Here is a 57,671-nt window from a genome sequence, read left to right as displayed (position 1 = left end):
ATAAGACGCAGGCGGGGCTACTCTTGAGAGAAGCAACTATCCAACTCTACGACCACCCGTCCACTGACCCAATCTTCTGGCTAGCTCAGACCGGCGGTGACGTGAGTCCTCAGCACCGACGGTTTGCTCGGAGTAAGTTTTACAAGCTAGTTCTCGATAGTCCCTAGAATGCAGAGCGAAGAATGGGAAGTACGACCACTAGCGCTGCGCCTTCAATTGCTCCCGGACGAATTTTTGATCTGGAAAGGATAGTTCAGATAGGCCAACTCTGATAATCTGTAGATCCGCTTTCTGAAGTTCGACTACACCATGTTTATAACCCTTGAACGCTGCTTCAGTAGTATGCTTCAAAGACTTGTCGTGCCATGTTCTAAGCTTCAAGGATGCGATTTGGCTGGCACGTTCACGGGCCGCCTGTTCTTTCTCTTGTTGGATCTGTTCTTTTTCCCTGTTTTTTGCCGCCAGTTCTAGACGCGATTCAAACTCAGCCGTGTCTTTGTTTTCAAGGTAATATGCAAGGAAATCGCTAAATGATTCCAGTTGTTTAAATCTCTCGATGTCCCGCTTCCTCAATTCTCCGCCGCTACCAATTGTTCGAAGCGATTCGAAAACCGTCATGTTATCATTGACACTCTCCAGGTAGAAGCAAACGATCATTGTCGGTCTCACCTCACATCCCGTTTGCCTCGGAAATTCGTTGTAGAATTTGCGTGCCCAAAGCCATTTTGGTTGCACCTTGGGCTCATTCTTTTCAGCTTTAACCATCGCCTTATAGACTTGAGCAATGAGGTATCCCTTGATTTCGTCCGGGAAGGTCGAAATCTCAACAACGGTTTCGTAGGACAAATTCAACGGGAAACCAATTTCACGGATCAGCTCCTCAGCCCTCTCTTTGTCGTCGGCGAATTTAAGTCGAGAGATGCTTTCTCTCGCCTCCTTCCGGCTTGAATCAACAAGTTCGCGAGCAATTAATGCACGTTTCTCAGTGGAGATTGCGGCGATCCAGTCGACCGCCATCAACTCGGTTGCCGAAAAAGAAATGATCAGGAGAACGATAATAGCGACTAGCGAGGAGTTTTTCATCGTAAGAACTCGGATAACCGTTTGGAGAAAAAAGTTGACGGATAAATAAACGCTAAGTGGAAATTCACATTCAGGCAGTTCTTGTCTAAAACAGCCTCAATGATTCCGTAGGCTTCGTTGACACAATTGTGTTTATCGTCGGCTAGTGCAGTACGAATGGCGTCCTTAATTGATTTATCGCCAATATCGCGATTTCGAAATCCTGCCATTGGATACTGCAAGGGGATAGGATAGGCGGAGCGTTTACCTTTACCCGAAGGACCGGAGATATTCCGTTGCAGCGACTTGTTCTGACCGGCTCGATCTTAGGAATGAGTGGCCAAGCAGTCTCTTCTCACGGAATCGGATGGGAGTTCTCTCCGACGCTCCGGATTGTTGCATTTTCGGAGTTGCGAGTGCCCATGTCAATTTTTTTTGTAGACGATCGAGGCTAATTCTTTGCGGCGAAATGACGCACCGGCATTGCTCTCGTCATGCCGGTTTAGAACTGCGACCTCGTCGTTAGCTGGCGCCACGAACCGTCAAGCAGCGTGAACGGACATCATCGCACATCATGCTCTCGTCTACGACGTTGAGTAAAACACGATGTTCTCGGCGTTAAGGCGACTCGCATCCGGTCTGTGAGCAATCGTCCAACTCGACCATGATAGCAGCGTGATCCGATAGACATTGGTCCTCGGCATCGCGGCCCCATCGGTACTCGATGGACGTCACTCGTTGATTCATCTTTTGCGTCACAAAAGCCTGATCGAGCCGGAACCCACTGCCAGTATGCGTGTGCCACGTATACTCACGTTTTTCAGGATTTCGGTGCCTCCAAGCATCAATCCAGCCAGTTTCACTGATGCGGTCAAACCAACGTGCTTCGTGTTTGTTGAAGAATTTTGCCGACTCATCGAGATCCGGTTGACCAGTGTTCGTGTCGCCCATCGCGATCGTCGCATTATCCCCCTCCGACTTCATCATCTCGATCACTTCGTCGTGTATTTGATACTTCAGATGACTTGGTTTACCCCGGTTTGGAACGTACATCGCAGCCAATCGAAATGGGATTTCACAATCGACTTCCACATGTAGCCAGGAGCCTATTTCTTGCAGCTTCCCGTGGCACTCCAATCGCGTGATCGGATATTCGGATGCGACCAAAAGACGATTATCAACAGGGCGAGATTTGACGACCGTGGTCATTTGAAATCCAAGCCCGTGTTCGGAAAGTCGTGTTGCGATTTCCTGACTTGGCTTGGTGCCCCGGAATTCCGAGAGGCAAACGATGCTGGGCTCCCACCGAGCAAGTTGGTCCGAAATGCTGTCAGACTGTTTTCCACCACCGTGCCGAATGTTCCAGGATACGATTTTCATGTCACGTACTACTTTTTGGGCGAACGAATGCAATTCGTTATTTTGGATCAGAAACAGTCGACGTGCAGCTAATGCCTCACCATTTGTTCCCTGCGACTGGCCAAGGAGGTTGTCCACGAGACATAAACTTGCCAGGAAACATCTAGGGTTTTATTTGCGGGCAACGTCATGGAAAACACCCCTCACCATTTTGGCCAAAACAGCGATCACTTGTTGGCATGGCAGTACAGCTAATTGCTCTTACAAGCCATGCTCTTTTTCTAAAGCACTCAAATCACATGCTTCCCAAAATCCTGTAACGTGTCAGCGTTCGCAATCAGAATACCACGTTGTCATGCTTCGATGCCGATGCGACTATTTGTTGCAGTGACGTGTCGTCAAGCTGGGCAATCGTCCGGAAGATGTCGGGATGCTCGCAGATTCGTCTTCTAATGGCCTCGGGGACTTTGTTGGCTAAGAGCAGTAATTCGTCTTCGTCGGCACCCAGGGCGTCTGCAAGACGGTGTATCAGAGCTTCTGAAGGGTAATGGCCTGTGTCGAGACGTTCGTTTTCCACTTTGCTCAAGTACGTGAAGCCGACGCCAACTTCGGGTGCAAGCTGCCGAAGCGTCCAGCCCTTTGCTTGTCGTAATTTGCGGATTCGTTCGCCGAAAGTTGTCATGTGACCCTGCCGTCTGCTTGTTGGGTGTTTTTCACAGTCCTACACTGGTTGCTGTATTAAGGCAACAAGTGTGCCGCAAATCAAGCCTGCGGGTGCGTGACAGAAGGAATCTGGCAAGACAACATGGCTAACAATCATTCCGATACCGAACGACGACTTTGGGAAGCCGCAGATGAATTTCGGGCGAACTCGGACCTCAAGTCATCCGAATACGCGGTCCCCGTCCTCGGGCTGATCTTCCTGCGATACGCCGACCACAAGTTCACGATCGCTGAGAAAGAACTCAAGGGCAAAGGCTCCGGGCGTCGCAAGATTGGCAAAGAGGACTATCAAGCCAAGGGCGTGATGTACGTGCCGCCGGAGGCTCGGTTCTCGCACCTGCTGTCGTTGCCTGAGGGCGAAAACATCGGCAAGGCGATCAACGAGGCGATGAAGGCGGTCGAGGCGGAGAACATCGACCTGAAGGGCGTCCTGCCGCGAACCTACACCAAGATCGACAACGCCATTCTGGTCTCGTTGCTGAAGAACTTCTCGCAGATCGCGATGGATGCCGAAGGGGACACGTTCGGCAAGATTTACGAATACTTCCTCGGCAACTTCGCCCGTGCCGAAGGACAACGGGGCGGTGAGTTCTTCACGCCGACCTCGCTGGTCAAGCTGATCGTCGAGATCATCGAGCCGTACCACGGACGCATCTACGACCCGGCGTGTGGATCGGGCGGTATGTTTGCGCAGAGTGCCGAGTTCATCAAAGCCCACCAGAATAATCCCTCGGTGGAAATCTCCTGCTACGGTCAGGAGCGAGTCGGGGAGACGCGGCAACTGTGCATGATGAACCTCGCCGTGCATTCGCTGTCCGGCGACATTCGCTTGGGGAACAGCTACTACGAAGACCCCCACGACAGTCTCGGCAAATTCGACTTCGTGATGGCCAATCCCCCGTTCAACGTGGACAAGGTGGATAAGGAGAAGATCAAAGACGATCCCCGCTACCCGTTCGGGATGCCACGGGCCGACAACGCCAACTACCTCTGGATACAACGGTTTTACAGCAGCCTCAGCGACACGGGCCGAGCCGGTTTTGTCATGGCGAACTCTGCCGCCGACGCTCGCCAGTCGGAGATGGAGATTCGCAAGCAACTGCTCCAGTCGCACGCCGTCGATGTGATGGTCGCCATCGGTCCAAACTTCTTCTACACGGTGACGCTCCCTTGCACGCTCTGGTTCTTGGACAAAGGCAAGGCGAAGACCAAGCGAAAGGACCAAGTCCTGTTCATCGACGCCCGGCACACGTTCCGGCAGGTGGACCGGGCACATCGCAAGTTCAGCCCCAAGCAGATCGAGTATCTGGCCAACATCGTGCGGCTATATCGGGGTGAAAAGCCAGAGTTCGTGGCGGGTGAAGATGAAGAAGTTCCCGGCGACGACCCGGAATTGAAAGCCACCTTCCCGAAGCTGAAGTACGCCGACGTGGCGGGACTTTGCAAAGTGGCCACGCTGGCGGAGATCGAAGAACAGGGCTGGAGTCTGAATCCGGGTCGGTATGTCGGCGTGGCGGATCGAGAGGAAGACGATTTTGTCTTTGCCGAGCGACTGGAAGAATTGAACGAAGAGTTGGAGGTCTTGAACAGCGAAGCGGGTGAACTGGAAGAGCGGATTGCGAACAACGTCGCCAAGTTGTTGGAGGAGGCGTCGTGAGCGAGTCCAACGGTTGGCAACGGGCGAAGATTGGTGACTTCTGCGAAGTAACATCGAGCAAGCGAACATATGCGAAAGACATTGTTGACCACGGTGTGCCGTTTTACCGAAGCAAGGAAGTAATCGAATTATTCAACGGGCAAAGAGAGTTCTCTAATCCCTTATTCATCACTGAGGAACGCTACGAGGGAATAAAGGAAAAATTTGGCGTGCCGCAAATTGGTGACGTGATGATCACTTCCCGTGGCACACTGGGAATACCGCTTGTAGTCAAAGATAGACGCCCCTTCTATTTCGCTGATGGCAACCTCAGTTGGTTTAAGAACCTGGAAGGCGTTGATCCTTTCATGCTTTACTATTGGTTTCTTTCTCCGAGCGGGAAGGCACAACTTCAAAAATGCACGATTGGCTCGTCACAGCAGGCGTACACAATCGTGCAGTTGAAGAAGATGGAAATCCAGGTTCCGACTCTCCCAATCCAACGGAAGATAGCTTCGATCCTGTCGGCTTACGACGATCTGATTGAGAACAACACCCGTCGGATTGCCATTCTGGAAGAGATGGCTCAGGCGATTTACCGGGAATGGTTCGTCAACTTCCGCTTCCCCGGCCACGAAAACGTCAAGCTCGTCGATTCACCACTCGGCCAGATCCCTGAGGGATGGGAGGCGACCACGCTTAAAGAGTGTTGCAAGCTCGTAATGGGGCAGTCTCCAAAGTCAGAGTTCTACAATGAATCGGGCGAAGGGTTGCCTTTTCATCAAGGTGTGACCAATTTTGGACCTCGCTACCCTACGCATAAGACGTTTTGCACGGTCAAAAAGCGACTTGCCGACGAAGGCGACATTCTCTTTAGCGTTCGAGCACCCGTTGGCCGAATTAACATTGCTAACACGCAAATTATTGTCGGGCGTGGTGTGAGTGCGATTCGCCGCAATGATGACGCTCAGGTGTTTCTGTTCCATCAGTTAAAAGACAAGTTCAAGGAAGAGGACATTATGGGAGGGGGAACTATCTTCAAGTCCGTCACTAAGAAAGACCTCGCTGACCTTCCACTGTTCACTCCGTCGAAAGATGTTCTGGCCGCTTTTGAGACATTTGTTGGCCCCAGCTTCACCCTGTACGACAACCTTACAAATAAGAATGAGAACCTCCGCACGACCCGCGATCTGCTCCTGCCCAAACTAATCTCCGGCAAGCTGGACGTGGAAGACCTTGACATCGACGTGGGCATGACCGCCGAGGCATTGGAGGAGGCGACGGCATGAGTACCGACTACTCCGAAGACACGCTCGTCGAACAACCGGCCATCGCCCTGTTCTCGGAACTCGGCTACGACACGGCCAACTGTTTCTACGAAAAGGTCGGCACCAGCGATTCGACGCTGGGACGGGAAACCACCGAAGAGGTCGTGCTTGTTCCGAAGCTGCGAAGTGCATTGCAGAAACTGAATCCCGATCTGGACTGCGAGGCGATCAATCTGGCCATCGAGGAACTGACCCGTGATCGCGGGGCGATGAGTCTGGTGCAGGCGAATCGTGAGGTCTACAAGCTGCTCAAAGATGGCGTGAAGGTCGCCTTCGAGAACGACGAGGGCGAAGAGACCGACGAGACGGTTCGCATCATCGACTGGAACGATCCCGACAACAACGACTTCTTTCTCGCCTCGCAGCTCTGGATTACATCACCAAGCGGCATCTACAAGAAACGCCCCGACCTAATCGGCTTCGTCAACGGTCTGCCCCTGATCTTCATCGAACTCAAGAAGAGCCACGGCAAGATCGAACACGCCTACAAGCACAACCTGAAAGACTACAAGACCACGATTCCGCAGGTGTTCTGGTACAACGCCCTCGTCATCCTGTCCAACGGCTCGCAGGCGAAGGTCGGCAGCATGACGGCAGGCTGGGAACATTTTGCCGACTGGAAACGCATCAACTCCGAAGGCGAACAGGGCGTCATCTCGCTGGAGACGCTGATCCGAGGCACCTGCGGCAAACAGCCACTGATTGATCTGGCCGAGAATTTTACGCTGTTCGACGAATCCCGAGGGGGCGTGGCTAAGATCACCGCGAAGAACCACCAGTTCCTCGGCGTGAACAATGCGGTCGATGCCTTGAACGCAATCAAAGAGAACCAAGGGCGACTCGGCGTGTTCTGGCATACGCAGGGAAGCGGCAAGAGTTTCTCGATGGCGTTCTTTTCCCAGAAGGTGCTGAGGAAGATGACCGGCAACTGGACGTTTCTGGTCATCACCGACCGAAATGATCTAGACTCACAAATCCATAACAACTTCTGCAACACCGGAGTGGCGAGCGAAGAGTGTCAGGCGGAAAGTGGAGCCGACCTGAGACAATTGCTGACGGAAGATCACCGATTCATCTTCACGTTGATTCAGAAGTTCGCACACGAACGCCCCAAGGGGGCACCAAAGGGATGGAAGCCCGACAAGCCTTACCCTCTGCTTTCTGAAAGATCAGACATCATTGTGATGGCAGATGAAGCCCATCGCAGCCAGTACGATACGCTGGCGCTGAACATGCGGAATGCTCTCCCTAACGCAGCATTCATCGCTTTTACCGGAACTCCGTTGCTGGTAGGAGAAGAAGCGACTAAGCGTGAGTTTGGTGATTACGTCAGCATCTACAACTTCCAGCAGTCGATCGAGGACGGTGCTACCGTTCCTTTGTTCTACGAGAACCGCATTCCCGAACTACAGCTTGCCAACGAGAACTTCAAGGAGGATCTGGAAGCGTTGGTCGCAGCCGCCGAACTGGATGAAGAGCAAGAGAAGAAGCTGGAACGAGAGTTCGCCCGAGAGTACCACCTAATCACCCGTGACGACCGGCTGGAGAAGGTCGCCGAAGACCTGGTGTCGCACTTCATGGGCCGTAAGCAAAGCGGCAAAGGAATGGTGATCTGCATCGACAAGGTGACCGCTGTCAAAATGTACGACAAGGTGCAAAAATACTGGAAGGCGTACCTTGGCGGATTGAAAGCACAACTCGCTGCGATGCCCAGCCCAGCCAGCACAGCGTCAGGAGCGACCGTGACGGGCCATGCCGATGGACTGTCGCTGGCGGCGGAACAGCCCGCCGACTTCAACGCCGCCAAGCGTCAGGAATTACAGAACCAAATCGACTTCATGGAACAGACCGACATGGCCGTTATCGTGTCGTCGCAGCAGAACGAGATCGAGGAGTTCAAGGAAAAGGGACTCGACATCGAGCCGCACCGAGTCCGCATGGTCAAGGAAGACATGGAGACAAAGTTCAAAGACGCCGACGATCCATTCAGACTGGTCTTTGTCTGTGCCATGTGGCTGACGGGGTTTGATGCTCCCTCTGTCTCGACGATCTACCTCGACAAACCGATGAAGAATCACACCCTGATGCAGACGATCGCGCGGGCGAACAGGGTTTTCGGAGATAAGAACAATGGACTGATCGTTGATTACGTCGGCGTGTTCCGCAATCTGGAAAAGGCGTTGGCGATCTACGGTTCATCTTCCGGCGGTGGCGTTGACAAAGGCGAATGCCCGATCGAGAAGAAAGAAGCGTTGGTGGAAGACCTGCGACTCGCCATTGCCGAGGCGGTCGATTTCTGCAAAGACCGAGGCGTGGATTTAGACGCGATTTTGAAAGCCGATGGATTTCAAAAGATTGCTTTCCTAGATGATGCAGCGGCCCACCTTGTCGACAAACAGGTCGAGGATGCGGTGGATGACGCGGTCGAGAATGTGATCCTTAACGATGACTTAAAAAAGAAATACCTTTTCCTGGCCAATCAAGTGATTCGGCTTTTCAAGGCCATCTTGCCTGATCCGTCGGCTAATGAGTTCGCGCCGATCAAGACCTGCCTCGCTGTTCTGGCCGACAAGATTCGAACGTTCACCGAGGAAGCCAACATCGATGACATCATGGATCAGGTCGGCGAGTTGCTGGACGAATCGATCGCCACCAAGGGCTACGTCATCCACTCAACGGAGGAGACATCGTTACTGAATCTGAGCCAAGTCGACTTTGATGCGTTGAAAGCCCATTTTGAGAAGGGACGCAAACGGACAGAAGCCGAGAAATTGAAACGAGCGGTCGGTGGTAAGTTGCAAAACATGGTCAACCTCAACAAGACTCGCACCGACCTGATGGAGAAGTTCAAAAAGCTGATCGACGAATACAACCGAGGACTGGACGTTGACGGGTTTTTCGCCAAGCTGACCGATTTCGTCAAAGAACTCAGTGAAGAAGAGCAACGTGGTGTGGCAGAGAAGTTGAGCGAGGAAGAACTGGCTCTCTTTGACATTCTGACCAAGCCTGAAATCGACATGACCGCGAAGGAAAAGAAAGAGGTCAAGAAGGTCGCTCGAATGCTTCTGCAAACACTAAAAGAGGCCAAACTCGTTCTCGACTGGCGAAAGAAACAACGCACCCGTGCCGACGTCTACACGACCGTAAAAACGATACTCGACGAATTGCCCCGAGCGTACACGACCGAACTGTACCAACAGAAGTGCGACACCGTGTATCAACACATCTACGACTGTTATCAGGGTGAAGGACGCAGCATCTACGCGACGCATTAGAAGCAATTTCAGGGGTTTTGTCGGTCAGACGCTCGCAACGTTTCAATTATTTTGGCAAAATGGAGTTATGCCAAAACGCACCGTCGAAGCCTGCCTGACTGTTTACACCAAAGACGTTCTCCAGAATCGCACCGGGTGCTACACCGGGACGATCACATGGACCTGGGATAGCCGAAATCAGTCGTCAATTGGCTATGCCGTCGATTGGCCGAATGAGTCAGTTCGGCTGCGATACGGCGACCCAGACGGCTCGAACCCTGTGGATTTGCGTATCGCCTTGCTCAGTACAATTGTTCGCAACGGTGGGAAACGGTGGTGGTTTTCCTGCCCACTGTTATTTGACGGCGTACCATGCCGAAAACGATGCTCAAGTCTTAACTTGCCGCGTGGAGCCGACTACTTTGGGTGCAGGTCCTGCCACAATTTGACCTACCGATCATCGCAAAACGCACACGGATGGAGTCGAGTGCTTCAAAGGCTATAATGAGGAGCGCGAACTAGTCATTCGCAAAAACGCCGAAGCTTGACCGCTTCGGATTCTTAACAGGGTAGGCGAAATGCAATCGCCGCTCGATCCGACCGACTGAGTTGTTCACCTGCAACTCGAAGTCGGTTGGATCGGCCCATTTAACAGGTGAAACTAATGGATGGCGATGCAGAGAGTCTTGCGCGGTACCAAGCCCAGCAGGATGCCGAACGTAATCAAAACATTCTCGAAAGAGCCAAGGTTGAGGATCAAGAAAAGAATTGGGAGCAGGAATGGTGGGATCTGGATACCATTTTGGCTCAGTGGGCTGAAAAGGAGGCATCCACTACCGATTTGGTAAATCATCTTTCGAGACTTTGCAAACAGCTGCAGGAGCGTGGCTGGGTTGAAAGCCTTGAGCTAGTACATCGCAATTTTGACCCACAGATCTATCGATCAACCGATTCGAAAAACGACCAAAACCAAACGGATTTCGACATCGCCCAACCGCTCAAATTGGTCGTCAGTTGGCTATGGCGTTTGAGAAACGGCAAAGGCAAGGGAGATTTGGTCACCGAGCTAAATCGCCTGACAACTCGCCCATTGATCCAGCGAACTGATCGGATTCGTTACATCTTGAAGCACGGCGACTTTCCTGTGCCATGTCCCGAGTGCGGAAAGCCGATGGCGATTGTCACACTGGGGCAGCCGCGATGCCGCGATTGTACGTTCCGATCAAAGACAATGAAGTCCGACTCTCATAACGAAAGAAATAGATCTCTCGACTTCGACATCGAGAAGTTACAGCGAGAATTTGTTTCGAATGAAGAATCATCTGGTGACTGGATTCTAAGTCGGGCGATGGCTCAATTTCTTGGTATTTCGTCAAAGCGACTCGGTAACATGCGTTGGGAAACCGATAAGAGCGTTTGGCTTGAAGATAGGGCTTTTGGAACAACTTACGGTGGTGCGTTGGTTTGGCGCCGAAAATCCAAGAAAAACTACCGCTACCACCTACCTACTGCAAAAAAATATGTAGGACAGTTGGTGGAATTGCACCCGGGCACAGACTTCAAAATTCATGTGAATACTGCCCAATAGACGCTCGAACTCTGCCCGTGGGCAGAGTAGGCGAGTGTTTTGAATCTGTCTCAAGGCGAATGATTGTGGTGTGTCGGCGAGATATGGCGTCGGCGAACTGACCCCACAATCACGAGTCCTGAAAGTGAAAAAGCAACGAATTGTACCGGACTGTTTATCCGGTCATCTTCTGATCCGCGAAACAGATCGTGACGAGCTGGTGGCCGATGTCGCCGCCGCCGTCGTGATTCAGATTCGCAGTTTGTTGCGAGAGCGATCAGAGCCAGTCGAAGAAAAAATAAAGAACCGCCCTGGAATGGCCAAGTATTTGGGATGGTCAATTTCGAAATTGGATGATCGTACGGCGTCAGGACTGATACCCAGCATTTTGGACGGGGGACGTCGCATCTACGTTGTGGCCGACGTTCTTGAGGCACTCAGGGAACGCACACCTGAGGCGGAAGCTAAAGCAAAAAAACGCCAAGCCGCGAAGACTGCCGCGAGGCGAAAAATGGAGGACATCAAGTGATCAACGCCCTCCAAAGTGAATGTGCCGCCACAGCACCTAAGCAGTATACACCAGCTCTCACATATAACCAAGACAAACTCGATGAGTTGCGACGGTTAGCCGAGGGCACCGTGTGGCGGGCGATTGCCTATTCAAATCATGCCGACGTGCGAAATGGTCAACTTTTCGTCGACGGTGGCCGTGCAGATGAGATGCAGATTCGTCTGACCCGATACAACAATGTGCATGACGGCCACAGGCTTAGTCTCGCAGCGTTCTACTTCGCTCGTATGTTTGGGGGCGCTTCCGAATGACGCCTGAGATCGCGAGTGAGATAGATGCACTACTGCTAGGTGCGATAGAAGCAGGCAACACACTGGAGCCGCACGAGTGGGGTGTTGAGGTTTGTGGTAGTGAGAATCCGTGGGACTACTCACATCCTTTACAGGATCGGTTTCCACCTGAGGACGTGTTGACGCGGTATCGCGAATTACGCATTGCGCCATTGCAGACTCCCGAGGGATTCGCGTTGCCGGGCGAGGTTCCTAATTCGGTTCTTTGTTTGGATCGGCTAATGGAACGATTGCGGCGTGGCGAAGGCGACGTTCTTTACCCGTCGGGCGACTGGATTACAGGCTTCGAGTGTGGGCCGGGAAAAATATCGGTCGTTGCGGCCCCACCCGGTTTCGGCAAAACGACACTGGCAATGCAATACGTTTTCGATGTACTAGATCACGATTGCGAAATCACTGCTTTCGTTGCCAATGCCGAAACTAGCTTTGATGTGTTGCTTGGGCGAGAACTGACACGCCGTTCAGGGGTGCCCGCGAAGGCGCTTCGGTTTGCGAATCTTACTGAGCGGCAGATGAGGGCCGTCGAGTGCGCTGCAAGTGAAATCAAACCCTATGTATCGCGAATTGAAGTGATGCCTGGGCCCTTTGGCCTGGGGGACTTGCGGACATGGACTGAGGGTAGGTGTGGGCTGTTGTTGCTCGACTACTTGCAACTGTTCGCCCCGGGGGATGATGCCCGCATTGGTGTTAATCAGTTGATGCGTGAACTGCGACACCTTGCGAACCGGGGATGGGGAATTCTAGCCGTTTCAGCTGTGACGCGCGGCAGGGGAAAAAGTGGTTCGTCCTATGACTCAAAACAGTTGACAATGGCATCGTTGAAAGAATCGGGAGAAATCGAATTCAACGCGGATTCAATCTACTTGCTTCGCGAGGATGGCCCTGTTGGCGAAGACGATCGAGTTCGCAAAGTTGATCTGCATTGCGGCAAGAACCGGCATGGTGAGCGTGTTTCGCACGACTTGGTCTTCAACATGCCAGCAATGCGTTTCGAGAGTCCAGAGCAAATTTTGGAGCCGCACAGCGAGCTCATGGAGTTTGGCAGTGACCATAGCAGCGACGAAGCATTCAGCGACGATGGCACCGAGTACACGGAGGCATCGTTCTGATGGTCAAAACGACAAAAGCAAAATCGACACAACGATTCCGTCAGTTAAACATCATCGTCGATAACTTGCTTCGCCAGCTTCCAGCACGGCATGGGGTAGCGTTGATGGTGTTCTACCGGCACGCGCAAGCGAACCGGCAATTTCGGGTTTCGGAAACAGACTTGGCAAAAACACTTGGCGTTGATCGGCGAAGCTCGCGACGGTTGTTCGATGACCTGGAAAAATGGCAAGTAATTAAGCTCGTCAAACCGAAGCAAGGCACGATCCCGAGGGTGTTCGTCATTACCGGAAAGGTTGCTAGATAGGACACCACCGCGCCCACTAATCCGGTGCATACTCCCCGAGCGAGTGAGGACATTCCTGACCAATAGACGGCGCTCTCATGTCCGCTTGTGGGGACACCACCGCGCCTACATACAGAAACAGAAACATTACGAGAGGGTTTCTCGAACGCTCTCGCTAAGAAACCTCCCTCGCAAATAACTAATAGAATTCCGACTGACACTAGACCCAGCTTCTTGTTTCCTGAGCGAGCAAACAAAATGTTGGCAGTTATCTGCATGGGTGGGACGATGCAATCACCGACACACGTCGGAAAACACCGATTTACGTATTTGAACGACATCAACGGTTCAGCTTTAAGCCTGTTATAGTGGTGTCGGCATTGGCTAGGTTCTGCAGACCGAAGACCAACTTCCCGAGTTGGCTGCCATTGCCCTTTTTTGTTCGGGAGCAACAACGGGAGTTGTTTTGATGGCAAGCGTACATCGCAAAAAACGTCGTAACCGCACTGGAAAGGAAGCCGTCTCGTACGAGATCCGTTTCATGGTTGGGGAGGACCGCCGATCATACTATCCCGGAAGCAAGGCAACGACCAAAAAGAAGGCAGAGGAGATTGGCCGCAAGTTGGATGCGCTAGCGTTCGATGCCACACAAGGCGATACACCCTCGCCTTCGCTTGCAGAGTGGTTGTTATCGCTTCCTGATCGGCAGCACAAGAAGCTCGCCTCGTGGGGACTTGTGACACCAAGGGTTGAGGCGTGTAAGTTCTCGGATACGATCACCATTGCTGAATGGGTGGACCGGTACATCGCCCATGGCACAGGAACACGAAAGGAATCGACCGAGAAGCAATTGGAAGCCGCCAAAGATGCCCTGGTTCGATTCTTTGGAAGCGAGCGAACGATTGACCGCCTAACGCCGAACGATGCAGAGGACTTTCGTTTGTGGCTACAAACCAAGGCGCGAATTGTGAAAGAGGATGAACCAGAGAATGGTTTGGCAAAGAACACGGTACGCCGCCGGATGGGACGCTGCCGCGAAATCTTCAATCTTGCCCTGCGCCGGGGATTGATCGACGTGAACCCGTTTGCTGACGAAGCCGTTAGCGTTGGCTCGAATCCTGAACGCCAATTCTTTGTCCCGCACGACTGGATCGAAAAGTGTATTGCAACGCTGAAACCCACTGAACGAACCCAACTAAGTGAACGCAAACGCGAGGATTGGCGTATCATGCTGGCATTTGCCCGCTATGTGGGTATGCGAAGCCACGAGACTCGGTTGCAGCGTTGGGAGGACATTGATATCCCAAACCGGCAAATGATCGTCCGCAGCCACAAGAGTCCGCCAGAACGAGTTTGTCCGATCTTCCCCGAGTTATTGCCTCACTTGATACGGGCAAAGGAGATGGCCCCCGAGGGAGCCGAAACAGTGGTGACCGAGTACACACCCGAGATGAACATCGGCACGACGTTTGAAAAGATAATCAAGCGTGCAGGCTTAGAGCCTTGGCCGAAGCTTTTCCAAAATTTGCGGGCAACGCGGGAAACCGAATTGATGGCCCTGTACCCGACCAAGGACGTAACAAGCTGGCTTGGCAACTCCAAGCCGATCGCGATTAAGCACTACGCCATGACGATGAAATCATCGTTTGATCGGGCGATAAAAGAGGGTGCGAAATTAGAGCTAACAAAAACACCCCAAAATGCACCCCACCAAGCGGCATCTTCTGGCAATCAGCAGCACGCACCCGGCGCAAGCAACAGTGGAGAAACCTCGGAGAACGAGGGCCTTTCCCATCAACAGCAATTACCAGCAACCAATTCCAGTGCCCAGGGCGGGACTCGAACCCGCACAGCCATAACGGCCGAGGGATTTTAAGTCCCTTGTGTCTGCCAATTCCACCACCTGGGCGTGGGTTTTTTCACGATCGAAGCTCAATGGTAACCTATCGGGCACCATGTCTGCGGCCTAGGTTCGCCGCAGCCTGAGATTTTAGCAAGGATTTGTCGTAGTGGGGAGGCGTGTTCTTGGTCACTGTATTCGCCGGAAATTAAGGCTCTATTCGCCCCTGATTAAGGCTCGCATTGCAACTGGTTAAGCCCGCTCGGGTTCGATCTCGGAAAATGCTTGTGAGTGGGTTGACCAAGCGTTAAATTGCGCCCTTCCTTCCTTTTGCCAACCTATTTATGGCCTTCAATCAACCTACCTACCTACCGATGGTCTTCCACCAACCAACCTACCTATGTCTGGAGATTCTGCGATGCGGTTTCTGATGCGGTGCGTTTTTTTCGCCTTGTTTGTCACCGGGTTCCTTCCTCTGCCAGCAGCGGATCCGATTTCGCTGCATCCCGACAATCCTCATTACTTTTCGTTCCGAGGCGAGCCGACGATCTTGATCACCTCAGGCGAGCACTATGGGGCGCTGCTGAATCGCAAATTTGACTATCTTCGCTATTTCGACGAACTTGCTTCGCATGGACTCAACCACACGCGAGTCTTTTCAGGTGTCTACCTTGAGATTCCGGCGTCTTTCGGAATCACGGATAACCCATTGGCACCGACAGCGAAAGAATTTGTCTGTCCGTGGGTTCGTAGCGATTTCCCAGGTGCATCGGATGGTGGCAACAAATTTGACCTCACTCGCTGGAACCCGGCTTGGAAGGAACGATTGGTCGATTTGATGCAGGCGGCTGACGAGCGCGGAATTGTTGTCGAGATGACTTTGTTTTGCCCGATGTATAAGGACGAATTGTGGAACGTCAATCCGATGAATGCCGCTAACAACATCAATGGTGTTGGCGATTGTCCACGTGAAGAACTCTACACGCTCAAACATCAAGGCCTAACGAATGTGCAGATTGCTTTTTCAGAGATGATTGTTAACGAGTTAAAAGATTTCGACAACTTCTATTACGAAATTTGCAATGAGCCTTACTTTGGCGGCATCACGATGCAGTGGCAGCACAAGATTGCGGACGTGATCGCAGCGGCACAACAGAATGCTCCGAAGAAGCATCTGATTTCGATGAATATTGCAAACGGTCGTCAGAAAATTGAAAACCCGGATCCAAATGTCTCCATTTTTAATTTTCACTACTGTGTTCCTCCCACCACAGTGGCGATGAATTTTGGCTTGAACAAAGTCATCGGCGAAAATGAGACTGGCTTTCGCGGCAACAGCGACGTGCTGTACCGTACCGAGGCTTGGGATTTTTTGCTTGCCGGTGGTGGGCTCTTCAACAATCTCGATTATTCGTTTACTCCATCGCATCCCGATGGAACACGACGCGACTACTCATCGCCGGGTGGCGGCAGTGTCGAATTGCGAGAACAGCTTGGCATTTTGAAGGAATTTTTATACCAATTGCCGTTTATCGAAATGAGCCCGAGTGCTTCGGTGGTGGCGAGCGTGGAACCCGAGTTGAGTGTTGAAGCTCTTGGGAATCCAGGTGAGGCGTACGCGTTCTATCTGCACGTTCCTCTGCCGAGTAAACCCCAAGACCTGTCACGGCTTCTACGCGACAACATCGAGGCAAACATCACCGTGGATTTGCCAAGCGGAGCGTACCGGGCGGAATGGGTTGATACAAAAACGGGTAAGGTCGCGAAGCAACAGTCAATCGTTCATGAAGGAGGAAAGCGAACCTTGACGTCGCCAAGATTCTCTAATGATGTAGCTCTTCGGATCTTGAAAGACGAATAATTGTATCATCATTCGGCAGTAAACGAATTCCTGGTGGAAACAGCGATGCTGCTGCATCGTTACGGCACGCCCTCACATCGACTTGAGCGTGTGATGACCAAAGTTGCCGCGTCGCTCGGTGTCGAGGCAATCTTCTTGTATACACCGACGGCGTTGGTCGTTTCGATTAAGGACGCGGAAGGCGAAACCACGGTGGTTCGCCGCGTTGATTCGGGTGAGGTCCATGTCGATAAATTGTTTCGCGCCGATGACGTTCTGTCAAAATTGGAAGCCAAAGAAATCACGATTGACTTAGCGACTAAGCAATTGCAGAGCATTGACGATTCCCCGCCACCTTACCCGTTTCCTGTTCGTTCCATTGCATGTGCGATTAGCTGCGGTGCGATAGCGGTGCTACTTCATGGATCGCGTGCCGATTTTGTGGCCGCTTCGATGATTGGTTTTTGCATCGCGGGAATTGAACGGGCACAAACTCAATTTGGTCAAGAACGGAATCTCGTTCAGCCGGTCGCTGGTTTCGTTGCCGCAATTGTCTCTCTTGCGATCGCTCACTTCGTCATGCCAATTGACGATCGGCTCGTGACTTTGGCGGGGTTGATTGTATTGATACCGGGCTTGAGTTTGACGGTTGCTTTGACCGAATTGGCGGTGGGGCATTTGTCGGCAGGGGGGGCGAGATTGGCCGGTGCGTTGGTGTCACTGTTGACGCTGTTTCTTGGCGTCGCGATTGCATGGCGGTTCGCGCAATCGTGGCAAAACGTACCGCTTCAACCAGACGACCCGCATTGGTTGTGGCAATGGGGGGCTTTAATCATTGCACCGATCGCGTTCGCGATTGTGTTTCAAGCCCGCGTGGCTCAGTGGCCCGTGATCATCTTGGTTTCGTTGCTGGGGATCTTTGTTAGCCGCAGCGTTAACCCATTCTACGGAGTCGAGGTGGCGACATTTGCAGCCGCGTTCGCGGTCGGATGCGGCAGTAACTTGTACGCCAGAATGCGTGATCGGCCAGCATTGATCGCGTTAACGCCAGCGATGATCATTTTGGTCCCGGGATCCATTGGATACCGATCACTCAGTGCAATGCTGGACCACCAAACGATCGAGGGTGTTGAATTTGGCTTCAACACCCTCTTAATCGCCGTGTGTTTGGTCGGCGGGTTGCTGACATCGAATGCCGTCGTTCCGCCAAAACACATTCTATAATAGCATCGCTTTTGGCTTAGCGAACGTGCGTTCGGAAACGCACTTCCTTAGCAAAAAGGCGATGCTTCAATGGCTAGCAGCGTTTATGCAAACGTGTAGCCTTCTTCGCCGTGATCGATAATATCCAAACCACGTTGCTCGTCGACGGCTTGTACGCGAAGTCCGATCATCATATCGATCACCTTCAGAAGAATCAGACTACCGATTCCGGCAAACGCGTAGGTAACCAAAACGGCAACGATTTGTCCTATCAATAAGGCCGGGCTACCCGATTCGATCAGACCAAGTTTCGCTCCACCGTCAATGTCCCAGCAGGCTCGTGTGGCAAAGACCCCGGTCAAAAGAGCACCGAGAGTTCCGCCGACTCCATGGACCCCAAAGGCATCCAGGGCGTCATCGTAACCCAGCGTATGCTTGAGTTTGCTACATGCCAAGTAGCAGACGATTCCTGCACACGCACCCATTATCAGGGCAGGCATCGGTTGGACGAAGCCAGCTGCAGGGGTGATGCAAACCAAGCCAGCGACCGCGCCGCTGCTTGCGCCAAGTACGGTCGGCTTTCCGAGAATCACCCATTCCGTTAGTGCCCACGCCAAAGCGCCAGCAGCCGCCGAAAAATGGGTCACGGCGAAAGCGCTGCTTGTCAATTCATCCGACAACAATTCGCTACCGGCATTAAAGCCGAACCAACCGACCCAAAGCATCGCTGCACCAAGTGCTGTGTATGTCAAGTTATGGGGTTGAATCGGCTCACGTGGGTAGCCCATTCGCGGACCAATCAAGATCGCGGCAACCAAAGCGGAAATACCACTGCTGATATGAACGACGGTACCACCGGCAAAGTCGAGAGCACCACCTGCGAGTCCGGTATCGCCAAAAGCAAGGATCCCTCCGTCCCAAACCCAGTGACAAAGTGGGCAATAAATTAACAAACCCCAAAGCACCGAAAAAAGTGCCATCGAACTGAACTTCATTCGTTCGGCGAATGCACCACAAATCAATGCAGGTGTGATGATAAAGAACATCCCTTGGAACAGCATATGTGTAAGCATGGGGATTGGAATGTCGGCCGCGAAGATCGGAGTGACTGGGGCACCTGCTGCGTCATCCCAATAGCGTTGGACGCCGTTCATGAACAAGTATTCCATGTTCCCAAACCAAGGGTTCGAGCCACCGAATGCGAGAGAGTAGCCTACCAAAGCCCATACGACGGTCATCATTCCCATCAAAAATATGCATTGCATCATGACGCTGAGCACATTTTTGCGGCGAACCAATCCGCCGTAGAACATCGCCAAACCGGGGGCGGTCATGAACAAAACCAGTGCACAGCTGGTTAACATCCATGCGTTGTGACCGGCAAGTGCCGCATTGGCAATTTCGGTTTTTAGGTCAACCGTTTCCTCAACAACCGTGTCGGAAGCCACCTCATCCGCGACCGCAATGGCGCCGGATCCATCGTCTTGTGCCGAGCTACTCGGGATAGCAATTGTGACACAAGACAGCAGTGCTACAAAAAACCAAATGGATACTTTACTACTCACGATCCTCTCCTTCGGGGGAATGTTCGCCCGTACAATACCTGCGTTTGGGACAAGCCAATTTGCCGCCACACCTCTCGGCCCAAGCCGCCTTTGCCCCGCAAAAGTAACGACGCATCTAAGTCGATTGGGGCACTCATACCGAGTGTTAGCGTGAATTTTAAATCAAATTCAAAATCCAAGTGCCGCCGTGGCACCTGCGTAGGCTTAAGAGGATAAACCGGCGCGGCGTCCGATAGAAGCGGAGAGGGTAGAGAAAACGCTTCCTAAAAATAGATCAGCGAGATTTCTACTGGTAGCATCAGCCTTCACCGTCGCTCAAAACGGCCATGAACGCTTTTTGACTGATTTCGACGTTGCCGATCGCTTTCATCCGCTTTTTCCCCTCTTTTTGTTTTTGCAGCAGCTTGCGTTTACGCGTGATGTCACCGCCATAACACTTTGCAGTAACATTTTTTCGCATCGCTGGGACCGTTTCTCGGGCGATCACTCGGCTGCCAACCGCCGCCTGGACAGCCACTTCGAACATGTGACGCTCGATTTCTGCCTTCAATTTCTTTGCCACCGCTCGGCCGCGACGGTCTGCATCTGCTCGGTTGCACACGATACTCAATGCGTCAACGCGACCGCCGTTGACCAGAATATCCAAGCGGCACAAATCGGCTGGCTCGTAGCCCACCATTTCGTAGTCAAGCGTTCCATACCCGCGTGTGCAGCTTTTGATCTTGTCGTGTAAGTCATAGACCACTTCAGCCAACGGAATGTTGTAAACCAACATTGCCCGATTTGCCCCGAGATACTCTTGCGACCGTTGGATACCACGTCGTTCTTGGCACAATTTAATTACCGATCCGATGTATTCATCGGGCACAATAATGTTGCAGCGAACGATCGGTTGGCGGAATTCTTCGATGTCGCCTGGGTCGGGAACATCTTGCGGTTTATGGATCGAAATCGTGTTGCCCCGTTTGTCGACGATTTCATAAGTCACGTTCGGCGCGGTTTGCACCAAATCAATATCCGCTTCGTTCTCAAGCCGTTGTTGGATAATCTCCATGTGCAGCAGCCCAAGGAAACCGCAGCGAAATCCAAACCCCAACGCATCGCTGGTTTCCGGTTCAAACTCAAAACTAGGGTCGTTGATCGCCAACCGTTCGAGCGCATCACGAAGTTCCGAAAAATCTTGGCCGTCACTCGGGAACAGACCGCAATAAACCATTCGCTTAGGCCGCGAATATCCCGGTAGTGCTTGTGCAGGTTGGTCCCCAGGAATCGAGATCGTATCGCCAATATGTACGTCACCGAGGCTTTTGATGTTACAAATCAGGTAACCGACTTGGCCGGCTTTCAGTTCGTCGCACGGTAGACGCTGCGGTGCGAAGCGTCCAAGTTCGACGACTTCATGAACGGAACCCGCTTTCAGGAAACGGATCTTTTGGCCTTTGCGGACCGTTCCATTCATAATCCGGACATAAGTGATCGCGCCTCGGAAATCGTCATAGTTCGAATCGAAGACCATCGCTTGAAGCGTTGCTTTTGGATCCCCCGAGGGTGCCGGAATTTGTTCGATGATGGTATCAATCAAATCGTCAACGCCGACGCCGGTCTTTGCACTGACGCGGACACAGTCGTCGGGATCCGTGCCGAGCGAGTTCATCATTTCCTCGGCAACTTCATCGGGGCGAGCGTGAGTCAAATCGATTTTGTTGATCACGGGAATGATCTTCAAGTCGTGTTCCATCGCCGCATAGGCATTGGCGACCGTTTGTGCCTCGACACCCTGAAAGGCGTCAACGAGCAACAGAACCCCTTCGCAACATGCCAACGAGCGAGAAACTTCGTAATGGAAGTCGACATGGCCAGGAGTATCGATCAGGTTCAATTCGTATTCTTGACCGTCTCGTTTCAATTGCATCGAAACGGCGCGAGCCTTAATGGTGATCCCCCGTTGGCGTTCCAATTCCAAATCGTCGAGCAATTGCTCCTTCATTTCACGGACGGTGACTGTCCCGGTTTTTTCAAGCAGTCGGTCGGCCAGTGTGCTCTTGCCGTGATCGATGTGGGCGATAATGCAAAAATTGCGAATGTTCGATGACATATTGTTTCTTGACGGATCTTGTGTTTTTCGTGTGCGAAAGCCCATATCATGTTCGTATCAAAAGGCTTTTTCGGACACTGCAATTCTTGCCGCATCACCTTACCATTCGATTTGGCACCGCTGACCACACCGCAAGGGTGGCTTGTGGCGACATAAGGGACGAGGGATCTCAGCATGAGAATGGTCGTGTTCCGTATTTGGGGCTGCTTCCAATGTGTCGTCTTCGCTGGATGTTCAGCCTCAGCCCACGATGGTGGACGGCGACAGCAGTCTAGAAAGATGCCCGACACGGTTGCTGGGAAACGCCCTGACAACGGATTTGCCGGGAATTATAACCAGGCCGCATCCGCCAAGGGAAGTCACGAGTCAAGTCATAAGGCAGGGCTCTCTAAGGCCCATCAGGGACTAGAGTGACGGTCATGTTTGAGCGACAATGCAGACATCCTGCCTCCACTTTCCCACCTCTTTCCCCCGCCTGAGGTCGAAAAACGTGACGGTCAATCTGCCTAGTCCCTGTCGCGATCGGAACCGTACCAATCGAAGAATGTTTTCGTCGAATCGGATGGCCATTTGGATGGTCGTTTGCTTTGCTGTTCTGGCCGCCACTTTTGGCTCCACAATCAGTACCGCCGAGGCGACCGAGTTCTATGTCTCCCCAAGCGGCAAAGAAACGGCCAGCGGAAGCAAACAGGATCCGTTTGCGTCGCTGCAACTTGCTCGCGATGCAGTCCGCCGTGTTTCCGGTGCAAGTCCGATTACCGTCTTTGTCCGTGGCGGCAGCTACTTCCTTCCCAATGGAATTAAGTTTGAAAAGCAAGATGGTGGCACGGCGGAATTCCCCACGATTTGGAAGGCCTATGCGGACGAAGTGCCGATCCTGGTTGGTGGCTTACCGATTGATGGTTTTGTTCCGCACAAAGGAAAGATCTTAAAAGCGGATTTAAAGTCTCAAGGATTCCGCGACGCCAATTTTAAACAGCTCGTATTCAACGGACAGCGTCAAATTCTTGCTCGTTATCCGAACTACGATCCTGACAATCCCTATGCGGGCGGATGGGCTTATGCCGATGGAGAATACATTCCAATGTACAAGGACGTACCCGGTGAGAACCGTCGATCGCTTGTCTACAAACCAAAGGATGCCCGCGTTTGGTCGCGTCCCCAAGATGTCGAAGTGTTTGTGTTCCCGCGGTACAATTGGTGGAATAATATTTGCCGAATCGATTCGGTCGACCGTGATTCGCGAATGATCACTCTTGCTACTGATGCGTCCTACCCGATTCGTCCCTCGGATCGGTACTACTTTCAAGGTGCCATCGAGGACCTTGATTCAGCGGGCGAATGGTATCTGGACAAGGAAACGCAAACACTCTTTTTCTGGCCACCGGGTTCCATTCGAAATGAGTCGGTCTTTGCGCCGACCACTCGCACGATCTTGAACATCGGATCCGGTACGTCTCATTTGATGTTCGAAGGTTTCACGATCGAGTGTGCCGAAGGGGACGCGGTTACTTTGAACCAAACAAACGATTGTCGCATCGCTCGGTGCACGATCCGCAACGTGGGCGACTATCGCGGTTCAGGGGTCACCGTTCGTGGTGGCGTGCGAAATGGAGTGATTGGATGCGACATTCACAACATTGGTCGCAGTGCGATTTCACTTTCTGGTGGCGACGTACCGACACTGACACCGGCCGGAAACTATGCCGACAACAACTACATCCATCACACGGGCGTCTACTACAAACAAGGTGTCGGTGTCTCGATGACGGGAGTTGGCCATCGTGCGACGCACAATCTGATTCACGATTGTCCTCGGTTTGGAATTGGGTTCCACGGCAATAATTTGGCGATCGAGTACAACCATATTCGCCACGTGAACTTGGAAACCGCTGATACGGGCGCTGTCTATACGGGCGGTCGCGATTGGCTCGGATCACGTGGAACCGTCATTCGTCATAACTATTTTCACGACATACTCGGTTTTGGATTCGAAAACGGCAAATGGGAATCACCCCATTTCGGCTGGGGGGTCTATTTGGACGATAACACCGGTGGCGTTGACGTGATCGGAAACATTGTCGCTCGCGCAAAGCGGGGATTGATCCACTTGCACAGTTCTCGCGACAACCGGATTGAAAACAATGTTTTCATTGATGGGGATATGCAGCAAATTGAATGCAGTGGCTGGACCGCGACTGGAAAACGATGGAACGAACATTTTGACGAAATGGTCAAGGGTTACAATTCCGTCGCCGGGCAACCAGCATGGCAGTCGATGCGAAACATGGACGTTCCCCCTAACGATGCGGTGCTACCCGATGGCACCGTGATGAGCGGCAATACCTTCTTACGCAATATTATCTGCTACGGCAAACCGCAATCAAACTTTGTAAGAGTGCGTGACTTCTCGTTCGACCACAACTTTTTTGACTACAACTTGATTTGGCACGATGGCTTGCCAATCAATACGGGACAAGCCGTTTACGGAAGGCCACTTTCGGATAACCTGGCTCCGAACCCTTCGTTCGAAAGGGGAACAATCGGGCAGATGCCTCAACTGTGGCGTTGGCAAATCCATCCGCATGGCGACAGTGTTGGCGCGATGGAAGTGGTGTCGAACGCCAAAGGAATGGGACAAGGGAATCGCGTCCTTCGGATCGATGCCGATTTCGATCAGGAAAAGCCACGAGACAATTTTCCGATCATCGTGAGTGAGCCTCTCGAATTGAAACTTGGAAAGGCGTATCGATTGACGGCGAAAATGAAATCAGACCATGTTGGTGCAAAGGCGAATTTGATGCTTCAATCTTACGTTGCCAATGCTTACTTTTGGGCCAATTGGCCTAGCGATTGTGATTTAACGACCGATTGGACGGAGCAGGAAGTCACGTTTCAAATTCCGCAGCGTGGAGCGGATAAATGGCACGAAAAAATGACGACGTTTCGTGTTCGCATCGATTTCTCGGATGAATCAGGTTCGTTGTGGGTGGACGACGTTCGATTGGTCGAAATCGAATCCCTTGATCCATGGACGTCTTGGCAAGCAAAGGGCATGGACCAACATTCCTTGGTCGCCGATCCGATGTTTGTCGACAGGGCTAACGATGATTACCGATTGAAACCAGACTCACCCGCATTCGATTTAGGCTTTGAACGAATTCCGGTTGAAAAAATTGGGCCACATAGTGATACGTTCCGTGCTTCGTGGCCAATCGTCGAAGCAACGGGGGCTCGGGAAAAACCGTTTCGGGCCCACAGTGACCATCCTGAGTCCAGCCCCGATGCACAGTCGAGCGTCGATGCAAAGTAATGAGTCGCATGCAGCGATAGCAAACCGGCGTTTGTTGTCTCTGTTGTGGAATTCTATGTGGCTCCGTATCCGCATTGCGTCCGCCTCGGGTACAATCGGGCTGCGTTGTTCAGGAAACCAAATTGGCCGATTGTGAATGGCCACCTTGACCGCGATCTCTTCCACATTCAAAAACAGTTCATATGACGAAACGATTCAGCGTTAAGGTTCTTTTCAGTTTATCCACTACCTTGCTACTGTCGCTTGCCGGATGCGGCGGCGAGGTTGCTGATTCCCCAGTGGTTCCTCCGCCTGAATCTCAAAAAGCCTCTTCCTCCGCAAACGAAGCGAGTCGCCCGGTCGATGCGCCCGGCACGCTGGAATTGCCACCCGGAGAGATCCCAAGTGAATCGAATGACCAAGAGGAACCAACCGAATCGGGAGGACTTGAAATGCCTACCGGAGTGGAAGTGCCGGAAGCGAATTTGGACACGTCGAGCGTCCAACCCGCCAGCCAAACGATTCAGTTTGCTCAGTGGAGTGAGATTGAGAAGCAAGTTGTCGCCAGCAAAAAATTGACCGTAGTCGATTTTTGGTCGCTCTCCTGCCAACCCTGTTTGAAAGAGTTTTCAGGCTTAGTTCGGCTGCACAATGCATTGGGCGATAAGGTTCGCTGTGTGGCGGTCGATGTTGATTTTGATGGTCGTAAATCACGTCCGCCGGAATACTACCAAGAACGTGTTGCCGCGTTCTTAACCAAGGTCGGTGCTCGTTTTCCGACTTACATCAGCAAAACATCAAGTGACGAAATTTTCGCGGAGTTGGACATCGATTCGATACCCGCCGTTTTTGTGTTCGACGCCAACGGTAAACTCGTCAAGAGGTTTGTCGATTCAGGTGACACTGTTGGATTTAGTTACGACAAAGACGTCATACCACTTGTCAGCCAATTGGCAGGCTAACCCTCCGTCCCGCTTCACCTTCCTGTGGAAGATACCTATGGCACGTCCGCTTCGCCTGCTTTGTTGTCTACCCGCCTTTTTACTTGTGTCCCTGCTGATGACGCAGCGGGTGGAATCGCAAGGAAAGGATGCTTACCCTGTGCCCCCCGAAGCGGCACGGCAAACGGACGTCCCAACGGGCCAATTGCTTCATGGCGTCTTTCGTGAAAGTCGTATCTACCCTGGCACCGAGCGTGACTATTGGGTCTACATTCCGCAGCAGTTAACACGGGGTGAACCCTCTGCTTTGATGGTCTTCCAAGACGGCAAGGGGTACTGCAACGACAACTGGGGTTCTCGTGCTCACATCGTGTTTGACAACTTGATTCATGAGAAAGCGATGCCGCCAACGATTGGGTTGTTTATCAATCCGGGCGTCGTGCCTGCTGCGAATGAAAATTCTCTGCCTCGGTTCAATCGTTCGTTTGAATACGATGACGTGAGCGATCGGTATGCACGTTTTCTGATCGAAGAAATGATTCCGCATGTCGAAGCGACACACGATGTGAAAATAAGTTCCGATCCGAATGACCGTGGGATTTGTGGTGCGAGTTCGGGCGCCATCTGCGCCTTCGCGGCAGCCTGGAACCGACCCGATGCGTTTCGCCGAGTCTATTCGATGATTGGAACGTTTGTCGGGCTAAGAGGAGGCGACGAATTGGCTACCCTGGTTCGCAAGACGGAGCCAAAGGCGCTGAGGGTTTTCTTGCAAGATGGCGAAAACGACTTAAATATCTACGCAGGCGATTGGTGGATGGAAAATCAAACCATGTATCGAGCACTTGTTTGGGCAGGTTATGAAGTCGAACACGTGTGGGGTGATGGAAAGCACAGCCACGAACACGGCGCCGCGATTTTTCCCGACGCGATGCGTTGGCTCTGGAAAGACTACCCGCTGCCGATTACCACTGACTTGGATCGATCGCAAAGCCGAGCAAAGGAAATGTTGGTGGACGGAGCGGAATGGGAACTGATTGGGGAAGGGTATCAGTGGGCCGAGGGGTTAGCGATCACTGACGATGGAACACTCTATTTTAGCGACGTGCCGGCTGCAAAAATCTATCGCGTCGCTCCCGGGGGACAACCGGAATTGTTCATCGAGAACTCGGGCCAAGCGAACGGATTGGCGATCGGAAAGGACGGACGTTTGTATGGCGCGTGTCGAGGCGAAAGGAAAATTTTAGCGTGGGATCGTTCGACACAGGAAGTCGAAGTGATTGCGGATGATATCAGTAGCAATGACTTGGTTTGTTTGAGCAATGGATCGATCTATGTGACGGATCCGCAAAGCAAACACGTTTGGCACATCGATCCAGTGACCAAAAAACGGACGGTGGTGGATTCGTTCGTAGGTTGCAACGGGATCACGGTCAACCCTGACCAAACGCTATTGTATGTGGCCCATTTCGATGGTCGATTCATCTACAGCTACCAAATCGCAGCCGATGGAAGCTTGGAATTCAAACAACCTTATTTCCATTTGCACTTGCCGGCCGATCAAGTGGCAAGTCACGCCGATGGTATGTGTACCAGTGCTGAGGGATGGCTATTGAGTGCCACCGAAAGTGGCATCCAAATTTGTGACCAACCGGGCCGAGTGAATTTGATTGTGCCCAAACCGGGACAAGGACGGCGTGTTTGTTATGTGCGACTTCACGAAAACATGCTCTATGCTGCGACAGCCGACGCGGTTTGGAAACGACCCGTGCAATTGACAGCTGCAAAACCATTCAATCCACCCGTTTTGCCACCGAAACCAGGCTTGTAGCGGTGTGCTGGGATTTTCCCGTGCACGAAGCGAATGGCCCCCAAACGAAGCCTAGCCGGCATCGCCGAGATTCATGATTTCATTGTGTGGCCTCGCGGCTTGCCAAAGCCGGCTGTTGCAGAATCACATCAATTCCCCCACGGAAGTCGTGTCGGATTGCAGTCATCGATTTGCGCGTCGGGACCGTTACTTCTATCAGAATTGACACAATCCAATCCAATTCTCCCCCAAGAAGTTTTCTTTAAAGTCGATGCTCTCGTTCTTTCAATGAAATTCGACCTAGCCTTGGGGTATTAGTCACCAGATTGTAGTTCGTTCCCAGTGGGACGGCATCAGGGGATTTTCACAGGCTGAAGATATGCGTGTACCGAAAAAGCGTTTGAAGCGGCGAGGCTCGGCTCTGTTGGAGTTCGCTCTATGCTTGCCTGTTTTCCTTGCCATTACCATGGGCACGTTTGAGACCTGTCGGATGATGTATCTGCGACAGTCGTTGAAAATTGCTGCATACGAATGTGCCAGACTTGCGATTGTCCCCGAAGTCGACGCCGAGACTTTACAAGATCAATGCGATGTGTTCTTACTCGGACGAGGGATCAGTGGCTACGATTTTGAGTGCTCACCAGCGGACCCCAAATCTATCGAATTTGGAGAAACATTGACAACTACAGTAAGCGTCAATGTGGCAGAAAACTTAATCATTGGCACCTGGTTTTGTCGTGACGATACCATTTCCGAATCTGTTTCCATTATGGCAGAGTTTTGATTATGAGTCCTCGATCTATGCGAATGCGATCTGCGTATCCTTGCTCAGTTGTTAAGACTGACCTGCGTCTTGTCGGACCCCGGTTTGAAATGATTTGTCTGCGCCGACAGTCCGCAAGGACGGGGGCGACGATGGCGTTACTTGTGTTCATGTTGCCCGTGATTCTTTGTATCGCCAGCTATGTTATCAATCTCGCCTACATGGAAACGGCCAGGACAGAACTGCAGATATCCACTGATGTTGCGACTCGCGCAGCGGGACGTATGTTAGCCGTAACCGGTGATCAAGACCAAGCAATCGCTGCTGCGGATCGTTTCTTACAGATGAATCCCTATTCGAACCGCGAGATAAGTGTCGGCGGGACCGATATCGTCTTTGGCGTCTCAACACGAACGGACGAAACGCAGCGCTACGTGTTCGCACCGGGCGAAAACCCGAACGCGGTGAGCTTACGGTCATTTGGGGAAGATGATGTTGAAATGATCTTTCCCACGTTGGGAGTCCAGACATATTTTCGCCCAATCAAACAGGCCATTTGCACCCAAATCGAACTGGATATCTCAATCGTGCTCGATCGCTCCGGCTCAATGGCATATGCCAGCGACGAAATTTCCGGTGGGGACCCACCACAATCTGCGCCGCCGGGTTGGTCATCGGGCGATCCTGTACCTCCCAATGCAAGATGGTTGGATACGATTGCGGCAGTACAGGAATTCCTCAACATTATGCAGACGTCAAGCCATGACGAGCGAGTTTCGCTATGCACCTACAGCACTAAATCGGCTACAGATGTCAAGTTAACGGACGACTATGCGTCCATCACCGCTGAGATGCAAGACCATTCACTCAAATTCGACGGCGGCTATACCAACATTGGTGCTGGAATTCTTGAGGGTGCTGCAGCGTTGAGCGATAAAAAGCTCGCGAGACCTTGGGCTTCTCGTATTTTGATTCTGATGAGCGATGGGATTCACAATACGGGAACAGAACCCATTCCGGCGTCTCAGCAGGCTGCCAACGAAAAAATCATGATTTTCACCGTCACTTTTTCTGACGAAGCTGAGCAATCGAAAATGGCGGAAGTCGCTTCGAATGGTGGTGGTAAACACTATCATGCCGCCGACAGTGCACAACTTGCTGAAGCTTTTCGTGACATCGCAAAAAGCCTGCCGACCCTCATCACGTTCTGATCACAGCCATGAATCCAATAAAAAGACAGCAACGAATGTCAGGAAATCGCACCGGTGCTGCACTGGTGGAATTCGCGATGGTATTGCCAGTGATGATCCTGTTTTTCACAGCGATGATCGAGATATCCAGAGCATTGATGCTTCAGCACACCGCGGACACCGCCGCCTACGAAGCAGCGAGAGCCGCGATGGTGCCAGGCGCCATTGCCGAGGATGCGATTTCAGAGGCCAACCAGCTACTTACCTCAGTAGGTTTGGATGGCACAACCGTCTCGGTAACACCCGAAAACATTGATGAGGAGACCGGATTCATCACGGTCTTAGTGAATGTGCCAATCGCACAGAACAGCTGGATCACACCCGACTTCTTTACCGGCTTGTCGGTTTCCAGTGAAGTCACGCTGCTAACTGAAAGATCACCCATCGTTAGACTAACGGCCGTGCCATTGCTAAAAACGAAAAAAACAAAAATGAAAGGCAAGGGTGAGGAGCTCTAGTGCAACTTTATTAATTGCGTAGGCCAAGTGAAAGCTGGCGTCATGCTCTGCCATGTTTCCCCTAGCCAACACAAAATCAGAATGGCTCCAGATAGCGAATCGTTTTTCGACTCAGTGATTATTTTTTCGGTGCCCTGAATAGAACACTCCCATCATCGTCCGCCATGCGGATGTAAGGTTGGCGGTCCTTTCGCAGGCCAAGTTGCAAGGATGGCAATAGGCCACCCGTACCGTCTTTTCTTGTTGCGGCAAAGAACGAAATCACGGGGCCCAAATCACGGGGCCATCCATTTCTTTCGCACCCGCAGAGATTTGGAGAGACCGCTCGTGATCCGGATGACTCATGCTTAGTGTGGTTGTGGCATTTTTCGCTGCGGAGACGGAGAAAAGAGGGTATCCGGCTTCGTCGTGCATCTTCAGATGTCGAGACCCATCGTCGCTTGCAGTGATTTCGACCGAGGGCGGTCCGGTTTGACCGCTCTGGCTGATGCCAAGCACGGGAAAGTTTCCGTTGATCAACGCTAACAATAGACGTTGGTTCTCGTTACAGTCCTTGACGGAAACACCGGTGGACTTGGTCAATGAACTTCCTTGCGAACTCCTCAGTTCAAGGCGGGCATCCGCCCCGTCAAGAGGCACGTGCAATGACGCGACGGGGGATTTGTTCGAATCAAGTAGGTGGAGTGCTGAACCGTCGTTGGTATGACTGAGTTCAAGCTTCTTCTGACCCTTTTCATCAAACATACTGAGCGCAGGACCGTCTGAATTTACGACCAACGTAGCGCGTGGTCGGCCAGATGAGTCAACTAATACAAACTGATCCGCTTCCACAGTACGCAGGCGACCATGGGCAGGCGGAACTTGGTTTTGTGTTCTCTGTCCAGCTTCGGGAATCGACGGAGGCGTCTTTTGGCCCGAATCAGCCGATTGCCCCGAAGCAGCCTTTTGCCCTGAAGCAGCCTTTTGCCCTGAAGCATAAGGTGCTGTGCTCTGCACACCCACGAGGCAGGCAATTACAAACAGTATCGTAGCAAGAACCCGGTTGATTCTCTTTGTTCGCCGAAATTGACACTCCAGGACTTGCAGGCGATCTTCCAAGGTTCTCATGGTAATTTTCCAAAGCGGAATCGGTGTCTCGAGCGGGCTGGTCGACCACGGAAGTTTGCTAATTACCAACATCACCGGTGATGTTCGCAATGCAATTCAGTAGTTCCTTGCTCACTATCACAAGGGCCATTTTCATTCAGGGCTTGCGATACTAACTGATCATACCAATGACGCATCCACACGATAACGGTAAAGGGATCGATACGAAGGAGCGGTTTTGCGGGTTGCTTCGTTTGTACCGACGCTTGGCTTGAACGCGGTAATCTCGTTTTGGTCCACCATGCCGATGAGCAACCGTCGGTTTGGATACTGCTGCGTCCATCCTCGGGGTTGACCAAGTTTTTCGCGGCGGGCGTCGAACGTTGGCATCCGACTATGACGGAAGGCCTGGGAAGGACACTTGAAATGATGACAAGAAATGGTCGGCGAGAATGTCCGTTTTATTTTTGCCCGCATGCTCTCGAAGAGGTCGCAGCAATGGCTGTAGTCGTTTCCAAAATTCGGGCATGCAATCGATACAACCACGCTATTCGCATCAACCGGCATTGATTGCGTATGTTAAGCAAGCGGGAAATCCATACGGACGGCGATTCCTTTGATTTCGTGACCTAGATTCCATTAGTAAGGCTGAGCGGCGATGACTGGCTTTTTCGGGTGCGGTTCGCGAAAGACGTTCGGTTCTCCAATGTCAATTTAGCTCGAATCAATTTCCTAGTCTGTCCACGAGCCTCGCATGTCCAGTTTGGCTATTAGCCTACGTGAAGAAAAGAACTCTGAATTAGAAACAGAGATGTCTTTTGGCTTGGCTCGCTCCCGTGATGATCTGAGCCAGGCGTTTCGCCTTGTATTCGAGTCCTATTATCGCGCTGGCTTGTCACCCGAGCATCCAAGTAGGATCCGTTTAACGCCGCATCATCTACTCCCTACCACCGAGGTATTACTTGGGAGAAGGGGCGAGAGGGTAACTTCGACATTGACAATGTATGGCGATGGCTACCTCGGGTTGCCCATGCAGTCAATGTATCCAGTTGAGGTTGGGCAATTGCGAGATGATGGATTGAAATTGGCTGAGATTGGATGCCTAGCAGACCGGAGAGAATCGCAAAGTCGCTTCATTGACACATTTGCTGAACTCGGTCGGTTGCTCGCGATGGTCGCACAATCACGGGGCATTGATGCCATCTTGGCGGCAACTCACCCACGTCATGCTCGCTTGTACAAACGAATCATGGGATTTCGTCAAATCGGTGAATTGTCGGATTGCCCGTACGCCAACGGGAATCCTGCGGTAGCACTTTATCTGAAATTTGACGAGCACCGTGGGACTCCTTTGTACGAAAAGTACTTTGGAAATCCCCTGCCTCGCCAAGAGCTCGTTCCATACAGATGGGATTCTGAGACGCGCCGCTACTTTCGCCGCGTCCTCGAACGAGACAGTAAGATTTCTTCGTTCGCAGGGATTCAAGGCTACTACAACTGGGCTGTCGTCACGGGCTCACTTACTCCGTCGCCCTAGTTGAATCGTTCTTCGTGCATTTGAATCATCATTGTTTTTGTTAGCTGTCTTAAACGCGAACCCTCTGCTTCTTCTCGGGTATCGCGGGCCCAGATGGCTCGAGCTCTTCCGCTAACTGCATCGCTCGTAGCGTTGCCTATTGAGGGCGAGTTGACGATTAGCTTATTTGGACAATTTCAAACACTTTTTCCTGACCAGCGTTGGCCTCTAGACAAATGATTCAGGCGTCATGGATTCGGTGGCTGATGCTCGCTTCAACGCGGCAGTTTCGGAGTTGGACTCGTGGATTTATCAGAAGCCGTTGGTGTTACACGCTTCGATTCTCCCGACGACTTGCGTCCAACGAAATCATTGTCGTTGTTTGGTGAGCATTGGACTCGTTTCTGTTTGTAATGACGGTCAAGACACCGATCGGAATCATGATCAATTAGAGGTGCGTTGCGAATGAACACAAAAAGAATCAACGTCGTTAACGCTAACAGAGTAAGCAAGGAAAGAATCACGATTGCAATGGACGACATTCCGTCAACTCGGAGTAGTAGGAACCACTATGAAGAGAATTGAAAACCATGCCATACACATTAAGTTTGTCGTGGTGATTTGTCGCAGGTTTCTATTCAATAATAGGTCATGCAGGCAAATTGCGCCAACACTAATTGCTGATTTTTTCAACAAGCTCGAAATCGCCAGTGCGTCTGATGGGCTCTTTAGCTCAAACGATGCTTGCCTAAACAGGCCGCAGAAATCGCGTCGTCTTCTGCTCGCTCAGACCCACCCACATGGTGGAGGTTGTGTTTCAAAAAAAAGGGATCTACTCGTGGCAAAATGTGACATGCCCATACTTTGCACCAGAAGATTCTAGTGAGGGGAAGCGATCATATTTGAAGCCGTATTTCCATATTGTTACTCGCCTTAACGCAAATAGACCACTTGTGGATAAACTTCGTTATTCGTGTGCGACACCGACAAAGAGAGGCATTTCGCACTTGTCCTGAAGACGCGATTAGTGTAACTCTGTGGTGCTGTGCGTGCCCCTTCTCGGGGGCTGTCCGGTATGCGGCTTTAGAACGACTAGAAGTCGCGAATAGATTAGTACATCGGAATGAACTCAAGTTCTATCCCGCGGGTCTGTAATCCCGCACTCAAAACTCAGGAAAATTAGGGCAAATCAGTTCTTTTCCAATTGGCCACTTGAAGTACGGCGCGCCGGTTGAATTGTTGGGCACCGGTGGGAGTTGCTACGTTCGCTTTTTCATGCAAGAGGCCCGAGTCCAATGGTGAGGCTAACACGCAACGGTTGAAGAGGATGATTTGGGCGCGAAACTCGCTTGATGGTCAACAATTCCACCTATCCACATCTTGCTCTGATTACCCAAAGTTCGCCATCCAGGGGGGCGGGCGGCGATACCTTAGAAAGACACCACGGAATCAAAAATCGTCCAATACGATCGAATCATCATTGCTGATCACAATCTTATCGAGTTTCGTTCCGTCCTCGCGAACTTTGATTCGAAGGGTGTGGTCGCCAGCATCCAGTTCGAAACCAACTTGATCATGGCCAGCCCCATCGGACACGGTTTGCCATTGCCACTGATCGCCGGTGACCGTCAAATGCCACTCAACCCAGTGTCCGTCATCAATGGCGACCCAAAATGAGTTATCCCGGTTGTTCGCAGCGCTAACCAAGGCGTGTATCGCGAACAAACCACCTTGGTCAAGCGTGAAGTCGTACGTCAATTCATCCGCATACGATGGCGAGTTGTAATGCGTTCCTGTCCCGTTCGCTGCGACCAAGAATTCATTTCCGTCATCATCCAATTCAATTTTCCAATCACCGCGTTTGGAGTCGAAGTCCGCAGCATCAATCACGATGGTCGTTGTCGCAAGCTTTGAAACTTGGAATTTATCCAATCGGGTCCCATCTTCGCGGACACGAAGTTGCATTGTGTGAACGCCGGCATCCAAATCAAACGTCACTGCGTTTTGGTGCCAACCGTCGGTCACCGCTTGCCACTGATAGTCGTTTCCGGTCACTGGAATGTGCCATTCAACCCAGGGCTTGTCATTTACTTTTACCCAGACAGAATTGTCTTTTGATGAACGGGCTTGAACCAATCCCGATAGCTCGAACATGCCGGATTCAGCAACCGAAAAACTGTATTGAACTTTCTTGCAATTTGGTGGTGAATAATAATAGGAACCTGACATGTTCGGTGCCTCGATCGCCTTACCACCAGACGCAGATGCGTCGGAACGCACTTGCCAAGGCGAGTCGATCCACTCGTAGTCTTCAGCTTCAAACATCGTATCCACCGCTGCTTGATACATTCCCGCATCAATCGATTTGTCGACTTGGCCGGCATTCAAATGGATGACTTCGGTTAATCCCGTGACCGGATCGGCATTGCTACCGTTTTCTGCATCGGATCCTTGGTATCTCGCTGAGAAAACAAAGTTCGTCGGCGGGATGAACTTGAGGGTGTAGTCACCTGCCGCCAAGCCGCTGAAATTGTATAGGCCGTTGGAGTTTGTTTGCGTCGTATCCAACAACTCGCCATCAACGTCCATCAGTTCAACTGTCACACCCGCAATACCGACTTCATCATGATCCTGTTGTCCATCTCGGTCGACGTCGTTCCAGACGAAATCACCAATCATGCTTGACGGCAAAGCCTCGGGATTCTTGTAGTGGCTGGCGTCGGCATCCGAGACACTGCCGGCAACGACTGTTCCCACATTCGCGTAGACACTGGCTGTCAAGTGCTGGAATTTAACGCTGTGAATTTTGAACTGATCCTCCGGCGTTGGATCGACTGTCGACGCAGCGAGCACCAATACGTTTCCGGAAACTTCGCCACTATTGATGTCAGCCCATCGTGATTGCGAACTCGTGGTATCGTTGACTTCATTCAGTGACAAACTGCTAAGAAGATCATCCGAAAGTGTTTGGTGACTGTCATAAGCACCATCAATGGTACCAACCCAAACTGACAAGTCGCTGTCCGTGACCACACTGTCCAAGTAAGCTTTGTCAACGACAATACTCTCGGAAAACTCGAACAAGACGTAGTTGGTACGATCAATATTATCGACGCGGTGTTTTCCGCCGCCGCCGTCACCTTCACCTGAGTCGGTAACGCCAAGGCCACCTGAATAAATCCCCAAGAACGCCTCGCTCCAAGTTCCATTCGAATCGCTACTGAACGCACTCGCATTCACCGAGACGTCGTCGACAGTAAAACTACGGACGTTTCCGTTGGGGCCATCGAGTCCACTGTTTCCAACGAACTGGAACACGCTAGTAACCCCCGAAGTCGTCAGTGTTTGAGCCGTCGCTTCGTTGTAAGTGTAGTGCCAAACTTCGCCCGGCGAGAGGAGGCCGTCGTCACCATCATCGGGCCCAACAAATTCTGGCGCAAAATCATCAACTGGATTATTCGGAGTGCCGTTATCATCCGTCACAACGACATCTTGAAACGCGAATGCTGTCTCGCCAGTATTCGTGACCACATAGGTCCAAGTGACCGGACTTCCCGGTGCGATCTCCACGGCCGCTTCGGAGGTGTCCGCATCGATTCCATTGGTCAACTTTTCGATGTCGATACCTGGGATTCCAGGTGGTTGCGGTGCGGGGTTTACGTAGTGACTGGGGTCTGAATCCCAAGCCCCGTCCGCATCAACGGTTGCAATGTTCCCGTAGATGCCCGTCGTTAGATGTTGGAACTTAATTTTGTGAATTTTGAACTGATCTTCCGGCGTTGTATCGACCGTTGATGCGGCTAGCACCAATACGTTGCCAGAGACTTTGCCTGCGTTAAAGTCGGCCCAGCGTGATTGCGAACTAGTCGTATCGTTCTGCTCGTTCAATGTCAGTCCGTTGAGTACTGCATCGGAAAGTGTCTGGTGACTGCCGAACGCACCAGGGATCGTGCCGATCCAGATCGACAAGTCGCTGTCACCAACCACGCTTTCTAAGTACGCCTTGTCGACAACAATGTTCTCGGAGAATTCGAACAGGACATAATTGTCTCGCACCAAGTTATCGACTCGATGCTTTCCACCACCGCCGTCGCCCTCGCCAGAATCGGTCACACCTAGGGCACCAGAATAGATTCCCAAAAAGGCATCCTCCCAATTGCCAACGGAGTCGCGGCTAAACGCACTAGCGTTTACCGAAACACCATCCGTGGTAAGACTACGGATGTTGCCATCGGGTCCGTCCAGATTACTGCTTCCGTTAAAATCGAAGACGCTGGTGGCACCTGTCGTGGTCAGCGTCTGCGCCGTTCCAGAGGCCGTGTACGTCCAGGATTCACCCGGTGACAACTCTTCGTCATTACTATTGGGTCCTGCAACGAGACTTGGCGAAAAATCGTCGCTTGTATCATCGGGGGTGCCGCTGTCATCGAGAACAATGACTTCATCAATCGAGAACGTAGTGCTGCCGGTGTTAGTGACGATGTAAGTCCACGTAACTTCTTCGCCAGACGCAATTTCCACGGCATCGCTAGGATCGTCAGCTTGGACAGAGTTGGTCAGCTTTTCAATGTCGATGTTCGGAATGCCTTCGACCACATAGTTGGCCGGATCGTCGTCGGTTACATCATCCCCAATCACGTCACCGTTGTTGTTGATCGGCGTTCCAACCACATCGCCGATGTTCGTAAATTGACCCACCGTCAGTGCCACCGTGGTCGCCGTGTAGATCCATTCTTCACCTGGATCAAGCGCGGCATCTTGATCGATGTCACCAACATTAAAGCCGTCTGTCTCAACCGGGGTTGGTGCGAAATTATCCGTGTCGTTGTTAGGAGTTGCGTTGTCATCGGTGACGACGACGGGTTTTAGCGAGACGTCGCCGGGGTTGGTGACGTGATAGGAGAACTCGATTTGCTCACCAAATTCGAAACTCACTCCCGGTACTTCATTGGCATCATACCACTGCGTTTGTGCGCTTGTTTTCGTGTACTTCAACTCTGTAATCGCACCGCTGGAAACGAAATTCACGTTCATCTCAACAACATTGTCAACATCGATCGCGATTTGCTGAACGCTATTATTTCCGAGTGCGGGAATGTTGAACGTTTGAGTTCCGCTAGCCGTGGTCAGCGTCACAACGGAACCTCCCTGTTCGTCCGAATCAATATCAAGCAAATCGAGATAGTTAACGGTAACTGGCTGGTCAAAGGTGAACGTAAACGTGCCGCCCATGGCCTCGTCATCGGGATTGGTTGCAACACCGTCCTCCGAAATGATCAGCACGTTGCCCAAATCCGTGTCGTTGGAAGAAATGCCACCTGAACCGATACCAAGGCCTCCGAAGTTCTCATTGGGAGTGCCGAGGTCTTTATCTCCGCCGGTGGGCGCGGAGCTGTTAAAGACCATCGCTTGATTGCCGTCGTTGGGTCTTCTGGCGTTAACGGCGCTGATGGTGACACCGGGGTACTGTGATTCAACGATGGTTCCCTGGGCGAATCCATCGAAATCAATCGTCGTCATCTCAGACGACTCGATGATCTTGTCCACATATTTGATGATTTCAATCGCTGGGTTGATCTGTGGCGAAATCCCAGCGTCCCAAGTCAAATCACTTTCGTTTGCCTCTAGCGTTGTGACTACCGTGGCGCCTGTGGTGGTATCGGCATCGCTGTCGATCGCGTCATCGGTTCCGACGTCCTGAGTCGTGAACTCAAAGCCGGACGGGATGGTGTTTGGATCAAAGACAACGAAGTAGTCGCCGGGTGCCAGATCCTCGAACAGATAGTATCCGGCTTCACCATTGAGATCAGTTGTAAACTGTTCCGAGATCGCTGGACCATCGTCACCGTTCGGCTCAGCGATGCCATCGCCATCAGCATCCTCGTAAAGCTGTACGCGAACACCATTGACCCCCAATTCGTTATCGTCCTGAGTGCCATCCCGATCAAGATCGTACCAAATGTAGTTGCCAAGCTCCGCCGGCACCGCGAGCGGCTCAGTTGGACCGAAGAGAGACTTGTTGCCTCCATTAAAATCAACCGTAAAACTACCGGTGAAGGGTTTGGCTGAGATTGAGTCTGAGATCAAGACATCACTGGAAATTTTCATTCCAATGTCTTTCCCCAAGAAATAGGCTGGTCGTTCGCTACCGCCAGAAAGAAATTGGCCTGCCCCGGTCAATTCCCCCCCCGTAACTGATAGCCGTAAATCAAAGGCGTCTATGGATGACGCGGAACCCGAATCCTGAAAACCAAAACCAATAACCTCACCGGTTAACAACGTTCCTGAAACGTCAATCGTTTCATCCGAATCGATATCGATTTCTCCAGTGAGAATGAAATCAGGGCCCGGCACCCCACTAATCAGCGATCCATTTTCGTCTACCTGAAACTGAAGGTCATAACTTTTAGGCGATTGAATCGCGGTCCCAAACGGAAATGAAAACTGATCGACGAAAAGCAGCGGTGTTGCGGTGGCAGTGAAAGTGTTGCTCGTCGAATCGTACTGAACTGTTCCCGTATTATTCGCAGAGAGATTTGGCATTTCAAGTGGAACCGCCAGCAATGTTAACAACCGGCGCTGCTCGAGGCTCTCTACAGTGATACGCGCGCGCCGACGTCGTCGGGTGACGCGGTTCCTCGCTTGTCGTTTCCTCTGGCCGGATGATTGACCGAGCAATGAACGGAATTTGTTAGCAAGCCGCATAATAGAACCTCACGATGATAGGTAGGATCACATCGAAACTGAGTTTCGAAGATGGGTAGTTACCTTTCACACCCGATCGTGGGACCGAAGCAAGATAGGTGACCCCCCTTCTGATTGTGTTGACTCTAGTTGTTTTCGTTATCCAAATCAATTTTCTTTTCTGGCATTAAGAGAATGTTAATTCACTGATGCAGCGACTTGTAGCATTGTGTGCCAAAGCCGCACATGATGCACGTCAGAATATGTCGTCAAAAAGAGAATGTTTCACTATTGGAGCTATTGGTGCAGTGAGGTAGTTGATGTCCGCGCCAAAACAACTTGGCTCATCCACTTCAGTATAGACGATGTGTTTTCATGCGACTGCACCGGAGGTCCGCTGCAGCCGATATCTTTGTGAACGTTCCATTTTTAGACCAGAAGGTTAGTCAGCTATATGGAATATTGGGGTGGTTATGGCTTTAGAGAATGGGTGGGCAGAAAGAAAAAAAGTGGGAGTACAGCGTACTGCTTAAGCCAGGTGGTATCGCGATTGTAGGACTCATCAAGAGGATGTTCTGGCGGATGGTGCTAGCAGTCGGCGACGATATGTGCCAAGCAAACCAAGCCCAAATGTCATGCCCCAAATAGCGATGGAGACAGGTTCAGGAACGGGACGTGAAACATTCACATCCGCAGGGCTATATTTCTCTGTTAAGAAATTTGTGCCAGCGGCTAAGTTGCTAAACGAAATTACCACGGTCTCTCCGAAAGCATCGGAAAGTCCACCCGTAATATTGACCGCTGTAAACTCTAACACACCTGATGAAAACGCTGCACTATTAAGCTCCGTAATCGTGCCCGAGAGCAAAGTGGCCTGAGCTTCGCTTGAGTCCAATGCACCAAGTATCGAGAAATTGTTGTTTGAGCCCTGCACTTGCCGATTGCTATCAACGGCGACCTTAAAGTTAAATATCCCATATGGAGTTGTTTTTCCGGTCCCGGGAAAAATAGCCTGCACTTCTGAACTCGTCTTGAATTGGATGGCTGATCCAATTGCGGTAATTTGACCAGACGCAGAGTCGTATTTAACGAATGGCGTCGCAAAAATATCTGGTAAGCCCGTCATCATGCCAGCTTGCGCGGGGAGGGAGAGCAACAGGAATGCAACGACGGTGTGAGTGAGACGGGAAAACACGGGAACACCTGTATTTTGGTCGGGGGGGAATCACGTACCAATTCGTGATCCTAGTCGCATTTTCGCAACATGCAAGTAAAAAAACAACCAAAATCCCGGGTAAAATTCTGCGTCATTTTGCCACCGAATGCCCGCTCGTCCTTCACTGGGTGCGCTGTGTTTTTCGCTTCTTCGGTGAGCGTTACAAGCCGGTACGCACTATTGGGTCGGTGGTCGAGATGCTATGCCGGGCTCGAGAGGGCTGCTTTTTGATTGAAAGATCACCGGTGGGATTCCCCTGCTCTGGCGCAACGATAAATACCGTAGTTAAGACGCGTCTGCGTAGTGGCGCGTTCTGGGGTCCGCAGGCGAAGTATTTACAAAAAAACTTTGGGCCATGTTGTTTAACCGCGACGCGGTTGTTGTGATGCAGCCGTTTCTTGCAACAGAAAAAGAAAGCTTCTCAGTGTCTGCGGCGTAGTGCCGGGCTCGGTAGTCGTGTTGATGTGTCTCGCACCGGGTGCGGATTCGAAAAACCCTGTTTTGCCGAAGAAAGTGCAGAATAAGACGCCTCGCAGAACTGTCCCTTTGTTTCGCCTTGCAGGTAATGCTGATGGTTTGGTTCCAAGACAGGGGCTCGGTTTATTAGGCGTATCAACCATGCAGTAGTGGCTATTACGAATAGTAAAGCCAGAAGAAGAGAAGCGAACATCATTCCACCCTGCGAGAACAGTTCCACAGTTGCGAGAATACGCGACTGCCACATAAGAGTACTCGTGTGTTCCGGACATCCATCTCGGTATTTAGCCCACACAATCGATTACGCGATAGCAAGCGAGGAAACCCGCAGCATTTATCCTGGGTTTGCGTTAATGGTGGGTTTCATCATGAGTCGCTGGTCGATCGCTGGCGTTTTATCCAGGATCTCTGAGCGCCAGGGCTATGTGCTTGCCTCCGTAACGGTACCGTCGCCTTGTTGTCTGATCGGTCGCGGTTTGCCTTCGAGATTAGTTCGTGCCGTATTGGGTCATGTCGAGCACTGTCGGCAAGATGAGTCGCCATATGATCCAAGTAAGCAGCGTGGCTGAAAGTAGAAAGGCTATAGCGATCAATGCGATTCGAGCTCCCCAGCGACGATGCAGTTTTGATTGATCGATTGACATTAGGCGGTCTGTCAAGTCGGAGGTTAATTTCTCCGGTTCCAGTTCCAGTTCCGGTTTCGGCTTTTGCTTTACGGGGTGTCTCTCCTTTTCGGATGGTTTGTTCTCCGCCGACCGTATGGAAAAGGCTGGACCGTTTCGGTCATTGGTATGGTCGTTGCTGCGGTTGTCTTCAAGGTGACCGTGTTGCCGATCGGCGTATTCGGCTACTTCATTTGGCTGATCGCCAACGGGTGAACCGTTGTCGTTTTCCCCTGCCTCGGTATCAGTATCTCGATCTTGTTCGATGTTTGGTTTCTTTGCGTAGGCTGCCTCTTTCGTTTTCTCGTTGGGCCTTATCGATAACAGCATTTTGCCAATACGCAGTGGGGGATCGCCAAGTGTCATCTTTTGTGCCAATGATCCGCAGTCCTTGTCGTCCTCGGAAAGGCTCAGTCTGACCCTCCACAAAGTCTCGCCTACCCCAACCAATGCTTGGTCGCATGCAGCCAGCCCAACTTTCCGAAGTCGAAGTGTGCTGGGATGCTCGGACCCCAAGATCAAAACTCGCCTGTTCATCGTGCGTGCGTGAGGCTTGCCGCTCCAATCGAAGGCTAATTCCAGCTGAGCCGGTCGGGGCGGGTTTTTCGCGAAATTGTGCGTCGCATCGAATAGTTCGATGGTTTTGCTTCGATCCGATGCGACCGATTGCAGTGCGTCCCAACCAGGATTTGATTCATGCATGAAGCGAATTCGGTCGTGTCCGACTAGCAGGATGCGACCAGGGTTCATCGTGCCCCATTCTGGAAACGCAATCGGACACAGTGGCCACGCCTCGATCGACTCTTCAAAGCAGCATGCAAAATAGGCCAGCGGTGGCACATTTCGACCGCGAATGCGAATTTCACACGCTCGATGTGAGCCAATCAGCGCATAGGGACGTGAAAGCTCTCGTATCGAACTCGTTGTGGAAGTTGTGGCCAGCACTCGCCAACGAGCTGCAGGCCAATGGTTAACCGAAGTGTTTTCAATTGCCTCCAAAGCATCGCCTCAGTCGTAATGAATGTGTACCGAAGGGTGACCAGGTAGGAAACACTTGCCCCAAACCGATCAGGCCCTGGGCTTAGTGTTCTCGAGAGATCGCACGCCATCTGTTATCTGACTAGAGTATTCAGTGAACGGACGAAAAGCGACAATTGTTGCCCAGATGAACCGCTGAGTTTGTTGATCGCTCTGGTGCAACCGTGGTTTTCGGAAAGTCTAATCCAGAGAATGTCGCTCGCTCAATTTGAAAAATGGGGACGGATTTGTAGGGCTTTACGGTTGGCTGCCAAGCGGAACGCGGCAAGGCGAACGGTGGCTTAAGTAGCAGGTGTCGTTTTTCGTCCGCTTGCACCCGAGTTGAAGAGCTTTGTTTAAAATCCGGAAAAATATTCTCTCTATCATTGTGATGGTAGTTATCGGAAACGTGGGCGCTGCGCAGAATTCATTAATTTTAGGCCTAATCATCTTGGCGGATTCCAAACCGGTTCGAATGGGTTGCGACCGTGCTCTGGTGCATCGTTTTTGCACTGCTATGTGCTCTGTTGGATGGCATGTTGCGTGCGATTTAGCGCAGGCAGACCGCAAGCCGAGCCCACGCTTTCGAACTAACACGCGTGCACTTACGCACAGCGTAGTGACCTAAGTCGCACGCCAAGAAATCTTTTTGGTCAACCGGCGGAAAACCGTTTGACTCTTGAGTGTCGCGCATTATGATACCCCCCAGTGGAATGAGGTGAGTGAATGCCGAAATTAAGCTTGGGTGTCACCGACGTGGACGAAGTCCGCGCGTTCGATCGTGCCCGCTGGGGCGAGGTTTGTCCTGTTTCCCTTTCTTGCTGTTTGTTAGTTATCTTTGCTGTATTCAATCATGTATTGCGGCATATTTTTAGCTACACCGTGTCGCCTCGCCAGTCAATGTTAATTGGTCGTCACTCGCGTCCGTCCCTCCTTTACGCCTGCCTTGAAAAGACCTTTACGCCTGCCTTGAAAAGGGTCGCTCGCCTCCGAGCGAATATCGGATGAGCAAATCAGATCGTCGGCATCAACGCCGCCGCCCAAAGTCGCCGGTAGCTAGTTCTTCGAAAGCAAATCATCTCGTGAATGTTGCGATCGGGAAGTCCAATTCCCCGGACAATCGCAGTGCAGAGCCTCCGTTGCAACCTTTGTTACGGCACCAATGGCTTCGAATCGTTTTGCCGGCTAGCCTCGTTTTCGCCGTGGCTGTTCTTTACGCCTATTGGCCAACATTGTTGTGGATGGAAGATGCTTGGAGAGTTGAGCCGGATTACTCGCATGGATACTTGGTGATTCCACTTGCGGGATTGCTGCTATGGCATCGTCGTGAATCTTTGCCGGGATGTCGGGGCCGGATCAGCATCATGGGTTTGAGTTTGATCGGGTTGGCGATCGTGATGAGGTGGCTTAGTCGTTTCATCTACGCCGATTTTCTTGACGCATGGTCAATTCTGCCGTTAGTCGCTGGAACAATTTGGTTTTTGCTGGGCCCGCGGATGATGCGTTGGAGCTTGCCCGCGATTTTGTTTTTGTTCTTTATGGTTCCGATGCCTTATCAGGCCGAGAGTTTGCTGAGTTGGAAGCTACAGGGAGTGGCAACCCAGTTGAGTACGGTGATGCTGCGGGTGCTTGGGCAACCTGCGGTTTCCGATGCGCACATTGTCTGGGTGAACGATCAGCGATTAGTGATCGAAGAGGCCTGCTCGGGGCTGCGGATTTTTATTGGTGTTGCCGCGCTGGCCTTCTTTTGGGCGGCGATGGCAAGTCGCAGTTGGATTGACCGAGTGATTGTTATTGTTGCTGCGATTCCGCTTGCTATTTTTGTTAATGCATTACGCATCACAACCGTGGGTGTTTTTTACCAACTGGCCGATAGCCCTCACGCACGCAACTTTATCCACGACGTCACGGGGCTTTTGATGATCCCGTTGGCCTTTGTTCTGCTGTGGTTGGTGAAGGCCTATTGGGAGAATCTCTACCGGCCTGTTGAGCGAATGACTGCAAAAGATTTTATATCCAATTCTCCGAATGCCAACTCAAACGCAATTGCATCCGTTAAGGCGAGTTTGTGATTGCTTGGTTTCCTCCGCGTCAACTTGTGTGGCGTCGCAATCAGCCTAGTGGTTCATCCCGCATTTTCGCACCTCTAGAAGGTATGAGATTTAACCTCTCTATGACTCAGTGAAGCATCCAATCCATTCTGCCCAGCAATCGGTTTCTGTTGTAAATCACAGGGAAAATGTGACGGCGTCTAATTCCGGTGCATCTACTCAGTTTGATCCCTGGATTTTGTGGGTCACATTCCGTCGGTGTTGGTTTTGGGTTTTGCCGATCGGAGCCGTGTTGGCAGCATTAGCTTCGTTTGGCGTGTTAAGCACGTTCGTGCCAACCTACCGTGCAAATGCCTTGCTTCAAGCGAATCAAGACTGGATCGTCTTTAAGGGCGTGATGCCTACCTTGACCGATTTGGCAAGAACAGAGAAGTCTCTCTTTTTCAACCCCATCGTCATTGACCCTGTTCTTGCTGACCCTGATTTGCGCCGAGCTCCAAGTTTGAGTGATCCGGATACAGCCGAAGTCAATCTGCGGAAAAATCTGAAGATTTCCAGTGACGGCACTCCGACGCAGCTGTTGGTCAGTTATGAGGACACCGATCGGGAGGCCGCTGCAAACGTTTGTAATGCGGTTGTCGAATCTTATTTGCGGCAACGGGATGATTTTGACAATATTCGTGTTAGCAACTTGGGAAGATGGTTGGAGCCAGAAATTCAACGCTGGGAACAAGAGGTCGAAGAGCGGCGGCAAAGCGTTAATCGGTTGAGCCAGCAAACTCTCGGCTACGCTCCTGGCAGGGCAACATCGGTCGCTGAAAATAACGACAATATGTCGCTGTTGGCGAAACTCCGCGCCGACATCGCTGATCTGACCGTCGAGCTATCGATTGCCGATGCACAATTGGCGATGAAGGGCGAAGCGCAATCGGCAATGGTTTTAGATGTCAATTCGACATTTGTTCCGCCAATCATTAAAGTCCAGCGGCGTGAACCGACCGAAGATGACATCGCGAAAATAGTCCAAAGGAAACCGGAAGTCGTTAATGCGAGAGAACGAATTCGTCGCTACGAAGGAATGATTCTGAATATGGAAGATACGGATCTGGTTCGCATTAACCGGTCTTACTATGACGAATTAAAAGCAAAAAAAAATGAGTCGGAAAAAAAATTACAAGCGGCGATGGACGCGGCTCGCCAGCAAGCCCTAGTGGAGGTCCAAAAGTTAGCTGACGAAGATTTCAAGCTTCAGGAAGAAGAGGCAAAAACGAAGATCGAATTGGCTCGACGTGAGTTCGAGCAAGGGCTTAAGCTCGCTTCACTGGATCACCAATCGGAAGGCAGGATTGCGATGGAAGCGGAAAAGCAACAGCGTGACGGATTGGAAACGCGGCTGCAGATGATAGAAAAACAATATGATGCGGAGCGTACCCGCCTTGAGCAGTTCGGTGGCACGACGGCCGAATTACAGTTCGCGCAGGAGCAATTGGATGTTGCCAATGAGGTGTTAATACAACTGCGTTCACGTGACGCTGCGATTAAGACGGAGCGACGTCAAGATGGAGCAGTACGAACGTTGGCAGCCGCTACTCCGCCCAAGACTCCTGTCGAAGAAATCCCTGTGAAAAAGATGGCGGTTGCAGGCCTGGCAGCGATGATGATTCCTTTCTTGATTGGACTGTTGTGGGAATTGCGAGTGCAGCGAGTCACGGATAGCTCGATGTGTGACGGCCTGATTGTTGTCGGAGAAGTCGCCAAATTGCCCGCGGGTCCTCGGTCATCACGGGGACGCCGGGTCTTTGAGGAAAGTATTGATTCGCTTCGTGCGAACCTATTCCTGTCAAAACAGTGGGAAGGCACTCGGTCAATTGCGGTCGCAAGTAGCGTGTCCGGTGAAGGCAAAAGCAGTGTCGCCTCGCAATTGGCGATCTCTATTGCAAAAGCCACGGGTGAAACGGTCCTGCTTGTCGATGCTGATGTTCGTTGTCCCGACCAACATCGCTTGTTTGGCTTGGACATGGGGGCAGGACTTTCGGGCGTGCTTTCAGGGCAAACAACATTGACCGAAGCAATTGACACGAGTCTCGGTGATCTGATTCATGTGCTACCCGCGGGCAAGTTGACAACTAGCCCCCATCGAATGCTCAATCCGAAAGCGATGAAGGCGTTTATCAGTGATGCGATGGAAAAGTACACCTATGTGGTTGTTGATACGTCGCCGGTGTTGTCGGCCGGCGAGACACTGGCAATCGCGTCCGCGGTTGAATCGACATTGATGTGTATGATGCGTGATGTCAGTCGGATGGATAGCGTTCGGCTCGCCACCCGGCGACTCGAGGCGGCGGGGGCGAACATGGTTGGCACGGTGTTCAGTGGGGTGACGGCACAGCAATATGCCTATCGCTACGGTGATTACCACTATGTCATGCCTGACTTCAATACTCCGTCCTAGAATTATTATGCGTTTCCTTTGTTGATGGTCAAACAAATGTTGGACGACTGGAACTAAGACGATGGATTCCCACCTAGACACCAAATCGGTTAACCCGAATCGCAAAGACGCTTCAAACGAGAAGGCTTCGTTGAGTGCCGGAAATGCGAGTGCCCAAAATTTAAACGCACAGCATGGCACGGATGACTCTTCATCCCCCGTCGAAAGCCAACAATATCTCGACAAGATTCAACAGCGTCAATTTGATTGGCAATGGAACGGGCGTTTGCTTTGGATAAGTACTGCGATTGCTGCGATCTTGGTTGTCTGTTCGATTGCGTCGTATGTCTACCATTCTAAAACGACCACCCAGACGTACCGATCACGCGCCGATGAGGCTGCTTCGGAAGGCAAGTTCAGTGATCAAGCCAAATGGCTTCAACGTTATCTGTTGATTCAACCCGACGATACCGGCGCAATCATCGAAATGGCAATTGCATCGGACCAAGCGGCTGACGTTGCTTTGTCAAGCGAACTTTCTGCCGCTGTGAACCAAGCCCGCAAACACCTTGGTTCGTCAATTGCTCGTCTTACCGACGACGAGGCCAAAGAAGCAAAAGATTTGCGACACCGATTGATCAAGCGTTTGATTCAACTTGGCGGCGGTTGGTTTCGTGAAGCCGAACGACAGGTCGTCGTCCTTGATGCAGAGCACACCGATCCGCAAGCCAACAAATGGATGGCACTATCGTTGATCGGCCAAGTGGACGCGTCCATCAGCGATGCGCGCCAAGCCGATAAGTACGACAAAGAAAAGGATTTTTGGTTATGGCGATCGCACCAAAAGCCAGGTGAGGTTCTGGTCACAGCGATCTCGATGAACCCAAACGACGTTGACTTAATCGCCAAGTTAGTCGAGGCAGCAATTCGCACGCCGCAATCGTTCGATTTGTCCGGCAAAGATGCTCAGCAGCGTGCAGCGGGGCTTAACCAAAGAGTCGAGAAGTTGCTTGCCGGTATCGAGAACAACCAAGATAGTCGGTCGCGGCTTATTCGTTATCGGTTCGAATTAGCGCGTGGCAATACCAAGTTGGCGGAAGAAATTCTATTTTCCGCTGCGGAGGATGCAGCTGCAAGGTTAGCGAAACAGATGGCTCTGTTAGTCGCTGAACGAAAAAAACTCGAGGATGCGGGTGATGGTGCGGTCGGCGATGAGGTTGATACCGAAACTGCTGAACAAGCAACGGCTCCTGAGCAAGCATTGGTTCCCGATGCCGAAGGTTCACCGGAGTATTGGGATTTTGTTTTACTAAGTGAAGCCGCTGGTCGCGCCAGTGAAACGGATCCACAATTGGCTCGCAGCTATTTCGATCAACTTACGGTAACCAGGATTCCATCCGTATCGGCGGCGCTCGTCGAAAACGTCTTTGTCTTGTCAGGGCAATTGGCTCAGTCATCCGGGGATCCGGATGGAGCGATCGAAATTTGGGAACGAGGACTCGTTCAAGGCAACCCACTGAGTCTTGACCTTCTCGGTGCGATTTCTCGGCTAAACGTTTTCCTGGCTCAAGTCGGCCAAGCTGGCAAAGACGAAGCTATCAATCACCAGGGTTTGGGAAATGTCACGAGTGACAGCAGCGTCCAAAACAACCAGCAGCGAGTCATAACCGCTGAGAAATCGCTCGAGAGATTTCGTGAGGCAATCAAGGCAGCCACGCGGCGAGTGGCCAAGGCAAGCGATAGCGAATTGCCTCGAGAGACACGGTTGGCGGTAGGAAGGCAGATCGAGGCTGCAAATTGGCGACTGCAAGTTTTAGAATCAACATTGGCGGCGTTGGATAAACGTGATGTCGATGCGATTCAAGGGATGCAGCGAGCACTTGTCGCCTCGGCCGAAGTGGGAACGGATGAACGTGTCGCTGTGGCACTCCAACTTGCGTCGCTCTATCAAACGCAAGGTTTGTGGGATCAAGTTGGCGCAACGCTCGACCAGGCAATTGAGTTGGCTCCCAGTAATCTTTCGCTTCGTGCTAAGTCGGCCGACGCTTGGACGCGAAGCGGGAATCGTTTGAGAGCCATCGAGCAATGGCGCAGCGTGGGGAATGCCGATTCGTTCGAAATCCAAGTCGCCGGCGTTGAAGCTCGTTTGAATTACCAATTGCGGTTAAGGCCCGAACAGCAAGATTTTAGCGGCGTGCGGTCCGCGATCGCTCGTGTGCGAAAAAAATACGAGGAACCAATCGAGCAGCTCATCGCGCGGACGAAGGATCGTGGCCTTTACAAAGAACCAAGCGATGTCAGCCTTGCGGATGATGAGCAAACGGATGAATCCGTGGGACAAGCAGAACCAATGGATCCCGCTGACGCGGTTGCCTTGCAATTACTAAGTCGTTTGCAGATTTCCGAAATATCGTTGCCGCCCGCGGGGGTCGATATCCAAGAGCACCTTCGATCATCCCAGATGGCTGAGCAAATCGCTGAGTTGGCCGAACAGAATGCGGATGACGAGCTAATCCAAGCCTTCGCGGCCGAACGGTTGGCGGCGGCGGGAATGCTCGAGCAATCCGATGAAGCGATCAAGCGGCTTGAACGACTTTCCAAGCCCCAAGCAAACTCACTCGCCCAGTCAACGCCACCGGTGATCGTTCGCGCCCGTATTGAAGCGGCGCAGGGAAAGCCGATTGAAGCTTGCCATCGCTTGATGCGTCACGCCGAAACACTTGCCCAAAATGAAGGGCCATTGGTCGCTAGCCAGTTGCTTCAAACTGCGGCAGGTTTCGCTTTGATGGGGAATGATAGCGAGCTTGCCTACAATGCCTTGCTGAAAATTCCGGCTGATCAACAAACGATTACAATTCTGTTTTCACTGGCACGTTTGTCTCGGCAATTGCCACCGAATTCGGAAATTTTCCAATCGAAAAACCAATCAAACGATCCATCGAGCCTGTCACTGCATTGGGAGCGGGAACTTGAAAAAATCGAAGGCCGTTCGGGGTCCTTTTGGCGATTCTTGGCCATCACGCGACTGATCGACCAATTGCGCAGTGATCGCAATGAAATCCAGCGAAACGACGCACGGCTTCGTGAAGCCCGCACGCAACTCCGCGAACTCATGACAATCCGCCCGCGTTGGGGCGAAGCGATCTCGCTCGAAGGTTGGTTGTTGGCGATCGAAGGAAAGCCCGAGCAGGCAGTCGATCAATTGCGGCGAGGGATCGCGGCGGGGGACACTCGCATGCAAACTCGCGTTCGTTTGTGGGAACAATTGGTGGCTCTAGGGCGTTTGGACGAAGCGGATGTGGAAATTCAACAAACGGCTCTGGCCAGTGGACAACCTTCGGCACAGTTTGAAGTCACGCGTATTCAATTAGCCCAGCAACAAGGTGACTTCGGACGTAGTGTCGAAATGGCGCGACAAGCCGCGGTCGAGCGTCCCGATGATGCTCTTGCTCAACTTGTCCTTGCTCGTGTAGCAACCGTTGCTGCTGCGGATCCCTCACAATTAGAGTCCCAAGACGAATTGCTTCAGGAAGCTCGCCAGGCAATCGGAAAGGCAGCGAGTGACATCAAAGCTAACCCGGTCCAAATTGCCTCGGCTCGACTTGCTGTGGAATTGGTGGCGGGTGATGAAAAAGTCATTCGCAAAGAAATCGAGCGAATTCGTCAAAGCAAACTCGATGAGTTAGAGAAACTCATTCTGGTTAGTCAAGCATTCGTTGCGTTGAAAGACTTTGAGGCCGCATTGCCGTTGCTAAAACGAGCGGATCAGATTCAGCCGTCCAGCCGTACTCAAATCGCCTTGTCCGCGTTGTACCGCGAACTAAGCCGTACGGATGATGAAATCGATGCACTACGAATCGCCCAGCAACGAGACCCAAACAATACGATTCTACGTAATCAGCTAGCCCAAGCATTAGCCGCTCGTGATGGCAAGGAGATCAATTGGCAAGAACTCAGCCAACTTCTTCAATCGGCGGATCAGGCAACTGGAATCAATCGTTTCTTGTATGCCATTTTGTTAAGCGTCCACGGCAACGACAAGCAGCATGATCAATCAGTTCAGATCCTTCGAGAGTTGATTGCAGAACAAAATTCTCGCAGTGAGGATGCGGCGCGTGTGTTGGCGGCCGTTCTGCGTCGACAATTAGAAGCGATTCCGGCCTCGGATGCGGGCGGCACTGAAAGCGATGCCGGAGAAGTGGAAAGACTAAGTAGTGAAATTCGCTCAATTTACGATTCAATTTCTCGAAACAGCTCACCCGAGGTCGCCGACTTGTATCGGTATGCCGACTTCCTATTGCGGCAAGGCGATGACAGAGACCTCGCGAAGGTCAAAACTTTACTCGACCAAATGCACCAACGGGAAAACGGCGAATTGGCGGCACTTGAACTAGACATTCGCTACGCGGAACGAACCGGGCAACGAGACAAGGCTCCCGAAATTATCAAACAGTGGGCCGATTCCGCAAATGATGGTGCCAACCTTACCGATAGCGATGTCTCTGCGATTGCCGGTGGCTCGTTGATCAAGCTCGGTTTTATCGAAGAAGGGCTAAGTTGGTTTGAGCAGGCATACAAGAACGAACCGGAAACGCTAACTAACTACGTCGTGGCGCTCGGTAGGGTTGGGCAACTTGATGTCGCATTGCAAGTCACCGCCGAGCACCACCAAAAAAACAAAGATCCCAATTCGGCCATCTTGTTGGCGGAGCTGCTGCTCAATCAATCCGCCGATGAAATGTCCACCGAACATAACCAATTGGTCGATCAAGCCGTCGAGAGTTTTGATCGCAATCCGATGCTGCTAGAAAGCGTCGCTACATTACGAATGCAGCAATCCGATTACGAGCGTGCCATTGAATTGTATCAACGAGCGATCCAGATCGATCCATTACGAGTCCGCACACTGAACAACTTGGCGATGGCATTTTCCGAGGTCCCCGGTCGTGAATTGGAAGGAATTGAGCCAATTGATAAAGCAATGACTTTGGCCGGAGAAAACCCCGAATTACTTGACACAAAGGGCGTTTTACTATTGAAGGCACGTCAGTTCGCTCAAGCCAAAAAGACTTTCCAAATGGCGATCAGCCAATCAACCGAACCACGTTATCAGTTCCATTTAGTACTGACGCTTTTGGCTGAAGGAAACGAGGCGGAAGCGGAGCGAGAGTGGGGCAATTTGAACCTTGGAAAACTGAATCCGGGTGGGCTCACCGTGCCTGAACGCCAAACTTTGGCTGAGCTGGAGATTCGATTCGGAAAGTGATTACCCAATATTCAATCCGGCAAGGATTTCAGCAGTAGCCGGTGGTCCAGCGAATTGGAAGCCGCCGGGTAACGAACCAAGCTGACACACGACCCCGAAGGGCGTCGCAGCACCCCGATAGTTTTGAGTTCTTTGGAATAGTTGCGTGATCAGCAAGAACTATCCCTATTTGCCCGTCACTCTCACCATCGATATAGAAAATTGAGCGAACAGAAAAAAACACCTGATCAATTAAGGTCACCCATCATCGGGCGTGTCCCCTTTGCTGCGGTTATCGTGTTGACGTTGTTGTCAGGCATCGTTCACGGCTATTTGGACGGGCGATGGAGCAAGTCCGAGAATTTGATCCAACAAGGCGCCCGTCTAAACGAACTTCCCGATCGCTGTGGTGATTGGACGCTGGCCGAAAAGCAACAACTCGACTCGGGGGCACTCAGCTTACTTCGCTGCTATGGATCCGAGGTTCGCGTCTATCAACACGACAAAAGCGAAGCAAAGGTAACCGTCGCTGTGATGTTTGGCCCTCGTGGGCCCATTGCCGTCCATACTCCCGAAGTCTGCTATAGCTCCGTTGGAACCGAGCAAGTCGGGCAGCGGCAAATCGAAGGCATCACCACGGAAAGTGATGCACACCAACTTTGGTCCGTTCAGTTTTCCGTGGACAATAGCCCCGAACCCGCCTTAGACGTTTGGTATGGGTGGAGTAACGGCGGGGCGTTTCAAGCCAGCGAGTACCCTCGCTTCTGGATGACCGAGAATCTTTACAAGATACAAATTGCCAGTCCAACCAACGAAACCATTGCCCAATCAAGTGGCGATGGGTCGCTGCGATTTTGTCGCGACTTTCTGCAAGCATTCTTGCCACAACTTGAAACCATCGTTGAATGATATAATGGCATGCAGAAAAGAAACTAAACCGGTGACATTGAAGAGTACATTAAGTTCCTCGCAGCGTTCCCTCGTAAGAGGACGTTGCACAAGCTCGACTTCATTGGCCGTTTTGGGCGTTAGCCCTTGGATAGTACACCAACTGAACGAAGTTGTTTTCTTAGCCGTTTGGGCGTTAGCCCCGGTTAGTAAGTGATGTGAGATGAGAGCCGGGGCTAACGCCCTGCGGCTAATTGGTGCCGCAAAACACCATGTTTTGAATCGAAAGTAGCGCTGGCCAACTAACTGGTCGTTGCATACTGAGATTTGTTCAATGAAAGGGGTGCTCAATTATGATTGTCGGATTTGCGTATACGGATGCAACAGGTTTTACTTTTTTTGATTGTGGGAGACGGTGAGAATGTCCCAATCGAGTATGCGGATTTCACAGGACTTTGTTTCCCTGTCCGCCGTTGACGAACTTCAACGTAGCGATCCAAACATTGATCTTCGTTGCCTGTCTTCGGACCAACTTTGTTTAGCAAGTCAAGTTCCCGCACGTGAGCGATACTTTCAACGGAAGTACGTTTTGGATCGCTTGGCCGGTGTTGTGCTGTTTGTGGTCACGTCACCGCTCACGTTGTTCTTGGTCTTGCTGATTAGGCTGACGTCATCTGGCGGTGGTCTGTATCGGCAAACTCGGGTTGGCTTGCATGGCGAAACTTTTGAGATTATCAAGCTCCGTTCGATGGTTCAAAATGCTGAAAAACCAGGCCAGGCTCAGTGGTGTGTGAAGGGGGATTCTCGCATCACTCGACTTGGACGGGTGCTTCGCAAACTTCACTTGGATGAATTGCCCCAACTATGGAATGTTGCCAAAGGCGAGATGTCATTGGTGGGGCCTCGTCCCGAAAGGCCAGAGATTTGTAGGCGACTCGCTCGGAACGTAATCCCTTGCTACTACCGTCGCAACACGGTCAAACCAGGGATCACAGGCCTAGCCCAAATTAATCTGCCACCTGACGAAACCGACGATGATGTTCGTCGCAAACAAATCTTGGATCTATGCTACATCGATACAGCGAATGGGTGGCTCGACATGCGAATGATTGTCGCCACTGCACTTCGCATGTTTGGTATCAAAGGTGACACAGTTACGCGTTTGATGCGACTTTCGCGAATAGAGCTAGTGGAGCATGTGGCGACAAAAAGCGTAGGCGACTCCGCTGTGATTGACAGTGAACACAGTTTTTGCCGTGGCCCCGTTCGAACTCACCAATGCAAAGCCAAACATCGTGTTACTAACTGACATTCCCAACGCAATTTCCGTTGACGTGGAAGATTATTTTCAAGTCTCTGCGTTTAGTGAGCGTGTCTGCCGCTCAACATGGGACAAATTGGAATGTCGCGTGGAAGCAAATACGGACAAGCTGTTATCGATCTTTGACGAGCATGAAGTTCGTGGGACGTTCTTTATTCTGGGATGGATTGCTGAGCGTTACCCAAAATTGGTCGAACGGATCGCAGCCGCAGGCCACGAACTTGCCTCGCATGGCTATTGGCACCAACTGGTTTACGACCTGACACCCGAAGAGTTCGCCAAGGACATTGCCGATAGTAAAGAGGCGATTGCGGACGCCAGTGGCGTCGTTGTCACAGCATACCGTGCCCCCAGTTTTTCGATCACTGAAAAATCACTGTGGGCGCTGGATATTTTGGCCGAACATGGTTTCGATACCGACTCCAGCATCTTTCCCATCAGCGGCCACGATCGTTACGGGATGGCGGGCGCCAAGAAAGAGATCCACGAAATCCAAACGGAACATGGACCCATCCGCGAATTCCCGCCATCGGCATGGTCGACCGGACGTGTGCACGTTCCAATCGGTGGAGGTTACTTTCGGTTGTTTCCGCTGCGATTGACCTCGCAAGCGATCAAGGCCGTCCGTCGCGAAGGCCGACCAGCAATGTTTTACATTCATCCCTGGGAAGTCGATTCCGAGCAACCACGGATGGACAAAATTGGACGGAAAAGCAAGTTTCGTCATTACGTAGGATTAAAGCACACCGAAGACCGACTTCGCCGACTCTGCAAGGCACATTCATTCGATCGTCTGGAGGCGGTCGTTCAGTCGGTAGATCAGGCAAACCGGGTTGTAATGCCCACGTAGCCGAACTCATCCGAGTTTGGAAATTGGTAACAACAATAAAAAACCTTCCGCCCGCGGAAATAGAATCTAGGGTGACACCCTAGTGGACGAAGTCTTCCCGGACCGAACACAAGAATCTGTGTATCCTACTCAACGACAATTTGGGCTTCAGTGCCGACGCCGCCACGCAACGTTGGTGCTCGAATGAGCGTTGCTAAAATTGTCTTAAGGAACGTTGCGGCAAGTTGGGTCGGTCTCGCTAGCCAAATTATCGTGACGTTGCTGCTGACGCCATTCGTTATCCAGCGACTTGGTACCGAGGCCTACGGCCTGTGGCTGCTGCTGCAAAGCATGGTGGGGTACTACGGCCTGGTCGACATGGGACTGCGAGCCGGTCTCACGCAATCGATCACGCGTCGAATCGCAGCAGAGGATATCGACTCGGTTCGCCGCCACATCGCGGCCGCGGTTCCTTTGCTGTCCGCGCTCGGGGCGGTCATTTTGACCGGCGGCACGATCCTTGCAATTTCGTTGCCACATTTCGTCGAAATGAGTGACCAGCTGGTCGACGTGATTTGGACCGTCGTCATGGTTCAGGCGGTCGGCGCGGCGATCAAGATGCCGATCACGCCCTATGGCGCGGTCTTAGTCGGTCTTCAGCGATATGACATCGCCAACGCCATCTCGGTCGTGACAAGAATCATTTTTGCGCTTGCGACTTGGTGGGCGTTGAGCATTGGCGGTGGATTGGTCGCAATCTCGGTTGTGTTGATGTTGACGAATTGCCTGGATAGTTTGATCCGAGTTTGGTCGGCGACAAAGCTGCTGCCGGGTATCAGGAATTGTGGACTAACGCTCGATCGTAGCGAGCTAAAAGAAATTGGCAGCGTTGGGATCTGGAACTTCCTGATTGGTGTCAGTCGGCAATTCATCTATTTCTCCGACGCGATCACCGTTGCGATTCTGTTTAGCGCCAAAGCGGTCGCGCCCTACGGCATTGCGGCTTCGATTGTTCAGTACGGCACCAGCCTCGTTGTCACCTCAACGAAGGTGTTGTTTCCGACCATGACGCGACTAAGCAAGCAAGGTGACATTGGTGCGCTGACGGGCCTCTATATCACCGCCACGCGGATGGTGCTGGGGCTGTCCCTGTCAATGTTAATCGTCGGTTCAGCCTGGATCCGGCCGTTTCTTTCGCTCTGGCTCGGCGACTCAGAACAGTCAATTCAACTTGTTGCCGACGTACCCGCAATCTTTGTGATGCTCAGCCTTGCGTTCATGTGTGTAGGAATTCAGCGCGCCGGAACGCAGCTTTTACTTGCGGAGAATAAGCTTAAGTTGGTTGCATGTTTTTTGTTTGCCGAAGCCCTTATCAATTTAGTAGGAAGCGTGATTGCTGGGAAGTTGCTCGGTCCTATCGGCATTGCGATTGGAACGCTAATAGCCGCCTTCATCATGGGCATCGGCTTCCACCTTCCTGCTCATGCCCGGCTGCTAAAACAAAGTGTTCCCAAGCTGCTAATCGAAATCGTTTGGAGGCCGATCGTTTTTGGAATACTATTGTCAATCGTTTTATTCACACTCGTTGGAACGCTCGGTCAAATCGCTAGCTTTGCTTGGCTTTGCACCGCAGGGATTCTCTCAGTCAGTTCCATTGCTCTATTTTGTCCGATTCTACTTTCAACAAATCAGCTATCGGACGTTCGACAGCGACTGAGAGATTTTTCACGAAGAAGACGTTCAATGATCCAATCATGATGAGTTGGATGCGCAAAGAAATTATTGAATGGTGGAGGGCCTTGTTGCGGGCGATTCCGGGACGAATCGGCGTGACGGCCAGGAAGCGGTGGTACGGATTTCATGTGGCAAAGGGAGCTCGCATTTTATCGCACGTTTTGATTTACTATCCCGAAAACTTGACCATTGGACTCAATTCCGCGATTACGGCTTACTGCCAACTAAATGCGAAAGCCGGAATTGAGGTCGGTGAAAATGTCTTAATCGGTCCAGG

At 51.8% G+C, this 57,671-nt stretch carries 37 protein-coding genes, 1 tRNA gene and 1 pseudogene (2 of these 39 running past the window's edge); 28 read left to right on the top strand and 11 right to left on the bottom strand.

What is annotated here, in order from left to right:
- Nucleotides 1-167, top strand: the 3' portion of a protein-coding gene (locus tag CA13_RS12195) for a hypothetical protein (protein WP_146396986.1). It extends 106 nt beyond the left edge of the window; only the last 167 of its 273 coding nucleotides appear in the window; its start codon lies off the left edge, out of view; it ends in the stop codon at nt 165-167.
- A gap of 31 nt (nt 168-198) precedes the next feature.
- Here the strand turns inward: CA13_RS12195 and CA13_RS12190 are convergent, their stop codons facing one another.
- From CA13_RS12190 to CA13_RS12180, 3 genes are all read right to left on the bottom strand, one after another.
- A complete protein-coding gene (locus CA13_RS12190; protein WP_146396983.1) occupies nt 199-1,083 on the bottom strand; it encodes an SHD1 domain-containing protein in 885 nt (294 codons plus the stop codon).
- A 597-nt stretch (nt 1,084-1,680) separates the two neighbouring features.
- Nucleotides 1,681-2,442 (bottom strand): endonuclease/exonuclease/phosphatase family protein, encoded by a 762-nt coding sequence (locus CA13_RS12185; RefSeq protein WP_146396980.1) that lies wholly within the window; start codon nt 2,440-2,442, stop codon nt 1,681-1,683.
- Between the two features lie 316 nt (nt 2,443-2,758).
- Entirely contained in the window at nt 2,759-3,103 is a 345-nt protein-coding gene (locus tag CA13_RS12180; RefSeq protein ID WP_146396977.1) for a helix-turn-helix domain-containing protein, read from the bottom strand.
- A 123-nt stretch (nt 3,104-3,226) separates the two neighbouring features.
- Between CA13_RS12180 and CA13_RS12175 the strand changes: the two genes are divergently transcribed.
- The 9 genes and pseudogenes from CA13_RS12175 to CA13_RS35025 form a co-directional block, all read left to right on the top strand.
- A complete protein-coding gene (locus tag CA13_RS12175) occupies nt 3,227-4,801 on the top strand; it encodes a type I restriction-modification system subunit M (protein WP_146396974.1) in 1,575 nt (524 codons plus the stop codon).
- Nucleotides 4,798-6,069, top strand: coding sequence for a restriction endonuclease subunit S (locus CA13_RS12170; protein ID WP_146396971.1), 1,272 nt, complete (start codon nt 4,798-4,800; stop codon nt 6,067-6,069). The genes CA13_RS12175 and CA13_RS12170 overlap by 4 nt, the downstream gene beginning before the upstream one ends.
- Nucleotides 6,066-9,383, top strand: coding sequence for a type I restriction endonuclease subunit R (locus CA13_RS12165; protein WP_146396968.1), 3,318 nt, complete (start codon nt 6,066-6,068; stop codon nt 9,381-9,383). Before CA13_RS12170 ends, CA13_RS12165 begins: the two co-directional genes overlap by 4 nt.
- Nucleotides 9,384-10,017: 634 nt before the next feature.
- The gene (locus CA13_RS12160; protein ID WP_419194235.1) at nt 10,018-10,950 is read left to right on the top strand and encodes a hypothetical protein; all 933 of its coding nucleotides are present in this window, start codon (nt 10,018-10,020) and stop codon (nt 10,948-10,950) included.
- A 124-nt stretch (nt 10,951-11,074) separates the two neighbouring features.
- Nucleotides 11,075-11,458 (top strand): hypothetical protein, encoded by a 384-nt coding sequence (locus CA13_RS12155; RefSeq protein ID WP_146396962.1) that lies wholly within the window; start codon nt 11,075-11,077, stop codon nt 11,456-11,458.
- Nucleotides 11,455-11,751: a hypothetical protein gene (locus tag CA13_RS12150; RefSeq protein ID WP_146396959.1), complete on the top strand. Its 297-nt coding sequence runs from the start codon at nt 11,455-11,457 to the stop codon at nt 11,749-11,751. Before CA13_RS12155 ends, CA13_RS12150 begins: the two co-directional genes overlap by 4 nt.
- Nucleotides 11,748-12,899: a DnaB-like helicase C-terminal domain-containing protein gene (locus CA13_RS12145; protein ID WP_146396956.1), complete on the top strand. Its 1,152-nt coding sequence runs from the start codon at nt 11,748-11,750 to the stop codon at nt 12,897-12,899. Before CA13_RS12150 ends, CA13_RS12145 begins: the two co-directional genes overlap by 4 nt.
- Nucleotides 12,899-13,204 carry a hypothetical protein gene (locus tag CA13_RS12140; protein ID WP_146396953.1) on the top strand — a complete coding sequence of 102 codons (306 nt, stop codon included), beginning with the start codon at nt 12,899-12,901 and terminating at the stop codon, nt 13,202-13,204. The genes CA13_RS12145 and CA13_RS12140 overlap by 1 nt, the downstream gene beginning before the upstream one ends.
- A 448-nt stretch (nt 13,205-13,652) precedes the next feature.
- Nucleotides 13,653-14,261, top strand: a pseudogene (locus CA13_RS35025) (phage integrase SAM-like domain-containing protein); the annotation flags it as partial.
- 746 nt (nt 14,262-15,007) lie between these two features.
- Here CA13_RS35025 and CA13_RS12135 read toward each other — a convergent pair.
- Nucleotides 15,008-15,092 (bottom strand) — tRNA-Leu (locus CA13_RS12135).
- Nucleotides 15,093-15,423: 331 nt separating this feature from the next.
- Between CA13_RS12135 and CA13_RS12130 the strand changes: the two genes are divergently transcribed.
- Complete coding sequence (locus CA13_RS12130) at nt 15,424-16,884, top strand: hypothetical protein (RefSeq protein WP_146396950.1); 1,461 nt, start codon at nt 15,424-15,426, stop codon at nt 16,882-16,884.
- Nucleotides 16,885-18,087, top strand: coding sequence for a threonine/serine exporter family protein (locus CA13_RS12125; protein ID WP_146396946.1), 1,203 nt, complete (start codon nt 16,885-16,887; stop codon nt 18,085-18,087).
- Between the two features lie 83 nt (nt 18,088-18,170).
- Here the strand turns inward: CA13_RS12125 and CA13_RS12120 are convergent, their stop codons facing one another.
- Nucleotides 18,171-19,514: an ammonium transporter gene (locus CA13_RS12120; RefSeq protein WP_419195108.1), complete on the bottom strand. Its 1,344-nt coding sequence runs from the start codon at nt 19,512-19,514 to the stop codon at nt 18,171-18,173.
- 415 nt (nt 19,515-19,929) lie between these two features.
- A complete protein-coding gene (gene lepA, locus CA13_RS12115) occupies nt 19,930-21,726 on the bottom strand; it encodes a translation elongation factor 4 (protein ID WP_146396943.1) in 1,797 nt (598 codons plus the stop codon).
- Between the two features lie 544 nt (nt 21,727-22,270).
- Between lepA and CA13_RS12110 the strand changes: the two genes are divergently transcribed.
- From CA13_RS12110 to CA13_RS12085, 6 genes are all read left to right on the top strand, one after another.
- The gene (locus CA13_RS12110; protein WP_419194234.1) at nt 22,271-25,039 is read left to right on the top strand and encodes a right-handed parallel beta-helix repeat-containing protein; all 2,769 of its coding nucleotides are present in this window, start codon (nt 22,271-22,273) and stop codon (nt 25,037-25,039) included.
- Nucleotides 25,040-25,221: 182 nt separating this feature from the next.
- Nucleotides 25,222-25,980 (top strand): TlpA family protein disulfide reductase, encoded by a 759-nt coding sequence (locus CA13_RS12105; protein ID WP_146396937.1) that lies wholly within the window; start codon nt 25,222-25,224, stop codon nt 25,978-25,980.
- Between the two features lie 37 nt (nt 25,981-26,017).
- Complete coding sequence (locus tag CA13_RS12100; RefSeq protein WP_146396934.1) at nt 26,018-27,787, top strand: SMP-30/gluconolactonase/LRE family protein; 1,770 nt, start codon at nt 26,018-26,020, stop codon at nt 27,785-27,787.
- A gap of 358 nt (nt 27,788-28,145) precedes the next feature.
- Nucleotides 28,146-28,550 carry a TadE/TadG family type IV pilus assembly protein gene (locus tag CA13_RS12095; RefSeq protein WP_146396931.1) on the top strand — a complete coding sequence of 135 codons (405 nt, stop codon included), beginning with the start codon at nt 28,146-28,148 and terminating at the stop codon, nt 28,548-28,550.
- Nucleotides 28,551-28,681: 131 nt separating this feature from the next.
- Complete coding sequence (locus CA13_RS12090; RefSeq protein WP_419194233.1) at nt 28,682-29,740, top strand: VWA domain-containing protein; 1,059 nt, start codon at nt 28,682-28,684, stop codon at nt 29,738-29,740.
- A gap of 35 nt (nt 29,741-29,775) precedes the next feature.
- Nucleotides 29,776-30,237: a TadE family protein gene (locus CA13_RS12085; protein WP_419194232.1), complete on the top strand. Its 462-nt coding sequence runs from the start codon at nt 29,776-29,778 to the stop codon at nt 30,235-30,237.
- A gap of 261 nt (nt 30,238-30,498) precedes the next feature.
- On the opposite strand, the gene CA13_RS12080 is transcribed toward CA13_RS12085, so the two are convergent.
- Entirely contained in the window at nt 30,499-31,344 is an 846-nt protein-coding gene (locus CA13_RS12080; protein WP_146396924.1) for a hypothetical protein, read from the bottom strand.
- 159 nt (nt 31,345-31,503) lie between these two features.
- Nucleotides 31,504-31,713, bottom strand: a complete 210-nt coding sequence (locus CA13_RS12075) for a hypothetical protein (RefSeq protein ID WP_146396921.1) — start codon at nt 31,711-31,713, stop codon at nt 31,504-31,506.
- A gap of 364 nt (nt 31,714-32,077) precedes the next feature.
- Here CA13_RS12075 and CA13_RS12070 point away from each other — a divergent pair, with 364 nt between their 5' ends.
- Nucleotides 32,078-32,860, top strand: coding sequence for an N-acyl amino acid synthase FeeM domain-containing protein (locus tag CA13_RS12070; RefSeq protein WP_419194231.1), 783 nt, complete (start codon nt 32,078-32,080; stop codon nt 32,858-32,860).
- 1,428 nt (nt 32,861-34,288) lie between these two features.
- On the opposite strand, the gene CA13_RS12065 is transcribed toward CA13_RS12070, so the two are convergent.
- From CA13_RS12065 to CA13_RS12055, 3 genes are all read right to left on the bottom strand, one after another.
- Entirely contained in the window at nt 34,289-39,382 is a 5,094-nt protein-coding gene (locus CA13_RS12065) for an SdrD B-like domain-containing protein (protein WP_419194230.1), read from the bottom strand.
- A 703-nt stretch (nt 39,383-40,085) separates the two neighbouring features.
- Complete coding sequence (locus CA13_RS12060; protein WP_146396914.1) at nt 40,086-40,718, bottom strand: hypothetical protein; 633 nt, start codon at nt 40,716-40,718, stop codon at nt 40,086-40,088.
- Between the two features lie 986 nt (nt 40,719-41,704).
- Nucleotides 41,705-42,877 carry a hypothetical protein gene (locus CA13_RS12055; RefSeq protein ID WP_146396911.1) on the bottom strand — a complete coding sequence of 391 codons (1,173 nt, stop codon included), beginning with the start codon at nt 42,875-42,877 and terminating at the stop codon, nt 41,705-41,707.
- Between the two features lie 744 nt (nt 42,878-43,621).
- Here CA13_RS12055 and CA13_RS12050 point away from each other — a divergent pair.
- The 9 genes from CA13_RS12050 to CA13_RS12010 all read left to right on the top strand — a co-directional run.
- On the top strand, nt 43,622-43,903 hold the full coding sequence (locus CA13_RS12050) for a hypothetical protein (protein WP_146396908.1): 282 nt from the start codon (nt 43,622-43,624) through the stop codon (nt 43,901-43,903).
- A gap of 74 nt (nt 43,904-43,977) precedes the next feature.
- Nucleotides 43,978-44,967 carry an exosortase/archaeosortase family protein gene (locus CA13_RS12045; protein WP_419194229.1) on the top strand — a complete coding sequence of 330 codons (990 nt, stop codon included), beginning with the start codon at nt 43,978-43,980 and terminating at the stop codon, nt 44,965-44,967.
- Nucleotides 44,968-45,136: 169 nt separating this feature from the next.
- Nucleotides 45,137-47,398: a polysaccharide biosynthesis tyrosine autokinase gene (locus CA13_RS12040; RefSeq protein WP_419194228.1), complete on the top strand. Its 2,262-nt coding sequence runs from the start codon at nt 45,137-45,139 to the stop codon at nt 47,396-47,398.
- 61 nt (nt 47,399-47,459) lie between these two features.
- Nucleotides 47,460-52,643, top strand: coding sequence for a tetratricopeptide repeat protein (locus tag CA13_RS12035; protein ID WP_146396903.1), 5,184 nt, complete (start codon nt 47,460-47,462; stop codon nt 52,641-52,643).
- 201 nt (nt 52,644-52,844) lie between these two features.
- Nucleotides 52,845-53,531: an exosortase-associated EpsI family protein gene (locus CA13_RS12030; RefSeq protein WP_146396900.1), complete on the top strand. Its 687-nt coding sequence runs from the start codon at nt 52,845-52,847 to the stop codon at nt 53,529-53,531.
- A 400-nt stretch (nt 53,532-53,931) separates the two neighbouring features.
- Entirely contained in the window at nt 53,932-54,819 is an 888-nt protein-coding gene (locus tag CA13_RS12025; protein ID WP_146396898.1) for a sugar transferase, read from the top strand.
- Nucleotides 54,767-55,681, top strand: coding sequence for an XrtA system polysaccharide deacetylase (locus tag CA13_RS12020; RefSeq protein WP_419194227.1), 915 nt, complete (start codon nt 54,767-54,769; stop codon nt 55,679-55,681). The genes CA13_RS12025 and CA13_RS12020 overlap by 53 nt, the downstream gene beginning before the upstream one ends.
- Nucleotides 55,682-55,864: 183 nt before the next feature.
- Nucleotides 55,865-57,418: a lipopolysaccharide biosynthesis protein gene (locus CA13_RS12015; protein WP_146396895.1), complete on the top strand. Its 1,554-nt coding sequence runs from the start codon at nt 55,865-55,867 to the stop codon at nt 57,416-57,418.
- Nucleotides 57,415-57,671, top strand: the 5' portion of a protein-coding gene (locus CA13_RS12010) for an acyltransferase (protein WP_146396892.1). Its footprint extends 253 nt past the window's final position; only the first 257 of its 510 coding nucleotides appear in the window; the start codon lies at nt 57,415-57,417; its stop codon lies beyond the right edge, outside the window. Before CA13_RS12015 ends, CA13_RS12010 begins: the two co-directional genes overlap by 4 nt.

Source organism: Novipirellula herctigrandis, assembly GCA_007859835.1.
In the GTDB taxonomy this organism is placed as follows: Bacteria; Planctomycetota; Planctomycetia; order Pirellulales; family Pirellulaceae; genus Novipirellula_A; species Novipirellula_A herctigrandis.
Note: the sequence above shows the minus strand (reverse complement) of the source record. Positions and strands in the feature narration are given on the sequence as shown.

What these genes read in the sequence shown, in the direction of transcription:
- CA13_RS12070 (WP_419194231.1), top strand. Translation starts at nt 32,078, where the DNA reads ATGTCCAGTTTGGCTATTAGCCTACGTGAAGAAAAGAACTCTGAATTA.
- CA13_RS12015 (WP_146396895.1), top strand. Translation starts at nt 55,865, where the DNA reads ATGAGCGTTGCTAAAATTGTCTTAAGGAACGTTGCGGCAAGTTGGGTC.
- CA13_RS12175 (WP_146396974.1), top strand. Translation starts at nt 3,227, where the DNA reads ATGGCTAACAATCATTCCGATACCGAACGACGACTTTGGGAAGCCGCA.
- CA13_RS12190 (WP_146396983.1), bottom strand. Translation starts at nt 1,083, where the DNA reads ATGAAAAACTCCTCGCTAGTCGCTATTATCGTTCTCCTGATCATTTCT.
- CA13_RS12090 (WP_419194233.1), top strand. Translation starts at nt 28,682, where the DNA reads ATGGCGTTACTTGTGTTCATGTTGCCCGTGATTCTTTGTATCGCCAGC.
- lepA (WP_146396943.1), bottom strand. Translation starts at nt 21,726, where the DNA reads ATGTCATCGAACATTCGCAATTTTTGCATTATCGCCCACATCGATCAC.
- CA13_RS12165 (WP_146396968.1), top strand. Translation starts at nt 6,066, where the DNA reads ATGAGTACCGACTACTCCGAAGACACGCTCGTCGAACAACCGGCCATC.
- CA13_RS12095 (WP_146396931.1), top strand. Translation starts at nt 28,146, where the DNA reads ATGCGTGTACCGAAAAAGCGTTTGAAGCGGCGAGGCTCGGCTCTGTTG.
- CA13_RS12110 (WP_419194234.1), top strand. Translation starts at nt 22,271, where the DNA reads ATGTTTTCGTCGAATCGGATGGCCATTTGGATGGTCGTTTGCTTTGCT.
- CA13_RS12075 (WP_146396921.1), bottom strand. Translation starts at nt 31,713, where the DNA reads ATGCCAACGTTCGACGCCCGCCGCGAAAAACTTGGTCAACCCCGAGGA.
- CA13_RS12130 (WP_146396950.1), top strand. Translation starts at nt 15,424, where the DNA reads ATGTCTGGAGATTCTGCGATGCGGTTTCTGATGCGGTGCGTTTTTTTC.
- CA13_RS12145 (WP_146396956.1), top strand. Translation starts at nt 11,748, where the DNA reads ATGACGCCTGAGATCGCGAGTGAGATAGATGCACTACTGCTAGGTGCG.
- CA13_RS12100 (WP_146396934.1), top strand. Translation starts at nt 26,018, where the DNA reads ATGGCACGTCCGCTTCGCCTGCTTTGTTGTCTACCCGCCTTTTTACTT.
- CA13_RS12065 (WP_419194230.1), bottom strand. Translation starts at nt 39,382, where the DNA reads ATGCCAAATCTCTCTGCGAATAATACGGGAACAGTTCAGTACGATTCG.
- CA13_RS12140 (WP_146396953.1), top strand. Translation starts at nt 12,899, where the DNA reads ATGGTCAAAACGACAAAAGCAAAATCGACACAACGATTCCGTCAGTTA.
- CA13_RS12085 (WP_419194232.1), top strand. Translation starts at nt 29,776, where the DNA reads ATGTCAGGAAATCGCACCGGTGCTGCACTGGTGGAATTCGCGATGGTA.
- CA13_RS12105 (WP_146396937.1), top strand. Translation starts at nt 25,222, where the DNA reads ATGACGAAACGATTCAGCGTTAAGGTTCTTTTCAGTTTATCCACTACC.
- CA13_RS12080 (WP_146396924.1), bottom strand. Translation starts at nt 31,344, where the DNA reads ATGAGAACCTTGGAAGATCGCCTGCAAGTCCTGGAGTGTCAATTTCGG.
- CA13_RS12180 (WP_146396977.1), bottom strand. Translation starts at nt 3,103, where the DNA reads ATGACAACTTTCGGCGAACGAATCCGCAAATTACGACAAGCAAAGGGC.
- CA13_RS12050 (WP_146396908.1), top strand. Translation starts at nt 43,622, where the DNA reads ATGCCGAAATTAAGCTTGGGTGTCACCGACGTGGACGAAGTCCGCGCG.
- CA13_RS12025 (WP_146396898.1), top strand. Translation starts at nt 53,932, where the DNA reads ATGTCCCAATCGAGTATGCGGATTTCACAGGACTTTGTTTCCCTGTCC.
- CA13_RS12185 (WP_146396980.1), bottom strand. Translation starts at nt 2,442, where the DNA reads ATGAAAATCGTATCCTGGAACATTCGGCACGGTGGTGGAAAACAGTCT.
- CA13_RS12035 (WP_146396903.1), top strand. Translation starts at nt 47,460, where the DNA reads ATGGATTCCCACCTAGACACCAAATCGGTTAACCCGAATCGCAAAGAC.